General features: G+C 63.9%; 45 protein-coding genes and 3 pseudogenes (1 of these 48 running past the window's edge). 22 read left to right on the plus strand and 26 right to left on the minus strand.

The window, feature by feature from the left end; translation table 11 throughout:
* On the plus strand, positions 1–216 hold the 3' end of the coding sequence (locus C5L14_RS11395; RefSeq protein WP_181161129.1) for a DMT family transporter. The gene continues 651 nt to the left of window position 1, outside the view; the window shows 216 of its 867 coding nt (coding positions 652–867); its start codon lies beyond the left edge, outside the window; its stop codon occupies positions 214–216.
* Positions 217–350: 134 nt separating this feature from the next.
* Positions 351–1,946, plus strand: coding sequence for a peptide ABC transporter substrate-binding protein (locus tag C5L14_RS11400; protein WP_428832618.1), 1,596 nt, complete (start codon positions 351–353; stop codon positions 1,944–1,946).
* A gap of 519 nt (positions 1,947–2,465) precedes the next feature.
* Here the strand turns inward: C5L14_RS11400 and C5L14_RS11405 are convergent.
* The 7 genes from C5L14_RS11405 to C5L14_RS11435 form a co-directional block, all read right to left on the minus strand.
* Positions 2,466–3,065 (minus strand): sarcosine oxidase subunit gamma, encoded by a 600-nt coding sequence (locus C5L14_RS11405; protein ID WP_068291486.1) that lies wholly within the window; start codon positions 3,063–3,065, stop codon positions 2,466–2,468.
* Positions 3,058–6,039, minus strand: coding sequence for a sarcosine oxidase subunit alpha family protein (locus C5L14_RS11410; RefSeq protein WP_105862175.1), 2,982 nt, complete (start codon positions 6,037–6,039; stop codon positions 3,058–3,060). Before C5L14_RS11410 ends, C5L14_RS11405 begins: the two co-directional genes overlap by 8 nt.
* The gene (locus C5L14_RS11415) at positions 6,036–6,314 is read right to left on the minus strand and encodes a sarcosine oxidase subunit delta (RefSeq protein ID WP_105862176.1); all 279 of its coding nucleotides are present in this window, start codon (positions 6,312–6,314) and stop codon (positions 6,036–6,038) included. The genes C5L14_RS11410 and C5L14_RS11415 overlap by 4 nt, the downstream gene beginning before the upstream one ends.
* 11 nt (positions 6,315–6,325) lie before the next feature.
* Positions 6,326–7,576, minus strand: coding sequence for a sarcosine oxidase subunit beta family protein (locus C5L14_RS11420; RefSeq protein ID WP_105862177.1), 1,251 nt, complete (start codon positions 7,574–7,576; stop codon positions 6,326–6,328).
* A gap of 365 nt (positions 7,577–7,941) precedes the next feature.
* A complete protein-coding gene (locus C5L14_RS11425; protein WP_105862178.1) occupies positions 7,942–11,958 on the minus strand; it encodes a PAS domain-containing protein in 4,017 nt (1,338 codons plus the stop codon).
* 210 nt (positions 11,959–12,168) lie between these two features.
* The gene (locus C5L14_RS11430; RefSeq protein ID WP_105862179.1) at positions 12,169–13,077 is read right to left on the minus strand and encodes an aldo/keto reductase; all 909 of its coding nucleotides are present in this window, start codon (positions 13,075–13,077) and stop codon (positions 12,169–12,171) included.
* A 34-nt stretch (positions 13,078–13,111) separates the two neighbouring features.
* The gene (locus C5L14_RS11435; RefSeq protein ID WP_105862180.1) at positions 13,112–14,032 is read right to left on the minus strand and encodes a LysR family transcriptional regulator; all 921 of its coding nucleotides are present in this window, start codon (positions 14,030–14,032) and stop codon (positions 13,112–13,114) included.
* Positions 14,033–14,142: 110 nt separating this feature from the next.
* On the opposite strand from C5L14_RS11435, the gene C5L14_RS11440 reads away from it, so the two are divergent.
* Positions 14,143–14,892 (plus strand): SDR family oxidoreductase, encoded by a 750-nt coding sequence (locus C5L14_RS11440; protein ID WP_105862181.1) that lies wholly within the window; start codon positions 14,143–14,145, stop codon positions 14,890–14,892.
* 18 nt (positions 14,893–14,910) lie between these two features.
* On the opposite strand, the gene C5L14_RS11445 is transcribed toward C5L14_RS11440, so the two are convergent.
* Positions 14,911–16,050, minus strand: a complete 1,140-nt coding sequence (locus C5L14_RS11445; protein ID WP_105862182.1) for a Gfo/Idh/MocA family protein — start codon at positions 16,048–16,050, stop codon at positions 14,911–14,913.
* A gap of 283 nt (positions 16,051–16,333) precedes the next feature.
* On the opposite strand from C5L14_RS11445, the gene C5L14_RS11450 reads away from it, so the two are divergent.
* The 5 genes from C5L14_RS11450 to C5L14_RS11470 are packed head-to-tail and all read left to right on the plus strand — an operon-like array spanning position 16,334 to position 21,414.
* Entirely contained in the window at positions 16,334–17,671 is a 1,338-nt protein-coding gene (locus C5L14_RS11450; RefSeq protein ID WP_105862183.1) for an ABC transporter substrate-binding protein, read from the plus strand.
* A gap of 4 nt (positions 17,672–17,675) precedes the next feature.
* Entirely contained in the window at positions 17,676–18,599 is a 924-nt protein-coding gene (locus tag C5L14_RS11455) for a carbohydrate ABC transporter permease (RefSeq protein ID WP_105862184.1), read from the plus strand.
* Positions 18,596–19,429 carry a carbohydrate ABC transporter permease gene (locus C5L14_RS11460; protein ID WP_105862185.1) on the plus strand — a complete coding sequence of 278 codons (834 nt, stop codon included), beginning with the start codon at positions 18,596–18,598 and terminating at the stop codon, positions 19,427–19,429. The genes C5L14_RS11455 and C5L14_RS11460 overlap by 4 nt, the downstream gene beginning before the upstream one ends.
* 4 nt (positions 19,430–19,433) lie before the next feature.
* Positions 19,434–20,258, plus strand: coding sequence for a sugar phosphate isomerase/epimerase family protein (locus C5L14_RS11465; RefSeq protein ID WP_105862186.1), 825 nt, complete (start codon positions 19,434–19,436; stop codon positions 20,256–20,258).
* A gap of 43 nt (positions 20,259–20,301) precedes the next feature.
* Entirely contained in the window at positions 20,302–21,414 is a 1,113-nt protein-coding gene (locus C5L14_RS11470) for an ABC transporter ATP-binding protein (protein ID WP_105862187.1), read from the plus strand.
* Positions 21,415–21,503: 89 nt separating this feature from the next.
* Here the strand turns inward: C5L14_RS11470 and C5L14_RS11475 are convergent, their stop codons facing one another.
* Positions 21,504–21,854, minus strand: a complete 351-nt coding sequence (locus tag C5L14_RS11475; protein ID WP_105862188.1) for a hypothetical protein — start codon at positions 21,852–21,854, stop codon at positions 21,504–21,506.
* Positions 21,855–22,263: 409 nt separating this feature from the next.
* On the opposite strand from C5L14_RS11475, the gene C5L14_RS11480 reads away from it, so the two are divergent.
* Positions 22,264–22,782: a DUF1176 domain-containing protein gene (locus C5L14_RS11480; protein ID WP_105862189.1), complete on the plus strand. Its 519-nt coding sequence runs from the start codon at positions 22,264–22,266 to the stop codon at positions 22,780–22,782.
* An 84-nt stretch (positions 22,783–22,866) separates the two neighbouring features.
* A complete protein-coding gene (locus C5L14_RS11485; protein ID WP_105862190.1) occupies positions 22,867–23,523 on the plus strand; it encodes a TetR/AcrR family transcriptional regulator in 657 nt (218 codons plus the stop codon).
* A gap of 152 nt (positions 23,524–23,675) precedes the next feature.
* On the opposite strand, the gene C5L14_RS11490 is transcribed toward C5L14_RS11485, so the two are convergent.
* On the minus strand, positions 23,676–24,566 hold the full coding sequence (locus C5L14_RS11490; RefSeq protein ID WP_146126886.1) for a tetratricopeptide repeat protein: 891 nt from the start codon (positions 24,564–24,566) through the stop codon (positions 23,676–23,678).
* 140 nt (positions 24,567–24,706) lie between these two features.
* Between C5L14_RS11490 and C5L14_RS11495 the strand changes: the two genes are divergently transcribed.
* Positions 24,707–25,096 carry a YciI family protein gene (locus C5L14_RS11495; RefSeq protein WP_068291451.1) on the plus strand — a complete coding sequence of 130 codons (390 nt, stop codon included), beginning with the start codon at positions 24,707–24,709 and terminating at the stop codon, positions 25,094–25,096.
* On the plus strand, positions 25,093–26,349 hold the full coding sequence (locus C5L14_RS11500; RefSeq protein WP_105862192.1) for an RNA polymerase sigma factor: 1,257 nt from the start codon (positions 25,093–25,095) through the stop codon (positions 26,347–26,349). The genes C5L14_RS11495 and C5L14_RS11500 overlap by 4 nt, the downstream gene beginning before the upstream one ends.
* Before the next feature lie 63 nt (positions 26,350–26,412).
* On the opposite strand, the gene C5L14_RS11505 is transcribed toward C5L14_RS11500, so the two are convergent.
* On the minus strand, positions 26,413–27,153 hold the full coding sequence (locus C5L14_RS11505; protein WP_105862193.1) for an SDR family oxidoreductase: 741 nt from the start codon (positions 27,151–27,153) through the stop codon (positions 26,413–26,415).
* A gap of 105 nt (positions 27,154–27,258) precedes the next feature.
* Here C5L14_RS11505 and C5L14_RS11510 point away from each other — a divergent pair, with 105 nt between their 5' ends.
* The gene (locus C5L14_RS11510; protein ID WP_105862194.1) at positions 27,259–28,185 is read left to right on the plus strand and encodes a LysR family transcriptional regulator; all 927 of its coding nucleotides are present in this window, start codon (positions 27,259–27,261) and stop codon (positions 28,183–28,185) included.
* Between the two features lie 24 nt (positions 28,186–28,209).
* On the opposite strand, the gene alkB is transcribed toward C5L14_RS11510, so the two are convergent.
* The 3 genes from alkB to C5L14_RS11525 form a co-directional block, all read right to left on the minus strand.
* A complete protein-coding gene (gene alkB, locus C5L14_RS11515; RefSeq protein ID WP_105862575.1) occupies positions 28,210–28,848 on the minus strand; it encodes a DNA oxidative demethylase AlkB in 639 nt (212 codons plus the stop codon).
* A gap of 173 nt (positions 28,849–29,021) precedes the next feature.
* On the minus strand, positions 29,022–29,816 hold the full coding sequence (locus tag C5L14_RS11520; RefSeq protein WP_105862195.1) for a DUF72 domain-containing protein: 795 nt from the start codon (positions 29,814–29,816) through the stop codon (positions 29,022–29,024).
* Between the two features lie 111 nt (positions 29,817–29,927).
* Positions 29,928–30,626, minus strand: coding sequence for a helix-turn-helix transcriptional regulator (locus C5L14_RS11525; RefSeq protein WP_105862196.1), 699 nt, complete (start codon positions 30,624–30,626; stop codon positions 29,928–29,930).
* 118 nt (positions 30,627–30,744) lie between these two features.
* Here C5L14_RS11525 and C5L14_RS11530 point away from each other — a divergent pair.
* A pseudogene (locus tag C5L14_RS11530) lies at positions 30,745–31,381 on the plus strand (LysE family translocator).
* An 8-nt stretch (positions 31,382–31,389) separates the two neighbouring features.
* Here the strand turns inward: C5L14_RS11530 and C5L14_RS11535 are convergent.
* Positions 31,390–31,986: a TetR/AcrR family transcriptional regulator gene (locus C5L14_RS11535; protein WP_105862197.1), complete on the minus strand. Its 597-nt coding sequence runs from the start codon at positions 31,984–31,986 to the stop codon at positions 31,390–31,392.
* 145 nt (positions 31,987–32,131) lie between these two features.
* The gene (locus C5L14_RS11540; protein WP_181161130.1) at positions 32,132–33,721 is read right to left on the minus strand and encodes a rhomboid family intramembrane serine protease; all 1,590 of its coding nucleotides are present in this window, start codon (positions 33,719–33,721) and stop codon (positions 32,132–32,134) included.
* 327 nt (positions 33,722–34,048) lie between these two features.
* Here C5L14_RS11540 and C5L14_RS11545 point away from each other — a divergent pair, with 327 nt between their 5' ends.
* Entirely contained in the window at positions 34,049–35,908 is a 1,860-nt protein-coding gene (locus C5L14_RS11545) for a DEAD/DEAH box helicase (RefSeq protein WP_105862199.1), read from the plus strand.
* A gap of 230 nt (positions 35,909–36,138) precedes the next feature.
* On the opposite strand, the gene C5L14_RS11550 is transcribed toward C5L14_RS11545, so the two are convergent.
* The gene (locus tag C5L14_RS11550) at positions 36,139–36,540 is read right to left on the minus strand and encodes a hypothetical protein (RefSeq protein WP_105862200.1); all 402 of its coding nucleotides are present in this window, start codon (positions 36,538–36,540) and stop codon (positions 36,139–36,141) included.
* A gap of 293 nt (positions 36,541–36,833) precedes the next feature.
* A pseudogene (locus C5L14_RS11555) lies at positions 36,834–36,959 on the minus strand (plasmid stabilization protein); the annotation flags it as partial.
* Between the two features lie 389 nt (positions 36,960–37,348).
* Between C5L14_RS11555 and tuf the strand changes: the two are divergent.
* A complete protein-coding gene (gene tuf, locus C5L14_RS11560; RefSeq protein ID WP_105862201.1) occupies positions 37,349–38,554 on the plus strand; it encodes an elongation factor Tu in 1,206 nt (401 codons plus the stop codon).
* Positions 38,555–38,800: 246 nt separating this feature from the next.
* On the opposite strand, the gene C5L14_RS11565 is transcribed toward tuf, so the two are convergent.
* The gene (locus C5L14_RS11565; protein WP_105862202.1) at positions 38,801–39,712 is read right to left on the minus strand and encodes a GntR family transcriptional regulator; all 912 of its coding nucleotides are present in this window, start codon (positions 39,710–39,712) and stop codon (positions 38,801–38,803) included.
* Between the two features lie 211 nt (positions 39,713–39,923).
* Between C5L14_RS11565 and C5L14_RS11570 the strand changes: the two genes are divergently transcribed.
* The 3 genes from C5L14_RS11570 to C5L14_RS11580 are packed head-to-tail and all read left to right on the plus strand — an operon-like array spanning position 39,924 to position 43,842.
* On the plus strand, positions 39,924–41,585 hold the full coding sequence (locus tag C5L14_RS11570) for a sugar ABC transporter ATP-binding protein (RefSeq protein ID WP_105862203.1): 1,662 nt from the start codon (positions 39,924–39,926) through the stop codon (positions 41,583–41,585).
* Positions 41,582–42,874 carry an ABC transporter permease gene (locus C5L14_RS11575; protein ID WP_105862204.1) on the plus strand — a complete coding sequence of 431 codons (1,293 nt, stop codon included), beginning with the start codon at positions 41,582–41,584 and terminating at the stop codon, positions 42,872–42,874. The genes C5L14_RS11570 and C5L14_RS11575 overlap by 4 nt, the downstream gene beginning before the upstream one ends.
* 47 nt (positions 42,875–42,921) lie before the next feature.
* The gene (locus C5L14_RS11580) at positions 42,922–43,842 is read left to right on the plus strand and encodes a substrate-binding domain-containing protein (protein WP_245443381.1); all 921 of its coding nucleotides are present in this window, start codon (positions 42,922–42,924) and stop codon (positions 43,840–43,842) included.
* Between the two features lie 37 nt (positions 43,843–43,879).
* Here C5L14_RS11580 and C5L14_RS11585 read toward each other — a convergent pair whose 3' ends face one another.
* Both C5L14_RS11585 and C5L14_RS11590 read right to left on the minus strand, forming a co-directional pair.
* Positions 43,880–44,731, minus strand: a complete 852-nt coding sequence (locus tag C5L14_RS11585) for an EamA family transporter (RefSeq protein WP_105862206.1) — start codon at positions 44,729–44,731, stop codon at positions 43,880–43,882.
* Between the two features lie 177 nt (positions 44,732–44,908).
* Positions 44,909–45,811: a metallophosphoesterase gene (locus C5L14_RS11590; RefSeq protein WP_210203229.1), complete on the minus strand. Its 903-nt coding sequence runs from the start codon at positions 45,809–45,811 to the stop codon at positions 44,909–44,911.
* A 334-nt stretch (positions 45,812–46,145) separates the two neighbouring features.
* On the opposite strand from C5L14_RS11590, the gene dapA reads away from it, so the two are divergent.
* Entirely contained in the window at positions 46,146–47,066 is a 921-nt protein-coding gene (dapA, locus tag C5L14_RS11595; protein ID WP_105862207.1) for a 4-hydroxy-tetrahydrodipicolinate synthase, read from the plus strand.
* Positions 47,067–47,087: 21 nt separating this feature from the next.
* Here dapA and C5L14_RS11600 read toward each other — a convergent pair whose 3' ends face one another.
* Together C5L14_RS11600 and C5L14_RS11605 are read right to left on the minus strand one after the other, a co-directional pair.
* Positions 47,088–48,320 carry an MFS transporter gene (locus tag C5L14_RS11600; RefSeq protein WP_105862208.1) on the minus strand — a complete coding sequence of 411 codons (1,233 nt, stop codon included), beginning with the start codon at positions 48,318–48,320 and terminating at the stop codon, positions 47,088–47,090.
* A gap of 256 nt (positions 48,321–48,576) precedes the next feature.
* Positions 48,577–49,128 carry an AAA family ATPase gene (locus C5L14_RS11605; RefSeq protein WP_245443351.1) on the minus strand — a complete coding sequence of 184 codons (552 nt, stop codon included), beginning with the start codon at positions 49,126–49,128 and terminating at the stop codon, positions 48,577–48,579.
* A gap of 418 nt (positions 49,129–49,546) precedes the next feature.
* Here C5L14_RS11605 and C5L14_RS11610 point away from each other — a divergent pair, with 418 nt between their 5' ends.
* On the plus strand, positions 49,547–51,121 hold the full coding sequence (locus C5L14_RS11610; RefSeq protein WP_105862210.1) for an ABC transporter substrate-binding protein: 1,575 nt from the start codon (positions 49,547–49,549) through the stop codon (positions 51,119–51,121).
* A 235-nt stretch (positions 51,122–51,356) separates the two neighbouring features.
* On the opposite strand, the gene C5L14_RS11615 is transcribed toward C5L14_RS11610, so the two are convergent.
* A complete protein-coding gene (locus C5L14_RS11615; protein ID WP_181161160.1) occupies positions 51,357–51,725 on the minus strand; it encodes a response regulator in 369 nt (122 codons plus the stop codon).
* Positions 51,700–55,244 (minus strand): annotated as a pseudogene (locus C5L14_RS11620) (chemotaxis protein CheB). The gene C5L14_RS11615 and the pseudogene C5L14_RS11620 overlap by 26 nt, the downstream one beginning before the upstream one ends.
* A gap of 189 nt (positions 55,245–55,433) precedes the next feature.
* Here C5L14_RS11620 and C5L14_RS11625 point away from each other — a divergent pair.
* Positions 55,434–56,426 (plus strand): chemotaxis protein CheB, encoded by a 993-nt coding sequence (locus C5L14_RS11625; RefSeq protein ID WP_181161131.1) that lies wholly within the window; start codon positions 55,434–55,436, stop codon positions 56,424–56,426.
* A gap of 58 nt (positions 56,427–56,484) precedes the next feature.
* On the opposite strand, the gene C5L14_RS11630 is transcribed toward C5L14_RS11625, so the two are convergent.
* On the minus strand, positions 56,485–57,546 hold the full coding sequence (locus C5L14_RS11630) for a calcium:proton antiporter (RefSeq protein ID WP_105862213.1): 1,062 nt from the start codon (positions 57,544–57,546) through the stop codon (positions 56,485–56,487).
* Positions 57,547–57,671: the final 125 nt, after the last annotated feature.

A 57,671-nucleotide genomic window follows, 5' to 3' on the forward strand; every position in this document is an offset into this window, starting at 1 on the left:
GGGCTGATCTCCGCGGTCTGTCACCTGCTCTCCATCATCGCCTTCCGGCTCGCCGATGCCTCGACCCTGGCACCCCTCGTCTATGCCGAACTCGTCGGTGCCGCGATCGTCGGCTATCTTGCCTTCGGCGATATACCGGATGTGGTGACGCTGCTCGGCGCGGCCTTCGTCATTGCGGCCGGGCTCGTCTTGCTGTTGCGCCCGTCTGCTGTCTGACACGCGGCGAGGCAGCAGCAAGACCCGGGCTATTCCCCAGCGAATATCCAGGGTTGTCGCGGGCCAGACGAGCCAGTTTACTCGCATCATCACGAATCTCGGCACCAGCCGGGACGCCCATAGGGGAAGTCCACATGAAGCCCGCACTGAGACTGATCGCCCTCGTCCTCCCGCTCACGGCCGGCCTTCTGAGTGGTGCTGCCCGCCCTGCCCTGGCCGAGACCGTGCTTCACAAGGGCAATGGTGCCGAAGCCCAGACTCTCGATCCGACCCACAGCTCGATCATCGCCGAGCAGTTCATCCTGAAGGACCTGTTCGAGGGTCTCACCATTTTCGATGCTGCCGGCAAGATCGCGCCGGGGGCGGCCGAGAGTTGGACGATCTCTCCCGACGGCCTCGTCTATACCTTCAAGCTGCGCCCCAACGCCAAATGGTCCAATGGCGATCCGGTCACGGCCGCCGATTTCGTCTTCAGCTTCCGACGGCTCGAGGATCCCAAGGAAGCCGCCAGCCTCGCCAACCTGTTCTTTCCGATCAAGAATGCCGAAGCCGTGAATGGCGGCAAGGCCGGCGTCGACACGCTGGGCGTCAAGGCCCTCGACGACAGGACGCTGGAGATCACGCTGGAACGGCCAACGCCTTATCTCCTGCAGCTTCTCGCCAATCAGGCCGCCCTGCCGGTGCATCAGGCCTCGGTCGAGAAGCTCAAGGCGGATTTTACCAAGCCGGGCAATCTGATCTCCAACGGCGCTTACGTCCTGACCGAGAACCTCGCCAATGATCACGTCACGCTGGTGAAGAACCCGCATTACTGGGATGCCGCCAATGTCCGCATCGACAAGGTGATCTCCTATCCGATCGACGACCAGGCCTCCGCCCAGCGGCGCTTCCTGGCCGGGGAACTCGACATGACCTTCGAGTTCGCGGCGGACCAGCTGAAATTCCTCAAGGAGAAGGTGGGCGATCAGGTCCATGTCTCCCCGAACCTGACCAATGAATATTACGCCTTCGACACCCGCACCCCGCCTTTCGACGATGTGCGGGTTCGGCGCGCTCTGTCGATGGCGGTCGATCGCGATTTCCTGGCCGAGAAGATTTTCTCGGGAACCCGCGTCGGCAGCTACAGCTTCGTTCCCGCCGGCCTGCCCGGCTATACCCCCGCCAAGCCGGATTTTGCGGACAGGTCTCAGCTCGATCGCGAGGACGCCGCCAAGGACCTGCTCAAGCAGGCGGGATTCGGCGAGGGCGGCAAGCCGCTGAAACTCACCATCCGTTTCGGCACCAACGACAATAATCGCCGGATCGCTACCGCCGTAGCCGACATGTGGAAAGCGCTCGGCGTCGAGGTCTCCCTGCTCAATTCGGACAGCAAGTCCCACTACGCCTTCCTGCGCGACGGCGGAACCTTCGAAGTGGCGCGCGCGGCATGGGTGGCCGACTATGCCGACGCGGAAAACTTCCTTGCGCTACCGACGACGGCCAACAAGGCGTTCAACTATTCCCATTTCGCCAGCCCGGACTATGACGCGCTGGTCGCCAAATCCTATGCCGAAACCGATCCGGCCAAGCGCCTGAAGATCCTGGAGGATGCCGAAGCGCTGCTGGCGCGCGAGCAGCCCGTCGCCCCCCTGCTCTCCAACGCCGATCTCTGGCTGGTCTCGAACAAGGTGAAGGGATGGCAGGACAACGCCGCCAACGAGCACCTGACACGCTTCCTCAGCAAGGAATAATCGGAGGCCGGTCTTCAGACCGGCCACTTTCAGAGTGTTGGGTCTGAAGTCCGGATGGGGCAGAGCAACTCCTCATCCGCCCCCTCGGGGCACCTTCTCCCGCAAGGGCTATCCGATTCACACATCGCAGTATCGCCATTATATGGCGCCGAAAATCCTTCCCCGACGTCGGGGAAGGTGGTGATGCGAAGCGTCGACGGAAGGGGGAGAGTGGCGCCAGCAGGCCTGACGATGGCGAGATCGCGCCACTCTCCCCCACCCGCCCCGGCTTTGCCGGGCCACCCTCCCCGAAGCCGGGGAGGGATTCACGCGCTTTACTTGTCTCAGTTGAGATGTGTGGTTTCGATAGCAAGGGGAGAAGGCCGATCGGCGAGCGTAGCGCCATCCCTCATGATTGCCTTCTCCCCTTGCGGGAGAAGGTGCCGGCAGGCGGATGAGGGGTCGCAATGCCTCATCCCGGCCTTTTTCGCTGCTTGTTCGAAACTCCTTGTTGAGGGCTGGTCCAAAGACCAGCCTTCTTTATACAGCCAGGCCGAATTCGGCGGCGCTGTCGCTCAGCCAATGCCAAAAGCTGCCGGCCATGCTGCGGAACAGGGCGATCTCGTAGGTCGGCGTTTCATCGAGCTGCCAAAGTGTCACGCCGATGTGCGAGCAGGCAGTCACGGCGGCATCGCCTGGTGCGAACGCACGCGGATGCAGGTCGATGTCCAGGCCCTTGGCGAACATATCGCGGACATGCGGGCCTGAGACCTTCAGCACAGCATAGCCGGAGGTCTGGTCGGTTACCGACGCGAGCGTGCCCACGGCCTCGATCAAATCCGAGACGAGCAGATTGGGTTCGCCCGCCTCGCGCGTGACCAGCCAGGCCGACGGCCCGGTGCCCAGGGCGGCGAGCGTACCGGACACGACCCGCTTGGGGCTATCGGGCAATCGCAAGCCATAGGCGGCCTGCATGCGCGCGGCCAAGGCCCCCTCCTGGCCCTTGCGGGCCGCCAGGGTGACGATTTCCAGGCCCGAGCGATCCTGCACGGTGACGCCTGCTCCCGTTCCGACCGGTTTGAGCAGGCCGGCAAAGGCGCTACGGGACTCCAAACGCCCTGCACTGATGGCGTCAAACATGGAGACGGCTCCCTTCAGGATCAAAGAAGATGGGTGAGACGACCTCGACCTCGATATCGCCGTTGCGCACCGGATCATAGGCGCGGATCACCTCGCCGTGGCGGGACGGGCCGTTCGCTAGCAGGCCAAGGCCGATCCAGCTTTCGAGCATCGGCGAATAGATCACCGAGGTTGCAAAGCCCTCGTCATTGGCCGCAACGGAGGCGGCACCCTTCCTGAGGAAATGCGAGCCGGCCCGCAGCCGATCCGCCGGGTTGACCGGCTTGACGCCGACGAGGCCGGGCCGATCCGGGGCCACCAGGGCAGGACGCTGGGCCAGGACACGACCGATATAGTCCTTCTTGGTCGACATCATCTTGCCGAGGCCGAGATCGCGAGCCGTGGTCTGGCCGTTGAGCTCGTTGCCGGCGACATGGCCCTTCTCCACGCGCATGACGCCAAGGGCTTCGGTGCCATAGGCGCAGCCGCCCATCTCCTCGGCCAGCGTCATCAGCGCCTTGAGCAGAGCAAGGCCGTAATGGGCGGGCACCGCGATCTCGAAGGCGAGTTCGCCCGAGAAGGAGAGCCGGTAGAGGCGCGAGGCGACATTGCCGAGCTGCAGCGTGGCGCATCCCATATAGGGGAAGGCTTCGTTCGACAGATCGGCGCTCGAGCCATAGAGTTTCTGCAGCAATTCCCGGGCCTTCGGCCCGGCCACCGCATATTGCGACCATTGCTCGGTGATCGAGGACAGCGAGACGTCGAGTTCGGGCCAGAGCGTCTGGCGGCAGAATTCGAGGTGCTGCATCACCTTCACGGCATTGGCCGTGGTGGTCGAGATCACATAATGATCCGGCGCGAAGCGGGCCGCCGTGCCGTCGTCCATGACGAAACCGTCTTCGCGCAGCATCAGGCCGTAGCGGCATTTGCCGACCGCGACCGTCGAGAAGGTATTGATATAGACGCGATCGAGGAAGGCGCCGGCATCAGACCCCTTGATGTCGATCTTGCCGAGAGTCGAGACATCGCACACGCCGACGATCGAACGGGTGGTCTTGACCTCGCGGCAGACACTTTCCAGCCAGTCCTTCTCGCCGGGACGCGAGAACCATTGCGGGCGCAGCCACTGGCCGGCTTCCACCATGGTGGCGCCGTTCGCCATTGCCCATTCATGGCCCGCGGTGAGGCGCGTCGCCTTGAAATGCTTGTCGCGATGGGGGCCAGCCAGAGCACCGATTGCCACCGGGAAATGCGGCGGCCGCGAAACCGTGGTGCCGACCTCGGTCATCGAACGGCCGAGCAGGCCCGCCATCATGGCATGCCCGGCAATGTTCGACGTCTTGCCCTGATCGGTCGCCATGCCCAGCGTGGTGTAGCGCTTGAGGTGTTCGACCGAACGGAAGCCTTCGCGATGGGCGATCTCGATGTCCTTGGCCGTGACGTCGTTCTGCTGGTCGACGAAGGCCTTGCTCTTGGTCTCGGCGACATGCCAGAGCGGCTTGAGGCCGACAGGCTCGTCGTCGCAGGCCGGGATCGGGGCCTGGCCGGCGGAGAAACCGCAATCGCCGGCCGCCGCGCGGCCCGCTTGTGCACCGGCCCGCAGGCAGGCGCCCAGCGAGAAAACGCCGTTGGCGGCGCCGACCACCGTCATGCCGTCGGGCAGATCGCCCGGCACGAAGGCGGCCAGTTCGTCCGACCAGCGCGGCCGTGCGCCTTTATGGGTGGTGAGTGCGACCTGCGGGTTCCAGCCGCCGGAGACCGCCAGAAAATCGGCGGGAATGCTCTCGCGCTTGCGCCCGGCGATCACCTCGACGGACTTGATGCCCTGGGTTCCACCCTTGGCATCGGTCACGCTTGCTCCGAGCAAAGTGCGTGTTCCGGCCTTGCCGGCCCAGCCGGACACCGCCGCGTCGACCTGCGAGCGCGGATCGACGATAGCGGCTACGGTCACGCCGGCGGCCACGAGATCGGCCGCCGTGCGCCAGCCATCGTCACTGGTGGTGAACACCACGGCCTGGTGGCCCGGCGCAACGCCGTAGCGATTGAGATAGCTGCGCGTTGCCGAGGCGAGCATCACGCCCGGCCGGTCGTTGCCGCCGAAGACGATGGGACGCTCGATGGCCCCCATGGCATTGACGCAGCGCTTGGCCGTGATGTGCCAGAGGCGCTGGCGCGGCTGATGCGCGGGCGGGACCGGCAGATGATCCGACACCCGTTCCAGGGCGCCATAGGTGCCGGTGTCGTAGACGCCGAACACCTGGGTGCGCTTGAAGATGCGCACTTCCGGCATGGAAGCCAGTTCCGCTTCGATATCGGCGGCAAAGACCGCGGCGGACCTGCCGCCGACCTCGTGCCGTTCGCTCAAGAGGCGCCCGCCGAGGCGGAAATCGTCCTCGCACAGAATGACACGGGCACCGGCACGGCCGGCTTCCAGGGCCGCCATCAGGCCGGCGGGACCGGCGCCGATCACCAGCACGTCACAGAAGGCGGCGGCTTTCTCGTAATGATCCGGGTCGGGCAATTGGCTGGCGCTGCCAAGGCCGGCAGCCCGGCGGATCATCGGCTCGTAGAGCTTTTCCCAAAGGGCCGCCGGCCACATGAAGGTCTTGTAGTAGAAGCCGCCGACAAAGATCGGGCCGGCCAACTGGTTCACCGACAGCAGGTCGAATTTCAGCGAGGGCCAACGGTTCTGGCTCGCAGCCTCCAGGCCGTCGAACAACTCGACCGTCGTCGCCTTGGTGTTGGGCTCGCGGCGGGCGCCGGTGCGCAGCTCGACCAGGGCGTTGGGCTCCTCCGGCCCGGCGGTGAAGATGCCGCGCGGGCGGTGATACTTGAACGAGCGCCCGACCAGGCGAATGCCGTTGGCGAGCAGAGCCGAGGCCAGCGTGTCGCCGCTGAGCCCCTCATAGCTGTTGCCGTCGAAGCGGAACCGCACGCTATGGCTGCGGTCGACCAGGCCTGCGGACGGCAGGCGGAAGGAAACGGCCTCGCTCATGATGCGGCTCCCGACGTTTGAGGCATCACCAGTTCAGCCTTTTCGATTGCATGGGTCTTGGTGTTGCGGCGGACCTTGAGCCAGGAACGGCAGCCCGAGCCGTGATACCAGAACTCCTCATGCGCTCCCTCGGGATTGTCGCGCAGATAGGCATATTCGTAGAACTGCTTGCCGGCGTCCGGCGCCGAGGCATCCGGCCGGCTTGGCCCGGCATCGCCCAGATAGGTGAATTCGTGCACGCCGCGCGCACCACAATAGGGACAGGCAATCCGCATCGAACCGTGCCTCAGTGAAGATTGGGTTGGGCGCCCTGGCCCTTTTCGTCGATCACCGCTCCGGTCTCGAAGCGATTGAGCCGATAGGCGGCAGCCACTTCATGGGGCTGATCCTTGGCGATGAGGTGGGCGAAGCACCAGCCCGAGGCTGGGGTCGCCTTGAAGCCGCCATAGCACCAGCCGCAATTGAGATAGAGGCCGTCGATGCCGCTCTTGTCGATGATGGGCGAACCATCCATCGACATGTCCATGATGCCGCCCCAGCTGCGCAGCAGCCTGAGACGACCGATCATCGGCATCACCGCCATGCCGCCTTCGCAGACATCCTCCACCACCGGCATGTTGCCGCGTTGGGCATAGGAATTGTAGCCGTCGATGTCGCCGCCGAAGACCAGGCCGCCCTTGTCGGACTGGCTGACATAGAAATGACCGGCGCCGAAGGTGATCACGCCCGGAATCAGCGGCTTGAGCCCCTCTGTAACGAAAGCCTGCAGCACATGGCTCTCGATCGGCAGGCGCAATCCCGCCATGGTGCCGACCTTGGAGGTATTGCCGGCCACCGCCATGCCGATCTTCTTGGCCCGGATGGTGCCGCGGGTGGTTTCGACACCGACGATCGCGCCGCCTTCGCGGACGAACCCCTTCACTTCGCAATTCTGGATGATGTCGACGCCGCGATCGCTGGCGGCACGCGCATAGCCCCAGGCCACCGCGTCATGACGCGCCGTGCCGCCGCGCCGCTGCAGCAAGCCGCCCTGGATCGGGAAACGGGCATTGTCGAAATTGAGGAAGGGCGCCATCGCCTTGACGCCGTCGCGGTCGAGCAATTCGGCATCGACGCCATGCAGGCGCATGGCGTTGCCGCGCCGGGCGAAGGCATCGCGCTGGGCGTCGGAATGATAGAGGTTCAGCACCCCGCGCTGGCTCATCATCGCATTGTAGTTGAGGTCCTGCTCCAGGCCCTCCCACAGCTTCATGGCATGCTCATAGAAGGGAATATTGCCCGGCAGCATGTAGTTCGAACGCACGATCGTGGTGTTGCGGCCGACATTGCCGCCGCCGATCCAGCCCTTCTCGATCACTGCGACATTGGTGATGCCGTGATTCTTGGCGAGGTAGTACGCCGTGGCCAGGCCATGGCCGCCGCCGCCAATGATGATCACCTCGTAATTGAGGCGCGGTTCGGCGTCACGCCAGGTCGGCGTCCAGCCGCGGTGGCCGTTCAGGGCATTCTTGAAAAGGGAGAACAGAGAGTAATGCATCGGGCTTCTTGCCGGAGAAGAGTACGGGAATCTTCGGTCATCCGGTCGCGTCCTCGCCCGGCGGGAAACGGATCCAAGGGCTTGCCGCAAGAAATTGCCGCCCAGCTATCCGCGTCCAAGACCAGGCCACGCCGGCACGATCAGCGCTTGTCGTCGAGAATCATAGATACCTCTGCCCCCAGCGAATTCGGGCTGCCTCGTTCATAGGCATAGCAGCCTGTTACCCACAGTGAAAGATTATTCCTGCGCGTGCAACATCTTTTGCGACTTTAATGCGAGGAAAAAACTTTCACCAGCAAGGCCGCTACTGGCGCCGATGGCGGACGGAAGCGTTCCCGCTCGCCCCAGCCCGGGAATTTCCAGGGTCAAAAGAGGGCATCCAACGGATGCGGCCTGGCAAGGGCGAAACCCTGGGCCCGGTCGACCCCAAGGGCACGCAGCAGAGCCAAGGTCTCCTCATTCTCCACCTGCTCGGCCACTGTGAAGGCTCCCAGCCGGTGACCGACCGTGTTGATCGATTCGACGATGGCGCGGTCGACTTCGCTCTGGGCCATCTGCCGGACGAAGTCGCCGTCGATCTTCAGGCCATCGACCGAGAACTGCCTGAGATAGGTGAACGAGGACAGTCCCTTGCCGAAATCGTCGAGCATCACGCCGCAGCCGGCGGCACGCGCCTTGGAAAGGAATTGCTGGGCCGCGGCGAGATTGTTGATCACGGCGGTCTCGGTAATCTCGAAATGGATACGCCGGGGCGACAAGCCGGACTGGGTGAACTCCTCCTGTAGCAGCGGCCAGAGGAAGGGATCGTTCAGCGAATTGGCCGAGAGATTGATGGAGAGGGAGATGTCGTGGGCGCCGAGCAGGCGGGCGCCATAGCGGCGGAACGTGGCATGGATAACCCAGCGATCGATACTGCCCATCAAGTCGTAATGTTCGGAGGCCGGGATGAAGGCGGCCGGCTCGACGATATTGCCGGCGTCGTCGAGCATGCGCAGCAGGATCTCGAAATGCCGCTGCCCGCCCTCCTGCCCGGAAAGATCGAAGACCTGCTGGGCATAGAGGCGGAAACGATCGGTTTCGACCGCGTGGCGGATGCCCGCCGCCACCCGCATCTCTTTGTGGTTGCGATGAGCCGCGCTCTGGCCGTCGCCATAGACGGCAAGCTGATTGCGACCGGAGGTCTTGGCCGTATAGCAGGCGATGTCGGCCTGGCTCATCAACTCGTCTTGCCGCGGCGCCTCGGCATCGATCTTGGTCAGCCCCATGCTGGCCCCAATCTGGTAGGATCGCCCATCCCAGCCGAATCGCAATTGAGCCAAATCGCGCAGAAACCGTTGTGCAACCGCCTCTCCGTCGACGATCGAACAGTCGCGCAACAGGAGCGCGAATTCGTCGCCCCCCAGGCGCGCGGGCACATCCTCCGGACGGCAGATGCGGCGCATCAGATTGGCAACCTCCCGCAGCAGCGCATCGCCGGCGGCGTGCCCGGCACTGTCGTTGACGATCTTGAAGCGGTCGAGGTCGATGAAGCACAGCACGTGCCGATGGCCGTCCTTGCGCACCTGCTCGAGCGAAAGGCGGATCTCGCGCTCGAAGGCAGAACGATTAGGCAATCCGGTCAGGCTGTCGTGATTGGCCGAATATTCGAGGGCCTGCTGCAGGATGCGGGCTCTGGTCACGTCCTGAAACACCAGGACGGCCCCGATGATCTTCCCCGATGCCGTGCGCACAGGGGCTGCTGAGTCGCGCACGCTGCGCCGTTCGCCGTCGCGCCGCAACAACACCGCACCGTCGCTGAGATAATAGGGGCGCATTCGCGCCAGGCAGGTTTCCACCGGATCGGCCAGCGTCTCGCCGGTGGTTTCGTCGACGATGCGAAATACCTCGGGCAGGCGCTTGCCGGCGGCATCCCGGCCCGGCCATCCCGTCATCTCCTCTGCAACGGGGTTCATGAAGGTGATTCGCGCCTGGGCATCGGTCGAGATCACGGCATCGCCGATCGAATGCAGGGTGATGCGCAGTCGCTCCTTTTCCTCGAACAGCGCCTCCACCAGTTCCTTGTGCTCGGTGACGTCCCAATCCATGCCGACCGTGCGGATCGGAGCGCCCGTCTCGTCGCGGATCACCCGGGCAAGCGAATGAATATGGCGGATTTTGCCGGAACGCCGGTCACGCAAGCGGAATTCCATGTCGAACAGCGTGTCCTCGCGCAACGCCCGGTCATATTCGCGGGTTATCGCAGCCACGTCGTCCGGATGAATGCGATCGAGCCAGGCCTGCCTGCTGCCGTCGTAGCGGTCCCGCGGCATGTCGTAGAGCCGGTACAGGCGATCGTCCCAAGTGTAGCGCTGGGAGGCGAAATCATATTCGAAGACACCGACGCCGGCCGCCTCGATCGCCAGTTGCAGGCGCTGATTGAGGGCCAGGATGGCGCTTTCGGCCTCCTTGCGGGCCGTGATGTCGGTATGGGTGCCGATGACACGCAAGGCGCGCCCATCGGCCGCCCGCTCGATCACCTTGCCGCGATCATAGATCCAACGCCAAGTGCCGTCCTTGGCACGCAGGCGGTTCTCGAAGGCAAAATCCGCGGTCTCGCCACGCAGATGTGCCTCGATGATCGCCCGGCACCGCGGCAAATCCTCCGGATGCACCCGGTCCGACCATTCGCTGGCGCTGTTGCCGACATCGTCGTCGTCATAGCCCAGCATCGCCTTCCACTGATGCGAGTAGAACACTTCCCCGGTCGCGAGATTCTGGTCCCACACCCCGTCACCCGAACCGTAAAGCGCGAATTGCCACCGCATTTCGCTATGCCGAAGAGCCGCCTCGGCCGCCTTGGCATCGGTGATATCGCGGGAGATGCCGATCAGTCCGGTGATCTCGCCACGCTCGTCGCGCCGCGGCGCCTTGGTCGAGGAATAAGTGCGCAACACCCCGTCGAGCATCGCCGTTTCCTCCATGGTGGAGGGTTCCCCGCTCTGCATCACATGACGGTCGTTCTCGATCAGGCGGCGCGCCATCTCGGCCGGAAAGATCTCGGTGTCGGACCGACCCAGGATCTGGTCGCTCGACAGGCCCATCAGCCTCTCGACCGACGGGTTGACCAGGGCGTAGCGCCCGTCACGATCCTTGACGTAGATCAGATCGGGCGTGCCGTTCATCACGGCCTGCAGCAGGACCAGCGTATCGTGCAGCTTCTGATTGCGCTCGACGTCGTCCGTGACGTCCCAGCAGACACCGATACCATGCGTCACGCCGCCGTCTTCTCCACGGATCAGCCGGACCGTGGATCGGATGTAACGTGCTCCACCCGTCTTAGGGGCCTGGATGCGATAGTCGAGTTGATAATGCGAGCCCGACTGCAGCGCATTGCGGCGAATGCGGTCGACCCTGGCGGCGTCTTCGGCCGAGAGCAGGCCCAAGAACGCTTCCATCGTATTCTCAAACGTCTCTGGCGTGACGCCGTGAAGCTCGCAGGTTCGTGCGTCCCAATATCGGAGCCCCGAAGGATAATCGACGTGGAAGATGCCGATGCCGCCGGCCTGGACGGCGACTTCCAGCCGCTCCGACACGGCGGAAAGGCGCTGCTCCATCTCCTTTTGCCGCGTGATGTCGGTGATGGTCCCGATCATCCGCTTGACCGTGCCATCGGGCGCGTATTCGACCGCCCTTCCCCGGCTGATCACCCAGATCCAGTGACCGTCACTGTGCCTCAGCCGATAGGTCGCGTCGAAGTCCCGCTCGCCATCGAGCCCGACGCGCCCCGCCGCCTCCGCCATGCGGACACGATCATCCGGATGCATCTTGCTCAGCCAGTTGCCGATCGAATGCACGCGCTCGTCATCCGGCAAGTCGAGCATGGTACGCCAGCGCGGCGACACCCACACCATGCCATTGGGCACGTCGAAGTCCCACACGACCTGCTTGGAGCCTTCCAGGGCCTGGCGCCAGCGCCACTCCGTTTCGGCCAGACTGGTTTCGTCCCCCATTTCGGCGTTTACGGCCACGATCTGCGCAATGGCGGCAAAGGGCGAGGCTGCGTCCGCAGCGTCAAGCCGGGAGAGAGTGGTCAAGCCGGTGAAGACGGTGCCGTCATGGCGGCGATAGCGGCGCGCCACACCATCTTCGTTCCCACCATCCCAACTGAGACCGGCCCTATCCTCGGGATCAGCGAGATCGGCAAGAGTCATGCCGACATAATCGGCCGCTTGATAACCGGTGAGTCGACAAAAGGCCGGATTGGCATAGCAACACCGACCATCATGGCCGATCAGCGCCATGGCGATGCCGGCTTGCTCGACGATATGGCGAAGCAGTGCCACATCGCCCGGCAGAACCACCGCATCGAGGCGATCGGAGCCCGGCCCGGCGTCTATCTTCATCTGGCGGATCTCACCTGCGCGAGCGAAACCATAAGCACTCAACTGGTGATAATGGTACGGAGAAGCTGCGCCATTGCCAAATGCCGTCGCGAGAATTCATGCCTCTTTCGACAGTGATTTGCGCTCGCCCCGGCAGTGCCGCCGCGAACATGCCGGAGCAACCGGCTACCGGCCGTCCTTCTCCTGGCAGTCGAGCGAGGCTGAACGTCATCAGGGCAGGCGCTCTCCTCGCGAGGCCACCAGCACGGCATACCACTCCTCTCTGCTCCAGCGCGGCAGATAAGCCTGCGGGATCTCCCGGATACGGTCGAGATTCTGCGTGCCGACGATCGGGATGGTCCGCGCCGGATGGGCCATCAGCCAGCTCAGGGCGACGGCGGTATGGGAGACGCCGGCCTGCGCCGCCTTCGCATCGAACAGGGCTACGACGGCCCGGGCCCGCTCGTCCTGGGGCTGCGCCAGCCTCCCGCCGGCCAGGGGCGACCAGGCGAGCACCGCCATGTCGTTCATCATCGCCTGGTCCAGAATTCCGTCATGGAGCGGATCAAGCTTGAGGGCAGAGAATTCGGGCTGATGACTGACGATGGGCAGACTGAGGCAGGCCGCCAGGCCCTGCGTCTGGGCAGCCGTATAGTTCGACACGCCGATGGCGGCGATCTTGCCGGCCCGGTGTGCATCCTCCAGGGCCCTGGCGATCTCGCTGGGGTGGGTGAGGATATCGGGCCGGTGGATCTGCCAAAGATCGATGCGATCGACCTGCATCCGCTTCAGCGACGCGTCTATGGCCGAGGCGAGGTAGGCAGCCGAGGAATTATAGGGCGTACCAAAGACGATACCGCCCTTGGTCGCCAGCACCATGCGCTGGCGCAGGCCGGGACTGGCTTCGAGCACGCGGCCGAGCTGGCTCTCGGCAACACCGAAGCCGCCAAGATCGGACGGCCCGTAGATGTCGGCAGTATCGAACAGCGTGACGCCAACCTCGAGTGCCGTCTCCACCAACTTCTGGGCCGAGGCGAGATCCTCTCCCCCGAAGCGCCACATGCCCCAGGCGACCGAACTCACCGATATGCCGCTGCGGCCGAGGGGGCGGATCGGTTCGGGTGTAGGCAGGTCGCTCATCTCGGTATCTCACAGTGACGATACGTCACTTCTATCAAGTGGAAGCAGCGATGGACATCCCCTCTTCCCAATAAGGCGGATCGCCAAAGCTGCGTTTCAAATGTTCGGCCAGCGCCCGGAGCTTGGCCGAAGGGCGGCGCCCTTCCGGATGAGCGAGGAAGACGAATTCCGGTTCGGACCGAATGCCGATATCGATGAGCTTCAGCCTGCCGGCGCGGATCTCCGGCCCGGCGATGAAGGTCGGCAGCAGGCCGATGCCAAGACCTGCAATCGCAGCGTCGCGGATCATGTCGCCATTGTTGACGCGCAGGGCCACCTTCGCCCGCACGATCTCCACACCATCGGGCCCGAGGAAACGCCAATCGGCCGCGCCCCGGTTCGAATAGAACAGCCCTTTATGGCGATCGAGCTCGCCGATGGAACGGGGCGTCCCCTCACGGTCCAGATAATCCGCCGATGCCACCAGGAAGCGCCGGCTCGGAGCGAGACGCCATACCATCAGCCGCGTGTCCGCGATGACACCATGCCGGATAACACCATCATAGGCCCCGGAGGCGATATCGACCCGGCGATCATCGAGGTCGAGAATCAGTTCGACCTGAGGATGAGCCGCCAGAAACGGAAACAGGGCCGGGCCGAGATGCAGGCGCCCGAAGGTGATCGGGGCGGCAATCCGCATCGGCCCCGCCAGGGTGCCGCGCCGCTCGGCCAGATCCGCCGCCGCCTCTTCCACCTCGCGCACGATCCGCTTGGCACGCTCCAGAAAAGCGGCGCCGTCCTCGGTCACCGACAATCGCCGTGTGGTACGATGTAGCAATATCGTACCGACGCTGCGTTCCAGTTCCCCCAGGCGTTCACTGACCACCGATTTCGACAGGCGCAGGCTGCGGGCCGCCTCGCTGATCGATCCTGCTTCTGCCACGGCGACGAAACTCGCGATCCCGTCCAATTTCATCGTTCGGAAATCCCGGAAGATAGATCCAACATCGGAAGGATACTCCGGACAGGATGCTTGCGCCATATTCGCTTCACCAAAGCATCCCTCACGAACAAGGAACCGCAATCATGAACAGACTCTCGGGCAAGCGCGCACTCATTACCGGCGGCACCACGGGCATAGGCCTGGAAACCGCCCGCCAATTCCTGGCGGAAGGCGCCCTGATAGCCGTGACGGGCACCAATCCCCAGACGCTGGAGGCCGCCCGCAAGGAACTGGGTGAAAGTGCCCTGGTCATCCAGTCGGACGCCGCCGATGTCGCCGGGCAGAAACGCCTCGCCAAAGCGATCGCGGAGGCCTTCGGGGGGCTCGACATCCTCTTCGTCAATGCCGGCATTGCCCAGCTCAAGCCGCTGGCCGACTGGAACGAGCCCGATTTCGACAAGATCTACGACATCAATGTAAAGGGCCCCTATTTCCTGATCCAGGCGCTGCTGCCGATCCTGGCCAATCCGGCCTCGATCGTGCTGAACACCTCGGTCAACGCCCATATCGGCATGCCGAATTCCAGCGTCTACGCCGCCTCGAAGGCCGCGCTGCAGTCGCTGATCCGTACCCTGTCGGGCGAGTTGATCGGACGGGGCATTCGCCTGAACGCCGTCAGCCCCGGCCCGATCGCCACGCCACTCTATGGCAAGCTCGGCTTTTCGGAGCATGACCTGAAAAATGTCGCGGACAGCATCAAGGGGCTGGTGCCCGCCGGCCGCTTCGGCGAGGTGAGCGAAATCGCCAAGGCAGTCGTGTTCCTCGCCTCCGACGAAGCGGCCTACACGGTCGGCAGCGAACTCATGATCGATGGCGGCATGGGCACGCTCTGATCCCTTGCGACTCCGAGCTTATTCTGCCCCACTGAGGCTTGCCGCCTCTTCTTCCGACAGGGCCTGGGGCTGGACGCCCTCGGCTTCGATGGAGACCGGCCGCCCGGAACGCGCCGCTTCCAGGATGCCCTCCATGATCTCGAGCACATGCAGGGCGAGCTCGCCGGAAGCCCGCGGCCGGCGGCCTTCCTCGAGGCTGCGGGCGAGATCCGCCACGCCGAGCATGCGGTAATTCGCACGATCGGGCGCGGCGTAGGGCCAGTTCAGACCGCCATAAGTCATGGCGGCCGTCTCGATGGACTGCCAGGGGTCGCCCTTGCGGCTGAGGCGGAGGAGGCCGCCGAACGTATCTGGATCGGGCAGGCTGAGCGAACCTTCGCTGCCATGCAGTTCGATCGGCTGGTTGGAGTGGCGGAAGACATCCCAGCTCATGCCGACATTGACGATGACGCCGCCGGCGAACTCGACCAGGGCCATCAGGGTGGTGGGTGTGCCGACGGCAAAGCTTGTGCCCTGGTTCGGGCCGGGGGCGGTGATCAGCCGCTCCGCCTGCCCGGTCGTAGCCATCGCCGCAACCTGGCGCGCCGGTCCCAGCAGGTTGACCAGCATGGTCAGGTAATAGGGCCCCATGTCGAGAACGGGACCGCCGCCGGGCTGGTAATAGAATTGCGGATTGGGATGCCAATGCTCCATGCCGCGGGTCATCATGAAGGCAGTCCCGGTGGTCGGGCGGCCGATCGCCCCTTCTGCCATCAGGCGGCGAGCCGTTCGTCCCGCGGCGCCGAGGAAGGTATCGGGTGCGGAACCGATCGCCAGCTTGCGCCGGCGGGCCTCTTCGACCAACTTCCGGCCCTCCGCCGCCGTGACGGCGAGAGGCTTTTCGGTAAAGACGTGCTTGCCGGCGGCAAGAGCCGCCATCGATACCTCAAAATGAACAGCCGGAATGGTCAGGTTGAGGACGAGGTCGACCTCGTCGTCGCCAAGCAATTCTTCCACGCTGAGGGCACGAATGCCGTATTCCCCAGCCCTGAGCTTGGCGGATTCCGCTGAGATATCGGCACAGGCCTTCAATTCGACGCCTGGAAACAGCGCGGCATTGCGCAGATAGGTCATCGAGATATTGCCGCATCCGATCACGCCGACGCCGAGTTTACCCATGCGCTTCCTCCGCCTTTCCGGTCAATCTGATTGCTCATTTTTGCATTAATTTAGAAAGTAAACACGAGACTCTTCGAGTTTGAATGAAATTTTTTGAACGAAGATGACAATTTATCCTTGACAGTGGGCAACCTCGGGCCAAGCATGGCCTAAAAATCAGGGTGGCCATTCACCCCTGGAGCAAAGCGCAAACGCCCTTTTGCCCAGACGCATAGTTGCGACGCGTCTTTGCGATTCTTGGTGAGGCCACCAAGTCGCAGAACGCTCAGAGGGAGGACTTGTGATGTCGGACGTTCTGTCACGCTCGACCCCGGCTGTCGGGGCTTCGCAATCCGGATCGACAGCGCCGAGCCGGCGCACCTTCCTGCAGGGAGCGGGCCTGGCCGCAGGCGCACTGGCGCTCGGCCTGCCCAAGCGTGCCCGCGCCGCCGAGCGCACGGAGATCACCTTCGCCAGCGCCAAGTTCTTCGGCAAGCAGACCATGGCGCAGGTGGTGGACGCCTATAACCAGTCGCAGGGCAAGATCCACGTCACCTATGTCGAGCTGCCGCCGCCCAGTTCCTCCACCGAGGTGCACACGGCCCTCGTGCAACAGCTCGCCCGCCGCACCGGCACGCCCGACGTCTTCACCCAGGACGTCGTCTGGATCGCCGAATTCGCCGGCGCCGGCTGGGCCCTGCCGCTCGACGAATATTTCAACGCCTCGGTCCAGAGCCAGTTCTTCCCCGGCCTGGTGGCGGCCTGCACCTACAACAACAAGCTTACCGCTTTGCCCTGGTATGTCGATTCAGGCATGCTGTTTTATCGCAAGGACCTCCTCGAGGGCATCGGCGCCAAGCCGCCGCAGACCTGGGACGAACTCACCGCTGCCGCCCAGGAGATCCAGAAGTCCGGCAAAGCCGATTTCGGTTACCTCTGGCAGGGCAAGCAGGCCGAAGTGCTGGTCTGCGATCTCGTGGAAGCCATCGCCTCCAATGGGGGCTCGATCCTTACGCCCGACGGCAAATCGTCGGCGCTCAGCGACGACAAGGCGGTGGCGGCGGTTCAATTCCTCTACGACACCATCAACAAGACGAAGATCAGCCCCTCCGATGTGCTGAGCTGGGACGAAGAACCCTCGCGGCAACCCTTCACGGCCGGCCGTGCGCCCTTCCTGCGCAACTGGTCCTATGTCTATGCCATCGCGCAGGACAAGGCGGCGTCTTCGGTGGTCGACAAGGTCGGCGTGGTGCCCCTGCCCCATTTCGCCGGCGGCAAGAGCGCGGCCTGCCTGGGCGGCTACCAGTACGGCGTCAACGCCAACACCAAGAACCGGGAGGCGGCCATCGAATTCCTGACCTGGATGTCCTCGCCGGCCACCCAGCTCCAGTTCGCCCTGCAGCTCGGCATTGCGCCGACCCGTCCCGAAGTGTTCGAGGATGCCCAGCTCGGCAAGGAGCAGCCCTTCATGAAGCAGCTCAAATCGGTATTCACCGGCGCGACGCCGCGTCCGGTCACTCCGAAATATGCGCAGGTCACCCTCGCCATCCAGTCCGGCGTCTCGAAGGCGCTGGTCAGCGGCAACATCAAGGCCGAGCTCGAGGCTGCCAGCGCCAAGATCAATGCGATCGTCGCGGGATGACGCGATGAGCGTGCAAGTCTCCGCGGCCAACCCTCCCCTCGGGGCTGGCCTGCGGTCCCTGGATCTGGCGCCTTGGCTCTTGATCCTGCCGCTGCTGATCTCGCTCGGCTCGGTCTCGGTCTATCCCATCGTCAACGGCGTGTGGCTGTCGCTGACCAACACCTCCCTGGTCACCCAGGAAGATGCCTTCGTCGGCCTGGCCAATTATCGCACGCTGCTCGGCGATGACGCCTTCTGGAACGCCTGGGGCCACACGGTGCTGTTCACGGCGGTGTCGACGGCGCTCGAGACCGTGCTCGGGCTCGGCATGGCGCTATTGCTCTACGAGCCCTTCGCCGGCCGCTCACTGGTACGCGCCGCCATGCTGGTGCCCTGGGCCATGCCCACCGTGGTTACCTCCAAGATGTTCGGCTGGCTGTTCGACGGGCAGCACGGGCTGATCAACTACCTCCTGAAATCCGTCGGGCTGATCGACGGCAACATCAACTGGTATGGGTCGGTCGACCATGCCCTGGACACCATCATCATCGCCGATGTCTGGAAGACCACGCCCTTCATGGCCCTGCTGCTGCTGGCCGGGCTGCAGACGGTGCCGCGCTCGCTGACAGAGGCGGCCAAGATGGACGGCGCCTCGGCCTGGCGTATCTTCTGGCATGTGCGCCTGCCTTTGCTGCTGCCGACCCTGCTGATTGCCGGCATGTTCCGGGCCCTCGATGCCTTCCGCATCTTCGACCTCGTCTATGTGCTCACCGGCGGCGGCCCGGCCGACTCCACGGAAACCTTGTCCACCCTGAGCTACAAGGTGCTCTTCTCCACCCTGCAGTTCGGCTATGGCTCGGCGCTCTCCACCGCGATGTTCATCACCGAAACGCTGATCGCCATCGGCTTCGGCATCTTCATCGTGGCGCAGCTGAGGAGGCAGGGATGACAGCCCGCGAGATCCTGCGCCTCATCATGGTCTATACCGGCGCGGCCCTGCTGCTCGTCTGGTCGGCCGGACCGTTCCTGTGGCAGTTCTCCACCTCGCTGCAGCTCGACAAGGCGTTGACCGATCCGGTGCCGAGCTTCTGGCCCTCGCCCGTGACGCTCGAACACTACGCCAATGTCTTCTTCGTCAAGAAGTTCCAGCTCTATGTGCTGAACTCCGTCATCGTTGCCGGTCTCACTGCGTTGTTCTGCCTGGCCATCGGGGCGCTGGCCGCCTTCTCTCTGTCGCGGCTGGAGATCAAGGGGCGCTTCGGCATACTCGGCGTGGTGCTGTCGGTCTCGATGTTTCCGCAGATCGCCATCGTCGGCCCGCTCTATCTGACCGCTTCCAATTACGGCTTCCTCGACACCTATAGCGGCCTCGTCATCGTCTATCTGGCGCTCGGCCTGCCGCTGGTGACCTGGGTGCTGTTCGGCTATTTCGACACGCTGCCGCGCGAGATCGACGAGGCCGCGCGCATGGACGGCGTCGGTGTCATCGGCCTGTTCCTGCGCATCATCCTGCCGATGTCCCTGCCCGGTCTCGTCACCACCGGCCTGCTCGCCTTCATTGCGGCCTGGAACGAATTCATGTTCGCCCTCGCCTTCACCTCGACCATCGAGCACCAGACGATCCCGGTCGGCATCGCCAACTTCACCAATCTCTATTACGTGCCCTGGGGCGACGTGGCCGCCGCTTCCGTGGTGGTGACCGTGCCGCTGATCGCCCTGGTGCTGTTCTTCCAGCGCCACATCATCGAAGGCCTGACACAAGGCGCCGTCAAGGAATGACATCATGAACGAGACTGCCAAGCTGAAAGCCGGCTGCCAGACCTTCACCTGGGAAATGCTGGGCAAGGCCTGGACGGGCAACGCCGACGACCTGCTCGCCGCCATCGCGGCGGCAGGCTATGCCGGCATCGAGATCACCGACACCATGATCCCGCCCTATGCCGACCGCCCGCAGGACTTTGCAAGGGCCTTGGAGACCCATGGCCTGACACTGGTGGCCTTCGCCTGCGGCAGCAGTTCCGGCTTCACCGAAGCGGACGCCCTCGAGGCCGACCTTGCCATGGTCGACCGCGCCCTGCGCTTCACCGCGCATTTCCCCGGCGCCATCCTGTCGCTGGGCAGCGCCACCATCATGAGCCCCGGTCCCCTCGACGACAAATTCGCCGTGGCCGGGCGCTTCTACAATGGCGCCGGCGAACTCGGCCGCGTCGTCGGCGTCGATGTCGCGGTGCATCCGAGCTCGCATCACGACACGCTCTTGAGCTCACGGGCCGACTATGACCGCATCATGGCCCTTCTCGATCCGGCCCTGGTCGGCTGGGTTCCCGACACCGGCCATATCCTGCGCGGCGGCCAGGATATCCTCGATACGCTGCGCACCTATCAGGACCGCATCCGCTATCTGCATCTGAAGGATGTCGACGCCGGGGGCCATTGGCGCATGCTGGGCCAGGGCATCTGCAACCTCAAAGGCGTGATCGACATCGTGGCCGCCGGGCCGAACTTCAACGGCTGGCTGGTGCTGGAGGAGGAATCCGATATCGCCGCAGCCGACCCCGCCGCCGCCGTCAGGGCCAATCGCGAAACGCTGCGCCGCGCCGGCATCTGAGCTGCACGCCGGCAGCACGAAACCCGCAAAGGAGAACGCCACGATGGCCACCGTCAATCTCAAGGGATTGCGCAAGTCCTATGGCGCCGTCGAGGTCATCAAGGGCGTCGACCTCGAGGTCGAGGACCGCGAATTCGTGGTCTTCGTCGGCCCCTCCGGCTGCGGCAAGTCGACCTTGCTGCGCATGATCGCGGGACTGGAGAAGATCAGCGGCGGCGACCTCCTTATCGACGGGCGCCTTTCCAACGACGTGGCGCCGGCCAAGCGGGGCCTCGCCATGGTTTTTCAGAGCTATGCGCTCTATCCCCACATGACCATTGCCGACAATATGGGCTTCGCCCTGAGGATCGAGGGTGTGCCGAAGGCCGAGCGCGCCGCCAAGGTACAGGCAGCCGCCGAGATCCTCCAGCTCGGCCCGCTGCTGCAGCGCCGGCCCAAGGAGCTTTCCGGCGGTCAGCGCCAGCGCGTCGCCATCGGCCGCGCCATCGTGCGCAATCCCAAGGTCTTCCTGTTCGACGAACCGCTTTCCAATCTCGACGCCGCCTTGCGCGTACAGATGCGCATCGAGTTGATGCGCCTGCACGAACAGCTTCAGGCGACAATGATCTACGTCACCCACGACCAGGTCGAAGCCATGACCATGGCGGACAAGATCGTGGTGCTCAATGGTGGTCGGATCGAGCAGATCGGTGCGCCGCTCGAGCTTTATAATCACCCCCGCAACCTGTTCGTGGCCGGCTTCATCGGCTCGCCGCGCATGAATACGCTGCCGGCCCGCATCGTCGAAATCGACCCGAGGGGCCTGAGCCTCTCCTTGCCGGGGGACAGGCGCATCGCCCTGCGCTTCGCGGCCACTGGCCTGAAAATCGGTTCCGAGGTCACCTTCGGCATCCGGCCCGAACACATCACGCTGCTGAATGGAGCCGACAGCGCCGGCGAAGCCATTGCCGGGACGACCAGCATCGTCGAGCATCTGGGCGGGCTGACCGTATTTCATACGGCCATCGCTGACGGGCAGACATTGGTGGTGCAGACCGACGGCAAGAACCCCGTGCGAGCCCACAGCGAAGTCCGATTGCGGATCGATCGCGATTCAGCCCATGTGTTCGGGCCGGACGGCACGGCCTTGCCGCGCCTGGCCGCAAATGTCGCCTGAACGGCTGGGGCTGCAAGGCGAAAAAACACAAAAAGACGCTACGGACGGCGCAAAACGTCCGCAGCCTCTGCATAGTCCTACCCTATCGCTCAGCCATGAAGCGCGTGGCTGCCACGCAATTCGGTAAGCGGGGTCGCGGTGACGGCGGGGCGCGGGTGCTGCTCCATATGGAAGGCGATGCGGCCAGCGCCGATCAATTCATAATAGCGCAGTATCGCATCAGCGGCCCGAGGCGCATGTCCCTCAAGATTCGCGCGGTGTTGCCCGTCCTTGGGCACCACCTTGAAATCGCCATTGGCCGCCATCAATCGGCGGGCACAAAGGCTTTCGATCATCGGACGGGTCTCCTCCGTCCACACATACCAGCCATAGTCATCGGCCTGCGTGCGCAGGAATTCCAGCTCCTCGGCCGAGAAGACGGCGGCACGGCTTTCTTTCATGGCTCCACCCTATCGTTTCTGGCTCCCGCTCGATTGAACGCGGCGAGGCACATATGGTTCCGTCAAGGCAGTGGAAAAAACTATAGCGCGCATCCGCGTCACAACCTAGGTATAGAAATCGATTCATCTTTTAAATTTTATTCATTTACCTGGATTTCATCGCGTAAAAATTGAGCAAACCAGTCATAATTCGGGCAGAGTTGCATAAATCCGTCATCTGGGCATTTTCCGGCCCAGCAGCCGAGCTTGAAGTTCGGCCGTCTTGAGTCGTTGCTTCCAACGGACAAATCCGCACATCGCCGCCGGGCCCAGACCCAAAAAGGCCGGCAATGACCGGACATGGCCGTTCCCGGACGCAGGCCTCGGCCAGCATGATGCCGGGAGTGTCATCGCAACAGGAAACGCTCCCATGCGCCGTCTTTCGATCGCCTTCCTCACGACTGCCCTGCTGGCGGGTTCGGCCACGGCCGAGACCTTCAAGGACTGGCAGGTGAATTGCGACGCGAGCCGCCAATGCCGGGCCATCGGCTTGGCCGCAGGCGACCCGGATGCGAGGGGCTATCTCGGCATCCACCGCAGTTTCGAGACGTCGGCGCCGGTGGAACTCCGCTTTGCGGTGGCCGATCCGACCGGCGGCCTGGCCGGCCGGCCTCATGTCCTTCTGGCGGATGGCAAATCCATCGCCTCCCTTGCCCGCCCGATCACATTCTCGGAACCCGAGGAAGATGGCGGGCTGGTCGAGGCCACCCTCGCGGTCGACGAAACGTCGAACCTGCTCCAAGCCCTGCGGCAGCACCACTCCCTGCAATTGCAGGCAGCGGATGGCAGCCTGGCGGTGAATGTCTCGTTGGCCGGCGCCACTGCCGCCTGGCTCTACATGGAGGAGCGGCTGGGAAGGAATGCTCTGCCCGCCGGGCCTGCGACATGAACGGTGGATCGCGGGAGGGGAAACCTTGCGCCCGCCTCTACGCACGTATACTCCTGCGGCCCCGAATTCATCGCAGGCGCCGGCATGGCCAGGAAGAAAGCCCCCTCTCCCTCCCGATCGAGCCCGGCGCCCCAGGCCAAGCGCCCTCGCAATGCCGTGGCGACGCGCGAAGCCATTCTGCAGTCGGCCTTGGTCGCCTTCTCGCGCGCGGGCTATGACGGCGTCGGCCTGCGCGAAATCGCGGGAGAAGCCGGCGTCACCGCCATCCTGGTCAACCGCTATTTCGGTTCGAAGGAGGAGATGTTCGCCGAGGCGGCCAAGATCGCCTGCGCCGATGCCAGCCTGTTCGAAGGCGATGCCGCTACTCTTGCGGACCGCGTGGCGCAGGCGATGGTGGCCAACCCTCCCGGCGAGAGCTCCGGTGTCGATCCGTTCCGGCTGATGCTGCATTCGGCTTCCAACCCCAGGGCCGCCGAAATCCTGCGCGAGACCGTCACGGCGCAATTGGAACGCCCGCTGGCCGCCGGCTTGGCCGGCAAGGACCGGCCGGAACGCGCCGCCTTGTTCCTCGCCCTGATCGCAGGCGTCGCCCTGATGCGCGACGTGATCGCCAGTTCCGCCCTGGCCGAGGCCGATGCGTCGGCGCTGGCCAAGCGGCTGGCCCAGATGCTCAAGCCCCTGATCGACGACAAGCCGGCCAAGAAGACGGACAAGCCCCAGCAGCTCAGCCTGGGATTTTGAGACGGGCTCTCACACTGCAGTTGCGTTTATACAAATGAGCTCGAGATAACTGGCTCTAGCCTTCCTCTCGGTCCGCTCAATGCGTCCCGACAACCGAAAACGACGCATTCACGGGCAATGGCTCGAAGCTGAGAGCCACCGCGTGAAAACGGCTACAGCAACTTACGCAGGGCCCGGCGGGTCGCGGCATCGACCCGGCCGGTGATGGCACCATCATAGTCGCCATCCGCTTTCATCTGCCTCTGCACCTGACGGATGGTCTCGCGGTGCAGGCTCAAGGGCCTTGCCAGGATCGCAGGTATTTCGAAATACCGGTTGTGGCAGGAAACGGCCTTGAGCTGCAGTTCGCCGGCGCGCTTTGGGTCGGGCGGTCCGCCGAGTCCGGCGTCCAACAGCCGGGCGTAGCGGTCGGCGATGTCGCCATGGCACCACTTCAGCGTCTTTTCATAGATCGCACGCGCCTCGGCGGGGTCCTTGGGACCCCCGAGACCGAGTTCCACCATGCGCGCATACTCGTAGCTGGCATCGATTTGCCCCTTGTCGTCCGATTGCTTGAACAGCATCCGCGCCAAGGGCAGGTTGCGCGGACCGCCCTTGCCGTCGAGAAGCAGGAGGCCGAGGCGCCACAGTGCTGCTCTGTTGCCGGATCGGGCATAATGGATGCGCGCGGCGGCTCGGTCCCGCCGCCCGCCGGCCCCGACTTCGAGCATCTGCGCGAGCAGCCTGTCGGCGGTCTTGTCGCCTCCCGCCGAAGCCTGCGTGAGCAATTTGCGGGCCTGATAGGCCTTCTCGGATTTGGCACCTGCTGGAACATCATAGGCACCGTCCCTGTCGGCGCTGCTGATATCGTCGGCGGGATAGAGTTCAAGGGCCTGCGCACGCAGATCCGTGCCAGGCGCATCCCCGGCCTTTGCGGGCAGGGCCGGCGCAAACGCCAGGAATAAAACAGCGGCCAAGGTGGCCGCGCAATGCTTCCAATCCTGCCCTGATTCCGGCGACATCATCCTGGCTCCCTGCGGCATCGAGACTGCAATCTGAGCCATGGCTCCATCACGATCGGTGCGTTCGCGCACGGGTTGCCCGACTTCTCCTCCCGCAACCGCCGGAAGAGTATGAATTGTCCCATGCCCCTATGTCGGATACCTGTTGGTTCGTTCGTCCTTGGCACGAGAGGAAGCAGACAATGCGATATACGATCCTTTGCTACAATTACGAAGATGTCGTCGGCGCCTGGACCAAGGAAGAGGACGATGCCGTGATGGCGCGCCTGCAGAAGGTGCATGAAAAGGTCGCCGCGGCCGGCAAGCTCGGCCCGGTGGTGCGGCTGCTGCCGACAACCGCTGCCACCACCCTGCGCAAGACCGGCGGCGATCCCCTGGTGATCGACGGCCCCTTCGCCGAGACCAAAGAGCAATTGCTCGGCTTCTATGTGGTCGACTGCGAAAATCTCGAGGAAGCGCTCGATATCGCCCGTGATCTCGCCAAGGCCAATCCCAGCATCGGCTCCTATGAGATCCGCCCGCTTTCGATCTTCCAGCCCGGGGTACTCGGACAGAAGGCGCATGCAACATGACGGATGCGGCCTGGATCAACAGCGCGCTCGCCTCTGCCCGCCCACAGGCCATGGGAGCGCTGCTGCGTTATTTTCGCGACCTCGACACCGCCGAGGAAGCCTATCAGGAAGCCTGTTTGCGCGCCCTGAAGAGCTGGCCGAAAAACGGCCCGCCCCGCGATCCCGCCGCCTGGCTGATCTTCGCCGGCCGCAATTCCGGCATCGACGCCAAGCGCCGCGAGAAGAAGCAGGAGGCCCTGCCGGACGAGGACCAGATTTCCGATCTCGGCGATGCGGAAGCCGAACTCGCCGAACGCCTCGACAGCCAGCATTATCGCGACGACATCCTGCGCCTGCTCTTCATCTGCTGCCACCCCGACCTGCCCGGCACCCAGCAGATCGCCCTGGCTCTGCGCATCGTCTGCGGACTCAGCGTCAAGCAGATCGCCCGCGCCTTTCTGGTCGGCGAAGCGGCGATGGAACAGCGCATCACCAGGGCCAAGGCGCGCATCGCCAATGCCGACGTGCCCTTCGAAGCACCGGGCGCGGTGGAGCGTTCGGAGCGGCTCGGCGCCGTGGCCGCCATGGTCTATCTCATCTTCAACGAGGGCTATTCGGCCGGCGCCGAGGACGATGGCAGCCGGGCCCAGCTCTGCGACGAGGCCATCCGCCTCGCCCGCCTGCTGCTGCGCCTGTTCCAGACCGAACCGGAGATCATGGGGCTGGCCGCACTGATGCTGCTCCAGCATGCGCGCTCGCCGGCTCGCTTCGATGCCGAGGGGCAGCTGGTGCTGCTGGAGGACCAGGACCGGCGCTTGTGGAACAGCCAGATGATCGCCGAGGGCCTCGCCCTGATCGACAAGGCTGCCCGCCACGGCAGCCCCGGAAGCTATCAGTTGCAGGCTGCTCTCGCCGCCGTGCATGCCAGAGCAGCGACCCCCGAAGACACCAATTGGCGCCAGATCGATTTCCTCTATGCGCTGCTGGAGGAAATCCAGCCCTCGCCCGTGGTCACCCTCAACCGGGCGGTGGCCGTTTCCAAGACGCAGGGCCCCGAGGCCGCGCTGGCGATGATCGAACCCCTGGAAGCCCGCCTCTCCGGCTATTTTTACTTCCATGGCCTCAAAGGCGGGTTGCTGCTGAAGCTCGGCCGAGGCAAGGAGGCCCATCGAGCCTTCGACCAGGCTATCGCCCTCGCCAGCACGGCGGCCGAAGCCAATCATATCCGCCAGCATCTGGACAGGCTGATGAAGGACGCCACGGCGCAGGCATGACACCATGGGAGGCCATGCCTGCCCGTCATCCCCGTCAAGGCTCCCACATTCGCGGAATTAGCCTCAGATCAGCCCGCCATTGGCCCGCAAGGTCTGGCCGTTGATCCAGCCGCCGTCCGGGCCGGCCAGGAAGGCGACCGCCGCAGCGATATCCTCCGGGGTGCCGAGCCGCTCGAGCGGCGCCATGCGGGTATAGTGCTCGATCAGGTCCTCGGATTTGCCGGTGAGGAAGAGATCGGTTGCGGTCGGTCCGGGCGCGATGGCGTTGACGGTGATGGCACGCCCGCGCAATTCCTTCGCCAGCACGCTGGTCAAGGCCTCGATGCCGGCCTTGGTCGCGGCATAGATGCCATAGCTGGGTTGGCGCAGGCCGACGACGCTCGAGGAGAAGTTGATGATGCGTCCGCCCGGACGCAAGCGCCGTGCCGCCTCGCGCATGGTGTTGAAGCTGCCCTTGAGATTGACGGCCACCAACCGGTCGAAGCCCTCATCCTCGGTCTCGGCGAGGGGCGACAGGGCGATGATGCCGGCATTGTTGACCAGGACGTCCACCCCGCCGAAAGCCGCCTGCACCGCCTCGAACATATGGGCGACGGCTGCGGGATCGCTGACATCGGCCTGAACCGCCAGCGCCCGGCCTCCAGCGCTCTCGATCTCGCGCGCCAATGCCTCCGCCCGCTCGGTATTGCCGGCATAGTTGACGACGACCGAAAAGCCGTCATGGGCAAGGCGTCGGGCGATGGCGGCGCCGATACCGCGCGAGGCGCCAGTGACGAGGGCGACTTTGCTGCCATTCAAGGTCATTTTGTTCTCCGTGACGTGAAGTTGATCGCTGAAAGGCACTATCCCCCATCTGCCGTCTTGGATAATCGTGTAAGATTAGGCATGACTATTCAGAGATAACGAACAATGGATCGTTTCGACGCCATCCGGCTTTTCACCCGCATCGTCGAGCGCCGCAGTTTCACGCAGGCAGCCCAGGATCTCGGCCTGCCGCGCTCGACCGTGACCGAAGCGATCCGTCAGTTGGAGGCACGCCTTGGCGTCCGCCTGCTCCAGCGCACCACCCGCGTCGTCAGCCCGACGCTGGACGGCGAGGCCTATTATCATCGCTGCCTCGCCATTCTTGCCGATATCGAGGATGCAGAAGCGGCTTTCGGCGATGCCCAGCCCCGCGGATTGCTGCGTATCGACGTGCATGGCACGCTCGCCCGGCATTTCCTGCTGCCGGGGCTCGCCGATTTCCTGGGACGCTATCCGGGCCTGCAACTCCATATCGGCGAGGGTGACCGGCTGGTCGATCTCGTGCGCGAAGGCATCGATTGCGTAATCCGCGCCGGCGATCTCCAGGACAGCTCGATGGTGGCCCGCCGGGTCGCCATGCTTGCCGAGGCCACTTGTGCAAGCCCGGCCTATCTTGCCCGCCACGGCGTGCCGGCCACGCCGGACGACCTCGAAGGCCATCGCATGGTCGGCTTCGTTTCCTCGGCGACGGGAAGCGTCATGCCGCTCGAATTTCAGGTGGACGGCGCCATACGCCACGTCAGCCTGCCCACCGCGCTGACCGTCACCGGATCGGAAGCCCTGTTCGGAGGGGCGCTGGCGGGGTTGGGGCTCATCCAGGTGCCGCGCTACCATCTCCTGCCCTATTTCGCCGATGGCAGGCTGATCGAAGTGCTGCCGGCCCACCCGCCGACGCCGACGCCCGTCTCGCTGCTCTACCCACAGAACCGCCAGCTCTCGCCGCGGGTTCGCGTCTTCATCGACTGGGTGGCAAGAAGCTTCGCCGCATGGGCCGATGCCGGGATAATTTCCCGCTCGCCGGGGCCGGCGTGAGGTGATAGCGCCTGCCCTTCTCCATCAGGTCTTGCGGAACGTCAGATTGATGCGATTGCGCCCCAGGCGGGGATGCTGACCTTCCTTCAGCGGCAGGATGCCGTGATAGGCCAGTCGCGAGGGGCCACCCCATACCATCACGTCGCCATGCTGCAGCGGCACCTTGCTCGGTTTATCGCTGCGTGACAGGCCTCCGAATTGAAAAATGGCGGGCAGGCCGAGCGAGACCGAGACGATGGGCTTGCTGAAATCGCGCTCGTCCTTGTCCTGATGCAGCGACATCTTGGCGCCGGGCTCATAGCGATTGATCAGGCAGGCATCCGGCTCGAAGCCGGCAAAGCCGGCCTCCGCCGCAGCCTCATGCGCAAGGGCGGCGAAGGCCCCGGGCATCTCAGGCCAGGGCTGACCCGTCTCGGGATCTTCCGCCGTGTAGCGATAGCCGCGCCTGTCGGTCACCCAGCCGGCCCGTCCGCAATTGGTCATCGCGACCGACATGGTGAAGCCGCCGGGCGTGACCATATGGCGGAAAGGGGCTCCGGCCACCACGGTATCGAGAGCGGCAAGCAATGCTTCCTCGCCGGCGAGGGCACGGCCGCCAAGCAGCACGGCGCCCTCGGCGATATCGAGGCGGTTGGGTTGGTCGAAGCTGAAAAGATCCGTCATCCGCGTGTTCTGGCCCATAATCTGGGCGCCTATGTGACCCAACGGCAGCGCCAGTAATCCCTTCGCCGTCTTTCGATGACGGCGCTTATACGGGTGGGCGGGTCTGGGGACCGCCCACAAAGATGCCGCTCGCGGCATCGACGCTGCGTGAGCAGTGTTTTCGTGCTCTGGTATTACAGCCGCTCGATCAAGGCCTTGGCCGCGGTGGGCGCCTTGGGCTTGAAGCCGTTGATCATGAAGACGAAGACGTCGCGACCGGCAGCCTGAGGCGGTTTCTTGCCGGAGGTCTTGTCGAGGTCGGCAGGCTCGCCACCCTTGGCCCAGGCCTTGGCCCGCTCGGCCCATTTGTCCAGCGCGGCCGCGGAATAGCCGAACTCCTCGTCCTCTTTCGCCGCCTGTAAACGCGCGTAGACAAAGGGGGCCGTGACATCGTGGATATGCGGGAAACCCGCTTTGTCGGTCAGGACGATGCCGACATCGTAGGCGCGCACCAGCTCGATGAATTCGGGCACCTTGAAGCTGTCGTGCCGGACTTCGACGACATGGCGCAAGGCATGGCCTTCATGGCTCTTGGGCAGGAGCTTCAGGAAGCCTTCGAAATCGGCCGGATCGAACTTCTTGGTCGGCATGAACTGCCAGTTGATCGGCCCGAGCTTCTTCTTCAATTCGACGATGCCGCTGCCGATGAACATATCGATCGATTTTCCGGCGTCCGACAGCACCTTCTTGTTGGTGGCGAAGCGGTTCGCCTTCATCGCAAAGACGAAATCATCCGGCGTCTCCGCATGCCATTTGGCGAAGCTCTCCGGCTTCTGCGAACCATAATAGGTGCCGTTGATCTCGATCGCGGTCACCTGGCGGCTGGCATATTCCAGTTCCCGCTTCTGGGTCAGGTCGGCGGGATAGAAGCTGCCGCGCCACGGCTCGAAGGTCCAGCCGCCGATGCCGACGCGGATTTGGCCAGTCATGCGAATTCTCCCGATTTGTTCTCGGTCGCCAACCGACCATAGCACGCTGAGTCCGGCAACCCGAAACCTCTTGCCGGGGCGCGCGGACTTCCCGCCCGCGCTCCAGGCGCCCTATCCCGTCTGTCCCGGGTTGGTCTGCCAGCCAGAGATCCATAATTCGCGCAAGCGGTCTCCTTCATGACGAAAATAGTGCCCGGTCGGTTTCAAGGACAAGGCGCGGTCGGCGCGGAAGTTGCGGATCGCCTGCCGCAGTTCGCACCACGCCACCAGGGCGAAGGCCTGCGAATAATAGATCAGGGCGAGCGGGCGGATCGTTCGCTGCGTCTGCCGTCCCTGTTCGTCGCGATAGTCGAGATCGAGCTTTTCCTCGTCCCGGATCGCCCGGCGAACCAGGCCGAGGTCGATGCGCTCAGGCGTCGGCGCGATATCGCCCCAGGCATGCAGCGTGCGCGAGGAGAACAGCTGGCGCAGGGGCTGGGGCACCGCACCCGCCAGTTTCGCACCGGCTCGCCGCGAGGCCTGTGTCAGTTCGGGATCGCCGGCGCGTTCGATCAGGGCGAGACCCAGCATCACCGCCTCGGTCTCCTCGATCGAGAACATCAAAGGCGGCAGGTCGAAGCCCGAGCGCAGGACATAGCCGATGCCCCGTTCCCCCTCGATCGGCACCCGCATGGCCTGCAGCGCGGCGATGTCGCGATAGATCGAACGCATGGTGACTTCCAGGGTCTCCGCGATGGCGGCTGCGGTAACCGGTTTCCTCGCCAGCCTGAGGATCTGGATGATCTCGAACAGACGTGCCGCCTTACGCATGGTGCCCCTTCACAACTGACACATCCTTGTCAGTTGCTCCCCTCTATAGAGGCAGCCAACTCCTTGAAAAAGCGGCGAAGGTGTCCCCGAACACGTTCGCCTCCGCCTGGCAACTGACATGACCTATACCGAAAATCTCTGGACCTTCCTCATCCTGCTTGCCGGCATCATCATCGTGCCTGGCATGGATATGCTCTTCGTGCTTGCCAATGCCTTGACGGGCGGACGGCGCGCAGGCCTTGCCGCTACCACGGGCATCATGGCCGGCGGCATCTGCCACAACTGTGTTCGGCACGGTCGCGGTCGCTGCCCTCAGCCGGCTGGTTCCCGCCCTCGCCACCGCCATGATCCTGACCGGCTCGGCCTATATGATCTGGATCGGCATCCGGCTGCTGCGCAGCTCCATTGTCGTCGGCGAGGTCGAAACCGGCCGCGCGGCCGCGCTGGCGCGCATCTTCGGCCAAGGGCTGACCACGTGCCTGCTCAATCCCAAGGCCTGGCTGTTCGTGCTCGCGGTCTACCCGCAATTCCTCAGCCCAAGTTTCGGGCCGCTCTGGCCCCAGGCTGTGGCAATGGGCCTGATGACGGTGCTGGTGCAGTTTGCCGTCTATGGTGGGCTGACCCTGATGGCCGCGCGCGGTCGTGATGCCCTGACATCGAGCCCCGCCCTCACCATCTGGGCCGGGCGCGGGGCAGGACTGCTGCTGGTGGCCGTTGCGGCCTTCGGCCTTGCCTATAGGCTCGCCAGCCCGTGAGCGCTGCCTCAGCCCCGGCGCGCATCCTTCGTCAACGCGGCGAGAGCGAACTCCACGGTCTGGCGCAGGCTTTGCGTATCCGCGCCAGCCTTGCCGCTGACCTTGAGGCCGCGCAGCGTCGCCTGAATGAAGCGGGCCGCCCCCCTGATATCCGTGGCCGTACCGATCTCGCCCTCCGCCTTGGCCTTGCGCAGGCTACCTTCCAGCGCCGCATCGAGCGCGGCCTCGCTCTCGGCGAGCATGGCGGCGATTTCTTCGTCGTTCCGGCCGAACTCGACGATCGCGCCGACATTCATGCAGCCGAGTGCCCGGAAGGACGGGTCGGCCTCCGCCACGGCCAGCAGCATCCGGCGGATTCCGGCGAGCGGCGATGCTTCCGCGTCCAGTTGCGCGAGCTGATTGGCAAGATTGACCGCCTGATAACGCCCGAGCGCTTCCAGATAGAGGCGGCGCTTGTCGCCGAAGGTGTCGTAGAGGCTCTGGCGGCCAATCTTCATCGCCGCAAGCAGATTGTCGGTAGACGCCGCCTCGAAGCCCTTGGCCCAGAACACGGCGGTGGCGCGCTTGAGCGCCTCGTCACGATCGAATTCTCTCGGTCTTGCCATGTCACCAGAAACACCGTTTCGGACAGACTTGTCAATAATTTTGTTGCATTGCACAAGAACGGGGCGTTTCGGCCAAGAGCCGCGGTCGCCGGCTATCTTGCGACATCTGCAGCCGTTTTCTATCGCGGCAAATATTGGGGAGGGATTACCGGCACAGAGAGAATTTGGTGAGATAGTCGGCGATCGGCCCACTCTTCTCGACGGCACATGCCGGCCCCGCCATGGCGGCCGCTTCGCTCGGCTCCCCCTTGTTTTTCAGAAGAGCGGCAAGGACGGCCCGGACCCTGTTTTCGAAATCAGAGCCACCAACTTCCGCGATGAGCTGCCGGTCCGCCAATGCCGCGCGCAAATCCCTTTCGGCGCCTTGAATGTCATTTCTCCGCAGCAAGGCTTGCGCCCGCAGGAAGAACAGGCGCGGATCCCGCGGGTAGGCGCGGAGCAGGCTTTCGACGGCGGCATCCGATGAGGCCGTCGCGGCCGGCAGATCCGGAGCGAGCAGCATCTGGCGGGCATAGTGTTCCCGGATCGGCAGACACGCCCCCGCAGCAATGGAGAAGAATGCAATGGCGACAAGCGCGGCCAGATTGCCCATCCGAGGTCGCGGCAGGCGACCGGGCCACAAGCCCAGCAACAGGAAGCCAACGGTCACGCCGCCGATAGCACCGCCAAAATGAGCGCCGTAATCGATGTTTCCGCCGCTGACCGCCGTGTTCAGGAAGGGGAGCAATGCCGGAACCAGGCCATAGATGGCTTGGCTGACCAGCCGGGCACGGGCAGCGCCGGCTGGAATTCGAAAGGAGATCACCAGCGCCGTGGCAAGCATTCCGGTGATGCCTCCCGATGCGCCGACGCTCACCATGTTGACGGGATTGGCCGCCAGCGACATCAGGGAGCCGCCGACCGCCGAGACCGAGAAGGTCGCCGCGGTCCAGCGCCAGCCGATCAGGGTTTCGAGAGGATTGCCGATGAGAAGGAGCACCAGGCAGTTAAAGCCGATATGCGTGACATCGCCATGCAGCAGCGGCGCTGTGAACAGGCGCCACCATTGCCCCTCTCCGACCACGAGCGGATAGCTGAGGCCTCCCAGGACCTGCAGGGTCTCGATGGTCGGCACGGCCGGCTTTCCGGTCTTCCCGAAGGTGAAGACCTGCTCAGCGATAAAAACCGCCGCCAGCAGAGCCATAAGCACCCAGACGAAGACAGGTCTTCCCGACTTGACCGCCCGTTCCGGCCCCGACAATTCCGCGGCTGACAACCGCGGCGCGCGAAGGAGCTTCTCCATCTGCCCGGCCGGGCTGAACCTGCGCCCGAACAAGGGCAAGGGCCAGGCGCGGCGTTTCGAAACGTCGACGGCAATCGCCTTGGTGGCGTAGTTTTTGCCATGGCTCCTGTGGCGGGACAGACGGGACTTGTCGGCTCTTCCGATCGCGCAGGAGCCGATCTCGTAGATCGTGATTGCCAGCCTTGCTGCAGCCGGCAGCGAGCCGGCGACATGCCGTGCGAGCGCTGCAAGATCTTGCGCCGGCATGGTGAAGGTCTTGCCCTCGGCGCTGTCGCGATTGACAATGCCTACGATCGAGATGCGCTTGCCGGCCGAGCTGGTCAGCACATAGTCGCAGTGCTGCAGCAATTCCTCCGATCGCGGCAGAGCTCCCAGCCTGTAGCCTCGTTTGGCGACCAGATAGCGAGCATAATAGCGGGAAAAATGTTCACGCTGCGTCGCAGACTCGTCCATCGATTCGCCTTGCCTCTCCCGCCGCCCCTTTTCCGATGTTTGCATGAGCATTGGTCCACCTGGCAATCCGGATTTGGGGCCAACGAGCTGTCATTCCCGTTTGCGGTGGCCGATCAGCAATCCCGACGACACCCCGGCCATGTTGCAAACGCGCAGCAGCATCGCGTGATCGCCCTCGCAATTGCCGGCGCTTTGCTGTATTGGGCTCCCTCATCAGTGAAATCCTGCAGAAGTGGACGCTGGCGCGCGGACTTTATTCCCGTGGGCGCGCCGCCCCCGACCCGGCATTTCACATGACCGGTTTTCCTCATCTGACAGGTTTATCACGTGGCACTTCCTTCCCTGAACCCGGCCCTTCGCCAGGCTCTGACCGATCGTAATTATGAAGAACTGACCCCCGTCCAGTCCGCCGTGCTGGCGGACGACGCCGCCGACCGCGACCTGCTCGTTTCGGCCCAGACCGGCTCGGGCAAGACGGTGGCCTATGGCGTTGCCATCGCCCGCGACCTGCTCGGCGACGACGAGCGCTTCGAACAGGCCGATGCCCCGCTCGCGCTGATCATCGCGCCGACCCGCGAACTCGCCATCCAGGTGGAGCGTGAATTGCTCTGGCTCTACCAGAAGGCCGGTGGGCGCGTGGTTTCCTGCGTCGGCGGCATGGACCCCCGCCGGGAACGCCGCCAGCTCGCGGACGGCGCGCATATCGTGGTCGGCACGCCCGGCCGCCTGCGCGACCACATCGAGCGCAAGGGCATCGATCTCTCGGCCCTGCGCGCCGTGGTGCTCGACGAGGCCGACGAGATGCTCGACCTCGGCTTCCGCGAGGATCTCGAATTCATCCTCAAATCCACCCCAGACGACCGCCGCACCCTCCTCTTTTCGGCCACCATGCCCAAGGGCATCGTCGCCATCGCGCGCACCTATCAGAAGGATGCGCTGCGCATCGAGGTGAAGACCGCCGAGCGCGGCCATGCCGACATCGAATACCGCGCCATCCGCGTCTCCGCCAAGGAGACCGAGCACGCTGTCGTCAATCTGCTCCGCCTCGTTGCCTCCCCGACCACGATCGTGTTCTGCAATACGCGCGAATCCGTGCGCCATCTGCATGCCACCCTGCGCGAGCGCGGCTTTTCGGCCGTGCTGCTCTCGGGCGAGCTCGGCCAGCACGAGCGCAACCAGGCGCTGCAGGCCCTGCGCGACGGCCATGCCCAGATCTGCGTCGCCACCGACGTGGCGGCGCGCGGCATCGACCTGCCCAATCTCGGCCTGGTCATCCATGCCGACCTGCCCACCGACGCCGAGAAGCTGCAGCATCGCTCGGGCCGTACCGGACGCGCCGGCCGCAAGGGCATCAGCGCCCTGCTGGTGCCGATGTCGCGCCGCCGCAAGGCCGAGATCCTGCTCAGCCAGGCCGGCGTGAAGGCCCAGTGGATGGGACCGCCGACCGCCGACGAAATCCGCGCGCTCGACCAGCAGCGCATGCTGGAAGACCCGCTGCTGACGGAGGCCCCCGGCGAGGAGGACCTGGCCATCGCCAGGCTCCTGCTCGAAAACCGCAGCGCCGAGGACATCGCCGCCGCGCTTGCCCGCGTCTACCGGTCGCGCCTGCCCGAGCCGGAGGAGGTCAGCGATCCCGGCGACAGCTTCGGGCGTCGCGACGCTTTCGATCGCCGCGACGGCCGCAGATCTTCCCGCTTCGACCGGGACGACCGTCCCGCCAGGTTCGAGCGGGATGACAGGCCTCCCCGCTTCGAGAAGGGCGAGCGCACCTCGCGCTTCGACAAGTCGGATCGGGCACCGCGCTTCGAGCGGGCTGGGCGCTTCGAACGCGACGAGGTGCCGCCCGCCGCCGACGACATGGTTCTCTATCGGTTGAGCATCGGCCGCCGCAACAATGCCGACCCGAAATGGCTGTTGCCGATGCTGTGCCGCCGCGGCGGCGTCAAGCGCCGCGATATCGGCAACATCAAGATCCTCGACAACGAGACCGTGGTCGAGATCTCCAAGGAAGCTGCCGAGCATTTTGCCGTCAACGTGCGCAAGCCCGACGAAGAAAACATTCGCATCCAGCCCTATCGCGACCGGGGCGGCGAGGAAGCGGCACACGAACCCAAGCCGCACCGCAAGGGTCCCAAGAAGCCCTGGGCTGACGAAAAGCCGGGTAGAAGGCGCGGGCGAGAAGCTTGAGGCCGTACAGGCAAGGTACGACGTCTCGTAAGCGCGGCCTCCCTCGAAGCTGCAGCGGTTGCGCGCGTGACTTGTGCGCGCTGGAACCGACGACGTTGACGCCGAAAGAGTAAAGGCTCGAGAATCTCCTATCTCAAAACAATACTCGATGAAATAGTGACACCATCACTATCTCGAGCCTGGCACAACTTGTGGCCAGGCTCTCATCATATGCCAATCGCGTCGTGCGATTAAAACTTCTTGGCGTCATTGCCAAACGCGAACTCGCCTGTGCTGCCATCGCTCATGGTAAAGGAACCGGTACCGCTCATGAGGCTTGGATCGTTATGAACGCTCGCCGTACCCTTGCGGCCATCGCTGCAGAGGATCGGCACGTATATCCTCTCCCTCACCCCCGACAAGGCATATGAACCCGTGCACGAAAATTTGCCTTTGCTCACCAGATAAGAGCCTTGGGTCTGCTCCAGGCGGACAGACCCATGCAAAGTTCCCCCAAGTCCCTGGCTGACGACGACGACGGGCAGACTTTTTACCGTGCCCGGAAGTGTCCGGATCGGAGTGGAACAGCCTCCGAGATTCGCCGCGACGGTCCCTAGAGCAAGAAAATATCCCACGGCAGAAAGAACGCGCATGACGCCCCTCATCGGATAGCAATGAAGTTAGGTATGGCGGCTTTTTATAATCGGTCAAGGGCACAGAAGCCCCTCGCCTTCCGGGTGCGACAGCCGACCCAAGCGCTCAGAATGTCCCCGGTCTGGCGAGCAGAAGCCGCTTCCCGCCTCGTCGCGACTTCGGCGTCTGCCCGCCCAAAATCCCAGGGTGAGATCAACTCGAGTCCCGTCGTCTGGAAGTCAGCCCGATTTCGGGACATTGGTCGCCCTTGATGGACGGCATGGGCCATGATCTCGGGCTCCCTTCCAGCTTAGCGAATTTCATAGGGTTCGAGAGCTCTCTCGACGATGGCGGCAATGGAGCGCCTTTCCCGCCAAGCCAGGCGATGGGCGAGGTCCCGCGCCTTGGCGCTGCGAACTGAAAGCTGCGGTTCAGCCATGCCTACCCCCCTTTTCCTCAGCCGAATATAGGGCGCTCGACTCTGCCATTACGATGGCAGCTGCCGGCACTGGTTCACATCCATCGATGGCCCTCCTTGAATCCTCCTTGCATTTCTTCCGCCAAGCGCCTATCTGCGCCTTCCTATTCGTCTCCCCGCCCCAAGGCACCGGACCCATGCGGACATCATCGTCGATCTCGCTGATGATCCCGAGGAACGTCGATTCCTCGGCCGCATTCGCTTTGCCCTAGGCCGGACCGACATCACCTGAGATCGAGCCAGCCCGGACGCAAAAGCGGTTCCGGGCACTTTTTTGGCTCTCGTGGTGCCCTGAGCCGTTTTCTCCTCCAGTGAGAGCCAACGGTAAAAGGACCGACCACAGGTGTAGCATGACCAAGGAAAAGTTCACCCGGTTGAAGCCCCATTGCAATGTGGGCACCATCGGCCACGTCGACCATGGCAAGACGACGCTGACCGCGGCGCTCACCAAGGTCTCGGCGGACCGAGGCTGGGGAGCTTTCGTCTCGTATCAGGACGTGGCCCGCGCCTCTGCCGCGCAGGGCACGCGCGATGCCTCGAAGATCCTCACCATCGCCTCCGGGCATGTGGAGTTCTCGACCGAGAACCGCCACTACGCCCATGTCGACTGCCCCGGCCATGCCGATTATGTGAAGAACATGATCACCGGCGCGGCGCAGATGGATGGCGCCATCCTGGTGGTTTCGGCCCTGGATGGTTCCATGCCGCAGACGCGCGAGCATATCCTGCTGGCGCGGCAGATCGGCGTGCCACGCATCGTGGTGTTCCTCAACAAGTGCGATGCGGTGGAGGATCCGGAACTGATCGACCTGGTCGAACTCGAGATCCGCGAACTCTTGAGCCGGCAGAACTATGAGGGCGACAAGGTGCCCTTCATTCGCGGTTCCGCCCTGCAGGCCCTGAACGGGATCAAGGGCGAACTGGCGGATGAGGCGATCCTCCGGCTCTTCGAGGCGCTGGACAGCACGATCGAGCTGCCCGAGCGCGCAGAGGACAGGCCCTTCCTGATGCCGATCGAGAGCGTGCGCACCATCTCCGGAAGGGGCACGGTGATCACCGGCCTGATCGCGCGCGGTGCGGTCAGGCTCGGCGACGAGGTCGAACTCGTTGGCTTCGGCGCCCGTCGCAAGACGGTGGTCACCTCCATCGAGACCTTCCAGAAGATCCTGGACCAGGGTCTCGCCGGAGAGAATGTCGGCTGTCTGCTGCGCGGTGTCGAGCTCAAGGAGGTCCGGCGCGGCCAGGTCCTGGCCAAGCCCGGAACGGTGGAGCCGCATGCCCGCTTCGAAGCCGAGGTTCACGTCCTCAGCAAGGAAGAAGGCGGGCGCCATACGCCCTTCTTCGGCCATTACCGGCCGCAGTTCTTCTTCCGGACGGCCAATGTCACCGGCAGCATCGAACTGCCGCCGGACGTCGAGATGGTGATGCCCGGCGATACCGTCGTGCTCACCATCGCCCTCAACCAAGCCATCGCGCTCGAAGCCAATACGCGCTTCGCCATCCGCGAGGGCAACCGCACGGTGGGAGCTGGCGTGATCAACCGGCTGCTCGACTGAGGGCAGCAAAGCGGAGGGCGGGCGACCGCCCTCCGCATTCAAACTGGACTTGGACTTTTCCGAACAGAGCGTGACCAGCCTTCTTCCCTTGGGGGACTTGGCACTTCCTTTTGAAGTGCCTCGGGTGGCCGAGCGCAACGAGGTCAGATGAGGGGGTGTTGGCACAAAGGCCGCAAGGCAGTGTTTCTCCCCTCATCCGGTGCTTCGCACCACCTTCTCCCGCAAGGGGAGAAGGCTAGTCGCGCCTCATCCGGCCCGCTCCTGACCCGCCCCGATCGCCGATTCCAGCAGCGTGCGCACCGAGGTTTGCAGATGCTTTTCGAGCCGCATCTGGGCTTCTTCGATCACACCGGATTTCAAGGCGGAGAGGATTCTCAGATGCTCCGCCAGCGCGGTCCGATAGCGCTCGATCTCATCGTCCTTGCGCCATTGATAATGATAATGGAAGACGAAGGACACGACGTCGTAGAAGCTCGCCACGAAACGGTTGTTGAGCTGGTCCACCAGGAAGCGGTGAAAGCGGCGGTCGAGTTGCGGGAACTGGCGGATCACCTCGTCCCCTCCCCGGCTCATCGCCTCATGCGCCTCGATCAGCCGGCCGATCTCCCGCCATACCGGATCATCGGTGCTCCGCTGCGTGAAGAGCCGGATCGCCTCGATCTCGAACGTACGCCGCGTCGCCGCGAGCTCGCGCGCGAAGGAGGCGTCGAAGGCGCAGAGCCGCCAGCCCCCGCGCGGTGCCTTCTCCACCAGGCCATAACGCGAAAAGCCGATCAGGAATTCGCGCACGCTCACCGTGCTGGTGCCGAAAGCCCGCGCGAGTTCGGCCTCCGAAAAATTGCGTCCGGGCATCAGATCGCCGCCGACGGCCATTTCGAGGAAGCGCCGCTCCACCAGATCCGAACGGCTCTCGGTTTCAGCCTCGCCGAAATAGTCCGACACGGCCGGCAACCGGTGCAGCAAGGTGCGCCGGCCGTCGCGCCGGACCAGCCCGGCCTGCTCCAGACCTTCGAGGGCAGACCGCATTGCCGTACGGCTCACGCCGACTTCGCGCGCCAGTACGGCCTCCGGCGGCAGCAGCGCGCCGACCTGCAGCTTCGCCATGATATCGAGGGCCAGATTGGTGGCCTTCATCGAGACATTGCGCGGGCGCGGCATCGCCATTCCCCGGGATTGCGGTGGGCTGGTCCCCAGACAAGCCCTGAACCACGACAGTCCCGAGGGAACGGGTCTGGGGACCCGCCCACCAAACAGCAAGGACCACTCGCTGCTCCCAACGCTTTGTGCCCTTGCCGCCCCCGATAACGCATGTTAGTGTCCTCTATAAATAAAAGACACCGATACAACAAGGGTGTCGAGGAAACGCACAATGCTCGCCACTCGGCCCGAACCGAGTGATGTCGCGCTGGAAGCGCGTGGCATCTCCAAACGGTTCGCAGGCGTCCCCGTCCTCGACGATGTCGACTTCTCGGTCGAGGCCGGAGAAGTGCATGCGCTCGTGGGCGAGAACGGCGCCGGCAAATCGACCTTGATGAAGATCGTCAGCGGCATCCTGACCGAGTTCGACGGCAGCCTGTTCAGTCGTGGCCGCAGCCTGCGCTTCACCTCCGTGCGGGAGGCCCAGGCCGCCGGTATCGCCATCATCCATCAGGAACTCAATCTTATTCCCGAGATGACCGTCGCCGAGAACATCTTCCTCGGCCGTGAACCCCGCATCGCCGGGCTGTTCGTCGACCGGCGCGCCCTCGGCCGCGCCGCTCGCGACCTGCTCACGGGTTTCGGTGTCGCCCTCGACCCCGAAACCCGCGTGGGATCGCTGCGCGTCGGCGAGCAGCAACTGGTCGAGATCGCCAAGGCCCTGTCGCTGGAAGCGCGGGTCCTGATCATGGACGAGCCGACCTCGGCCCTGTCGCCGAGCGAATGCGAGCGCCTGTTCGGCATCATCCGCAAGCTCGCTGCCTCGGGCGTCGCCATCGTCTATATCAGCCACCGCATGGACGAAGTCTCCCTGCTCGCCGATCGGGTGACGGTGATGCGCGACGGGCGGCGTGTGCTGACGGCTGCCATGGCGGAACTGACGCCTGAGCGCATCATCGCCAGCATGGTCGGCCGCGATCTCAGTCTCGCCACGCCGCCTCACACGCCCGACCGTTCTGCCGAGGCCTTGACCGTGCATGGTCTCGGCCTCAGCCTGCCGCAGGCGCGCGGCGGCTGGAAACGCGTGCTGCGCGGCGTGTCGTTCAACCTGCATCGCGGCGAGATCCTCGGCATTGCCGGCCTGCTCGGTTCCGGCCGCACCGAGATCCTGGAAACCATTTTCGGGGCCAGCATGGGGCGCCGCGAGGGCCGGATCGTCGTCGACGGTGCCGAGGCCCGAATCGACAGCCCGCGCCAGGCCATCCGGCACGGCCTGGCTCTGGTGACGGAAGACCGCAAGGCGACGGGGCTCCTCCTGCAATCGGCCATCCGCGACAATGTTTCGCTGCCCTCCCAGCCGCTGCAGCGACGCTTCGGCCTGCGCGATGACGGGCTGGAAACCCGGCTTGCCCGAGAGGCGATCGCCGGCCTCTCCGTGCGCTGCCGCTCGGACGAGCAGGTCGTAGCCGAACTTTCCGGCGGCAATCAGCAGAAGGTGGTGATCGCCAAATGGCTCGCCATCGGCCCCCGCATCCTGCTGCTCGACGAGCCGACGCGCGGCATCGACATCGGTGCGAAGAAGGAGATCTACGACCTCGTCTTCCGCCTCGCCGGACAGGGCATGGCCATCCTCGTCGTCAGCTCCGAACTGCCCGAATTGCTGCTGCTCTCCGATCGCATCCTGGTCATGCAGGAAGGACGCCAGGCCGGCATCCTCGAGCGCCGGGAGGCCAGCGAGGAGGCGATCATGACCCTCGCCTCGCCGCGGCGTGCTGAGAGGGCCGGACTTCGGGCCGGCCCGGCAACAGCACACCAACCGGAGAGGCCAGGCGGGTCTGAAAACCCACCATCCGATGCGCCGCCCTCCTCGCCCTTCCCCATGAGCCGTCAATGACCTTTCTGAGACTTCTGTCGCGGACCAAGCTGTATTGGGGCCTCGCCGTCCTCTTTGCGATCGGCGTCGCCTTTTCGCCGGTCACCTCCAAGGGGCGGAACATCTTCCTTACTTCCGGCAATCTCTCGGACGTGCTGCGCCAGGTTTCGATCACCGGCCTGGTCGCCGTCGGCATGACCATGGTGATCCTGATCGGCGGCATCGACCTGTCCGTCGGCTCGATCCTGGCACTCGGCACCGTGCTGGCGGCGCTGCTCCTCACGCAGCCGGGCTTCACGGTGGCTGCGGGCATCGCCCTGCCCATCACCTTTCTGGTCGCGATGGCCGGCGTCGCCTTGATCGTCTCCTTCGTCTCCGGACAGCTCGGCACGGGCAAATCCACCGCCACGGCGACGGCGATTCACCAAGGCCGCCGGCGATCGACGCTCTCGGCCATCTGGTTGCCACTCGCCGCGGGAATCGTCGTCGCCGGCCTGTTGACGCTCTGGCTGGCCTCCCAGGCCGGCAGCCAGTTCGGCATGCCCGGCGTGCTGATTGCCGTTTCCTGCGTGGGGCTTGCGGTCGGCGCGCTCAACGGCGCCATCATCGTCAGCGGTCGGCTGCAGCCCTTCATCGTCACGCTGGCGATGATGGTGACCATGCTCGGCCTCGCCCGCCTGGTCGCCGGCCAGGACAGTGCCGTGGTCGCCGTCTATTCCGGCACCAACGCCACCGTGGACATCGATCTCCTGCGCGCCGTGCTCTGGGGCGTGCTGCCCGTACCGGGGCTGTTCTTCCTGGCCGCGCTCGCCCTCTTCATGGTGGTGCTGAAATTCACCGCCTTCGGCCGCTACGTCTATGCCATCGGCGGCAATGAGGAGGCGACGCGCCTGTCCGGCATCGCCGTCATGCCGGTGAAGATCGCAACCTACGCCTTTTCCGGCATGCTCGCCTGCATCGCCGGCGTGCTCTATGTGGCGCAGTACCGCCAGGGCAAGCCCGATGCCGGTGTCGGTCTCGAACTCGACGCAATCGCCGCCGTGGTGATCGGCGGCACCAGCCTGATGGGCGGGCGCGGCAGCCTCGCGGGCACGCTGGTTGGCGTCCTCATCTTCGGCCTGCTCACCAATATCCTGCAGCTCCACAACATTTCCACCAACGTCCAATTGGTGATGAAGGGGCTGATCATCATCCTCACCGTGCTGCTGCAGGAACGCAATCTTGGCCAGATCTTCGCGTCGCTCCGAGCGAGCCCGCAAGCCGAGGCACAGGATGAGAAGACCTATAACAAGCTGGAGGAAACCCCATGATCAATCGCCGGAACTTCATCCACGCCGCGCTCGCCAGCGGCGGCGCCATGCTGATCCCCCTGGGCTGGACGCCGCGCGCCCACGCCGACGACAAGAAATATACGATCGGCTTTTCGCAGGCGACGACGCTCGAACCCTGGCGCGTCCAGTTCAACAAGGATCTGAAGGCGGAGGCCGAAAAGCATCCGAACGTCAACCTGCTGATGGCCGACGCCGAGGACAAGACCGAAAAGCAGGTGGCCGACACCGAAAGCTTCATCACCCAGGAGGTCGATGCCATTCTGATCAGCCCGAAGGAATCGGCCGGGCTCACTGCCGTGGTCGAAAAGGCGATGGACGCCAAGATCCCGGTCTTCGTGCTCGACCGCAACGTCAATTCCGAGAAATACACCCAGTGGATCGGCGGCGATAATGTGGTGATCGGCCGTGCCGTCGGCGACTTCGTGGTCAAGACGCTGGGCGGGGCCGGCAAGGCCAAGGGCAATGTGGTCGAGATCTGGGGCGGACTCGGCACCCAGGCGAGCCACGACCGCTCCAACGGCTACCACGAGAAAGCGGACAAGGAGAGCGGCATCAAGCATCTCCTGAACCAGCAATCGGCCGACTGGAAGCAAGCCAAGGCCTATGAGGTGATGTCGACGGCCCTGCGCAATTTCGAGGACATCAATCTGGTCTATGGCCACAACGATCCCATGGCCTATGGCGCCTATCTCGCCGCCAAGGATGCCGGCCGCGAAAAGAACATCCTGTTCGTCGGCGTCGACGCCCTGCCCAATGAGGGGGTCAAATACGTCCATGACGGCGTGCTCGCCGCGACCTTCCTGTACCCCACGCCCGGCGCCGAGGGCCTGCGCCAGGCCCTGAAGGTCCTGGACGGCGGGACGGTCGAGAAAAAGCTGGTGCTGGATACACAGACCATCACCAAGGACAATGCCGACGCCATCCTGAAGGCGAACGGATTGCTGTGAGGCATCTTGGCCTTCTCCCCTTGCGGGAGAAGGCCTCCTACCCCAACCGCATCAGCACCAGTCCGCCCAGGATCAGCAGGGCCGAGAGCCCGCGCACGGGCGTGAGGGGCTCCTTCAGGAAGACCATGGCGATCAGGCCGCCGAACAGCACGCTGGTCTCGCGCGTTGCTGCAACGAGGGCGATGGGCGCCACCGTCATCGCCCAGATGACGATCCAATAGGCGGCAAGCGACATCACCCCGCCGGCAAAGCCCGGCACCAGGAATTTCAAGGCAGGGCTCACGCCGGCCCAGCCCTTGCGCCACAGGCAGATCGCCAGCATCGGGTAGGCGTCGAGCGCGAACAGGGCGGCCGCATAGGAATTCGGGCTCCCCGCAGCGCGGGCGCCGATGCCGTCGACGATGGTGTAGAGCGAAATGGTGACGGCGGTAAGCAGGGCGTAGATCACGGCCGTCCGGCTCGGAACCAGCGAGCCGCGTTGCCCCTTGAGCGAGATCAGCAGGACCCCGAGCCCCAGGAGGGCGACGCCCGCGACATTGCCGGCGCTCATCGGGTCATGGATGAAGGCGAGCGAAATCGCCGTGGTAACCAGGGGCGCCGCGCCGCGCGCGATCGGATAGACCTGGCTCATATCGGCGCGGCGATAGGCCTCGGCGAGGAACAGGTAATAGCCAAGGTGCAGAACCGTCGACAAGGCCACCCACACCCAGGCCTCCTCGTTGGGCAGGCCCGTGATCGCCAGCGCCGGCAAGGCGATGAGACCGCAGGACACCGCGATCAGCGTCATGGCCAGGAAGGGATCGAGCCTGATCTTGACCAGCGCGTTCCACCCGGCATGCAGGGCCGCCGCAGCAAGTACGGCCAGGAAGACGGGGAGTTGCAATTCCATGAGGCGGTGAACTTCGAGGCAACGGGCGCCTACCGGCGACAATGGTGCTGGCTGGTGACCCTGAAAGAGGGAGGGCTGAAGCTCGGTGAATTTCACCAGCGCTTTCAGCGCCTTCCTTCTCATTATGACAGTTTGATGTCAAAGCCGCTCGGCGGGGTGCGACGTTTCGCGTGTCCCTCAGGCCGGCGCCCAGACCAGATTGTCGTTGGAAAGAACCGTTTCGCCGGACCAGCGATAGGCGGTCAGCACGCCGCCCTTGGCGACGCTGAAATCCAGGCACGACGCGGTTGACGACAGCAATTGCGGCCGGCCGGACATCCAGTAATGGCCGAACATCACCGGGACGGAATCATCATAGCGATAATGGGTAGGCACGGGATCGTCAGGCAGCGCGCTTGCACCTTCGCCCAGGCCCAGCGTCGCGGACCGGAAGGTCGTCGCTTCCCGGTCCCACCAGCGCAGGCGGGCGTCATGCCTGATGTGACCGTCCTTGTCGCGGAACGAATGCCCGGCAGGCAATCGTATTTCGGGCCCCTTGAGCAGAATCTCGGCGGCTCGATTTTCAGGAGCACCGTCACAAAGGGCCTTGTGCAGGCCCGGCCCGTGCAAGCATCCGGTCGCGTCGAGGCAGGTTGCCGCGAGCCGATGCTGCGATGCGCCGTGCCAGCACGCATGCACGACCCGCAATCCCCCGAGGTCGAGCCATATGGGAAGGCAGGTAAACCAGGCCAATGCCTCACGATAGGCGGGCGAGCCCTCTCCTATCTGGTCCAGAAAGGCAGCGTGCTGCTTTCTGTTCTCCTCCGTGTGAGGCCGAAGGAAACCGCCGCTGCCATCCGGCGTACCCCAGCCTAAAGCATTGAACTCGTGATTGCCCATGATCGCCCGGGCCGTGCCCGCTCCCGCCATGGCGCGGACGACGCGCAGGACCTCGACCTGCTCCGGCCCACGATCGATGAAATCTCCCAGGAAGATCGCCCTCCGGTCGGAATGCCGATAGGCCCCGTCCCGCTCGCGATAATCCAGCTTCGTCAGCAGCCTGTGCAGTGCATCAGCGTGGCCATGAATGTCACCGATCACGTCATAATTTATCGTCAAATTATTGATTTTCCTTGTTCATATCGAGATCGAGATAATTTCGGCCTCTTAGGTCATCCCTTATCCGCACGGCATCCGTTTGTGCTGCGGTGCCCTCTCTCCGCTGTGCCATGGCTTTGGCTTGACACGGAACGGCTGCCCGGCCCACGATAAGCCATGGCCAATTTGCGCATCATTCTCGCCGTTTCCAAACAGCGCCTCCATATCGGGGGCAGGTGATCGCGCGCGCCATCAACAGCGAAGTCAGATCGAAAATGTACCCCGCCGGTTGACGGGGTTCTTTTTGCTGCCGTCTCCGGCCAATCGGAGATGATCCATGGAAATCCCCTCCTCTTCCGCCCGCGAGGCCTCTCCGCGGGGCCTGTGGCTGCCCTTGATCACGCCGTTCCGCGATGGCGAGCTCGACGAGACCTCGCTGCGGCGTCTCATCCGCCACTATGGCGCACTCGGGCTGGATGGTCTGGTTCTCGCCGGAACCACGGGTGAGAGCCTCACCCTGGACGAGAACGAAACGCAGCAGCTGGTCGAGGTCAGTGCCGACGAGCTTGCCCGGCAAGGCTACCGACTGCCGCTCTATCTCGGCCTTTCCGGCAGCAATACGCGCAAGCTCGCCAAGTGGCTTCACCGCCTGGTGGACTGGCCGATCGCCGGCCAGCTCATTGCCTGCCCCTATTACAGCAGGCCCTCCCAAGCGGGGCTGATCGCCCATTTCGACGCACTGGCGGACAGCACCCGGCACTCGATCCTGATCTACAACATTCCCTATCGCACCGGCGTCAATCTGGGCAATGACGCGATGCTCCGGCTCGCCGAACGGCCCAACATCGTCGGGGTCAAGGATTGCTGCGCCGATCCGGCCCAATCGGCCGAATTGATCCGGCGCCGGCCGCCCGGCTTTTCCGTGCTGACCGGCGAGGATGCCTTCTACCATGCCGCCCTGTCTGCCGGCGCCGACGGTGCCATCCTCGCCTCCGCCCATGTCGAGACCGCCGGCTTCATCGCCATCCGCGACGCCTTTGCCCGCGGCGACGGCCCGACAGCAGATTCTGCCTGGCGCCGTCTCGCCGATCTCGTGCCGCTGCGCTTTGCCGAACCCAATCCGGCCGCGATCAAGTACTGGCTCTGGCGCACGGGCCTGATCGACAGCGGCGAATTGCGGCTGCCGATGACGCCGGTGAGCGCCGCCCTCGCCGCCCGCCTCGACGGCGCGATCGAGCGCCTGAAGCCGGCGGCCTGAGATCCGGCCGTCGCAATGGAGTCAGCGCGCCAGTGCCGCCTTGCTGCGCTGGCGCCATTTCGGCCAGATCAGCAGCCAGCCCACCAGGACGAGATTGACCACGTTCCACAGGAAGCCGTGCAGGAAGGCGAGCCGGTAGGACTGGGTGGCGTCATAGATGAAACCGGAGGCAAGCCCGCCGCCAGCCATGCCGAGCACGGTTGCCATCAACACCAGGCTGATGCGCGCGCCCGCCTCGCGCGGCGGCAGGAACTGGCGGATGATCACGGCGTACATCGGCACGATGCCGCCCTGGAACAGGCCGAACAGGCCCGAGATCACCCACAGCGAGGAGAGACTGTTGAAGAAGAGATAGAGCAGCAGCGCCGCACCCTGCATGGCTGAGCCGATCAGCAGCATCGGCCCGGCGCCGATGCGGTCGGCGACAAAGCCGGAAGCAAGACGGCTGACCACGCCCAGGCCCAGCATCAGGGCGATGATCTGGGTGCCGATGGCCACGCCATAGCCGAGATCCCCGCAATAGGCGACGATGTGAACCTGCGGCATCGACATCGCCATGCAGCAGGCAAAACCGGCCACCACCAGGATCGCCTGCAGGGCATTCGCCGACAGCCCGAGCTCGCCGCGGGCGGCCTCGGTGGCGGCCTCGGCCGCGGCATAGGTGGTGGTGGCGGGCCGCCGGGTCAGGGCCAGGGCCAATGGGAGCATCGCGGCAGGCGCGAACAGGCCGATGCCGACATGAGTGGCGCGCCAGCCATAGGCGGACTGGAAATGCTCGATCACCAGCGGCCAGACGGCACCGGCAAGATAGCTGCCCGAGGCCGCGAAGGTCACCGCCAGCGCCCGGTGCTTGCGGAACCAGTGCGAGAGATCGGAGATCAACGGGGCGAAACCGGCGGCCGAGCCCAGGCCGATCACAATCGAAAGGGCCGCGAACTGCCAGATATTGGAGGTGGAGGCGGCAAGCACATAGCCGGCGCAGAGCAGAGCGGCACCGATCAGGATCGGCACGACGATGCCGAGCCTGTCGGCCAGTCGGCCCATCACCACCCCGCCGACGGCAAAGCCGAGCATGGTGCAGGTATAGGGCAAGGAGGCTCCGCCCCGCAGCGTATCGAACTCCAGCTGCAGGGTCGGCAATACGACCACGACCGACCAGTTGCCGACGCAGGCAACCGTTCCGAGAATCAGGGTGAGAACCAGACGCAGCCAGGAATAGGCGGAATCGACATCGCTGGAACGAAGCGCGTTCATGACGGAACGTCCGTCTTCTCCAGGCCTTCGTTTCGACGCGTCCTTGCGATTCTCGATGGCTCCCTCAAATCGCAAAACGCTCTTGGCCCATTGGCCTCACGGGACAAAGCTGACACGGGAAGTTTCCTCGTTCCGGAATATTATCCTGAATATGCATGTTTCGCCGACCGGACGGCGTGCAATGGTCAGGCTATAGCAGCTTCCGTCCCGGCTTCGCCACACCGTACGAGGCATGGCTGGTCTGCTGGACAGCGCCTCACCTGCCCCGCCCCAGGACCCGCAACACGAAGGCCGTGCGTTCGGCAACCGGCACCAGCGGCAACGGCACCAGCTCGTAGCCGAGGCTTGCATAGACCCGCATCATCGCCTCATGCGTTGCCTGTGCCTCTTCCGGGCTCTGCTTGCGTTCGGCATCGCCGGCATAGATCGCCGGCCAGGGCGGAGCGATGAAGACCTGCCGCCGGTAGCGGCAAAGCGTTGCAGCCTTGCGAGCCGGCTCCGGCACTGGCAAACCGCAGAGCTCGAGATAGCCGATCACGTCGGGGATGCCGCGATCGAAAACCACGAGCCCCCCGCCTGCCTGCGCCTCGCGATAGGAGCGCATGTCGGCCGCCAGCATCAGATTGGCGAAGGCAGCGCGGTCAGCCCATGGCAGGGCATCGCCGCCGATCGCGACCTGATCCTGAATAATCGCGCGGCCAGCCTCGGGCATGGTGCGGAGGCCCTCTCCGGCCAAGGCCGATATCAAGGTGGTCTTGCCGGAGCCGGGACCACCGGTAAGAACCACGAAACGATCGATCCGAGACAAGGCTCGATCTCCTCTTGCTGACAATGACGATGTCGGGGATGTGCGGTGGGCACGGCAGGCACCTCGCATGCGCGGAATGCAGCCGGCCGGTCGATCGGGAAAAGGTTTTGAAATGCGATGACATCGACCGGACACGGCCCGGGATGTCGATCTCCAGAGCATGCGGCAGGACACTCTGCCGGGCCTGCGACTCGCTGGAACAGCCTACACCGTCTTCCGCTCGACCGAAACCCATGCTGCCGTGCCGGCTTCCAGATCGTTGCGTCGAGCACTCAGGAAATCACCAAAGCGTCGCCTCCCTCGTAGAGAGTGTCGCTTGCAGGTCATTTGCCCCACGCCCAAGGCAACACGATGCGGATCGAGAAGGGTACGCCGCTTGTGGCCAACCCGTCCGCAACATCACAGGGGACAGTCAGGCATGACAGACAGGATCGGCAAGGCGGGAGCACAGGGTTTGATCGTGGATCGCCGCGAGCTGATGAAGGGAGCTGCCGCGCTCGGCCTCGGCTACGGCCTGACCGGGATTTTTGGAGGGCCGGCCCGGGCCGCCGAGACGCCCAAGAAAGGCGGCACGCTGCGCATCGGCATGGAGGGCGGCTCGGCTTCCGACACCCTCGATCCGCGCTCCTTCGCCGATTCCATCCCGCTCAATTACGGCTATCAGATCTGGAACGGCCTGGTTGAGATCGACAATAACGGCAATGCCGTCGGTGAACTCCTGGAGAGCTGGGAAGCCAAGCCCGGCGCCAAGGAATGGATCTTCAACATCCGCAAGGGCGTCACCTTCCATTCCGGCAAGACGCTCGATGCCGATGACATCATCTATTCGATCAACCTGCATCGCGGCGACACCAAATCGGCGGCCAAGGATCTTTTGTCGGGCATCACCGAGATCAAGAAACTCTCCCCGACCCAGATTCAGATCAGCCTGAACGGCGGCAATCTGAACCTGCCCTACAACCTGACCGACTATCACATCCTTGGCGTGCCCAACGGCTTCACCGATTTTTCCAAGCCGGACGGTACCGGTGCCTACAAGCTGGAAACCTTCGAGCCCGGCGTGCGCGTGGTCACCAAGAACACCGGCAATTACTGGAAGCCGGGCTGCGGCAATTTCGACTCGGTCGAGCTGCAATATATCGGCGACTCCTCCTCACGCCTGCAGGCGCTGATCGCCGGCCAGGTCGACGCCATCAACCGCCTCGACCCCAAGACCATGGACCTGGTGACCTCCTCGCCCGACGTGAACGTGGTGCAGACCAAGGGTACCGGCAACCGCTATGCTTTCGTGGCGCTGTGCGACACCGATCCCTATTCGAATGTCGATCTGCGCTGGGCGCTCAAATATGGCATCGACCGCAAGAAGATCGTCGACACCGTCTATCAGGGCTATGCCACCGTCGGCAACGACACCACCATCAGCCCGATGAACAAGTATTTCGCCAAGGACCTGGCGCAGACCCTCTACGACCCGGAAAAGGCGGCCTTTCACTACAAGAAGGCCGGCAGCCCCAAGCTGGAGGTCAAGGTCTCTGAGGGCGCCTATAGCGGCGCCACCGACGCCGCCCTGCTCTATCAGGAATCAATGAAGCAGGCCGGCATCGAGCTCACCGTCACCCGCGTCTCGGCCGACGGCTACTGGTCGAACATCTGGCTCAAGGATCCCTTCTGCGCCGTCTATTGGGGCGATCGCCCCGCCATCGACCTGCAGCTCTCGCAGACCTATCTCTCGGACGCGGCCTGGAACGACACCCATTGGAAGCGGCCGGACTTCGACAAGCTCGTCCTCGCCGCACGGGTGGAGGAAGACGAAGCCAAGCGCAGGGAGATGTATTTCGAGGCGCAGAAGATGATCCACGACGATGGCGGCATGATCTGCTTTGCCGTCAGCGACTATCTCGACGGCTATGCCAAGAAGGTGATGGGGACCGCACCCCATCCGCGCTACGACATGTGCGACCAGCGTGTCGCCGAAAAGGCCTGGTTCGCCTGAGCCCGAATGCTCCAGCTATAGCGTTTTGCGATTAGACGGAGTCACCAAGAATCGCAAAGACGCGTCAGAACAATGAGCTAGAGCAAATGAGCGTTCACGCTTGAACGCGCTTTGCTCTAGGGGGCTGGGCAGCGTTCTCTAGAAAGTGCGATTCTCCGAACCGCACTTTCTCTCCCCCCTTCGTCTTGCCGCGCTTTCTTGATCGAAAAGTCTATCAACTTGGCTGAAAAACGCTCTAATGATGCGATGAGGACGAGCCGGTGTCTATTGCTTCGGCGATAGCCGTGACCAATTCGGATTGCCTGGCCGGCTTGATGAGTATTTTCAGCGTCGGATACTTGTCTTTCATCGACATAGGCAAGGGTTGGCCGCTATAAAAAACCACCGGCACCGCACGCGCGGACAGCGCGTCGACGACCGACTCGGTGGTCTGGCGACCCAGGCGGATGTCCAATATGGCCGCTGATAAGACCTTCTCGTGCTCGGCTGCGCCGATAGCGGCATCCAGCGTCGCCGCCGTCACCACCTCCGCGCCTGCATTCTCGAGTGTTTCCTCAATGGTCGCGGTAATCAGGAACTCATCCTCCGCTATGAGAATGCGCATTCCCTTCAAGGGCCGATCGTGCGATCTCTGGTCGGTCACTTTCCTGCTCCTCGGGAATTTCGAGCTCGATCGTGCAAACCAAACCATCGGGCAGGAATTCGCGTTGAACTGTCGCCCCAAGCAAGCTTCGCTCGATCAGTGACCCGCCAAACCCTCTCCTGGTCGGTGGCGTGACTGGCGGTCCTCCGGCTTCCTGCCATCTGACCCTCAAATGCCGACCGCCCTTGGTTTCATCGAGAGTCCAACTCAGAAGTACGCTTCCTGTTTCAGTAGAGAATGCCCCATATTTGGCGGCATTCGTCGCGAGTTCGTGAAAGACCAGCCCGAACGGCGTGGCAAAATCGGGGGGCAACGGCAGGGGGTCCCCCTGCAGACGCAGCTTTGCTCCATCGTCCATATAGGCTGAAAGCTGGCTGCGGACGACATCGCCGAACTCGGTTGCCTCCCAGTGGGCGTCGACGAGCAGATTATGCGCCCGTGCGAGGGCCTCCAGGCGGCCTTCGAACAATTCGACAAATTCGTCGTTGCCACGGGTCGTGCGAAGTGTCTGGCGGGCCATTGACTGGACGACGGTCAGGGTATTGCTCACCCTGTGGCTCAGTTCGCTCACTAAAAGCTGGCGCCGACGTTCCCACTTTTTCTGATCGGTGATATCGCGCGTGCTTTCCAGGACAAGGCGACGCTCGCCCATCGAAACAAGCTCGATCTGGCTTTCCACATAGAGAACTCGTCCATCCTTGGCCCGGTGAAGAAGCTCCCCACGCCAGGTTCCATGTTCAGCAAGCTGAGCGAGCAGATTCTCGAAAGACGATCCAGGCACGGCGGTTTGCAGCAATTTGTCTTTCCTCTTTCCGATCGCCTCCTCGCGTGAGTAGCCGTAAAGCTCTTCGCTGCCGCGGTTCCACTGCACGATGCCGTCGTCGAAGTCCCAGGAGAAGATGGGCGCACGCGAAAGCTCGACAAGACGCATCTCCTGTCTCAGCCGCTCTTCGCTTTTGCGCAGAGCCCCCTCGGCCCGGCGCCGCTCCGAGATATCGACGAATGTTGCCACCACGCCGTCGATCTTGTCGTCCACCGTTCTATAGGGGCGAATGCGGACCATGTACCAGGCGCCGCTTCGGCTCTCGACCTCATGTTGAACCGGCACCAGATCTTTCAGAACGGCGCGCGCATGATCGGCCAGTGCATCGTAGTTGAGCTGGTGGGTGAAATCGGTGATGGGCCGGCCTTCGTCATTGGTGGTGACGTTGAAAAGCTCCATGAGCCGGGGGGTAAAACGCTTGATCCGCAGGCTCGGATCAAGGAACAGCGTGCCGAAGTCGGTCGCTGCCATCAAGTTCTGCAGATCGCTGTGCGCGCGTGAGACGCTCTCCAGCTTCAGCTTGAGCTCATTGTTGACGGTCTGAAGTTCCTCATTGATGGATTGGAGTTCTTCCTTGCTGGTTTCAAGCTCTTCGGAGGTAGAGCGATATTCTTCGTTGATCGATTGCAGTTCTTCATTGGCGGCACGCAGCTCTTCATTTGCTGCCTCGGACTCCTCCCGCGTCGCGCGCAGCCGGCTCTGCGAGAGTTGTAGTTCTTCCTGCAATTGCTTGATGGTCTGGTTGGCAGCGCCATCGTCGTCTCCGGAGGAAAAACCCTCGGGAGTCTCATGTTCGACCGCTTCGCCCTCGATGAACAAGACCAGGGCAAAACGCACCGGATCATTGTCCTGCAATATAGGCTTGACCTGCAGATAAACCCGGTGCCTAGAGCCGTTGAAGCGTACCAAAATCGGCATGCTCAAGGTCGCCTCTTCCCGTTCGAAGGCACGGTGAAGAGCTGTTCTCAGGTCGAAACGAAGTTCCTCGCGGACCATATCCGTCGCGTCGGTGCTGACCGGCCCCCCGGAGAGCTGCAGGAATCGGCCGGCATTCTCCGAAAGGTGGACGGCACGATAGTTTTCATCGACGAGCATGCTGGGCGGTGCGATCTTCTCCAGCATCTGGCGGTGCAGGGCTGAATCACCCTGGCTGGCATGAGCCGGCGCTCGGGGAACCGCCGAGCCGCCGGCTGGCAACTGGCGGGGACCCAGCAGCATGGGAAGCGCCGGGCGTCTTTCAGTATTGCTTACGACGGAGCGGTAGATTCGCGCCTCTCGATCGACGGGGCGGAAGAGGCCTGCGGGATGATCGGCGCTTTCAGAGGCGCCGAGAAACAAAAATCCACCCGGGTCGAGCGCATAGTGAAAGGTGTTGCAAACCTGATGCTGCAATTCACGGTCGAGATAGATAAGCAGATTTCGACATGAGATCATGTCCTGACGGGAAAAAGGCGGATCTCGCAGCAGGCTGTGGCTGGCGAACAGGACGATGTCGCGAAGCTCCCTGCGCACGCGGTAGTGCTCGCCCTCTCTTTGGAAGAACCGCCGAAGCCGGTCCTCCGAAATATCCGCCTCGATATGCGCCGGGAACCGTCCTTCGCGGGCAAACGCCAAGGCGGCTGAATCGAGGTCCGAACCAAAGACCTGGATTTCCGGTCGAATATCGCGCCGGGCAGCTTCTTCGAGAAGCAGGATACCGATCGTATAGGCTTCCTCGCCCGTGGCACATCCGGGCACCCATACCCGAATTCGCCCGCCTGCTTCCTTCCCTTCGAAGAGCAGCGGAATGATCTCACGGGCGAGAACATCGAACGCGCCGGGGTCTCGGAAAAAGGTCGTCACGGAAATAAGGAAATCCGTAAATAACGACTGCGCCTCTTCCACGTTGTCACGAAGGTAGGCGTAGTACGCCGACAGCGATTCCGACCGCGTGACCTGAACGCGCCTGGCAATCCGGCGCAAGATGGTTGCCCGTTTGTAGAGGGAGAAGTCATGACCAATGCGAACGCGAAGATGGGCTAATATCCTGCGAAGCATATCCTCGTCATTGTCGTGGGTCGACTGACCTAAACCCACGGGGCCGTAGCCCAGAAGTTCTACGAGCTGACGTGCCAATTCGTTGACCGGCAATACGAAATCGGCGACCTCCGCCGCGATCGCGCTTCGCGGCATGGAGGGAAACTCGGCTTCATTGGGGTCCTGAACGAGGACGATACCACCGGCTTCCTTGATTGATTTGACTCCCATAGCGCCATCGGCTCCTGCGCCGGTCAGAATGACGGCATAGGCAAATCCGTCCGTGTGGTGCTCGGCCAGGGACCGAAAGAAAAGGTCGATCGGCGCGCGATTGTAGCGAGGCTCATCGAACGGGACGGCCGATATCGTATGATCGGTGATCACGAGCCTGCTATTGGGTGCGATGACATAGACATGATTGCTTTGGAGCTTTTCCGTCTCGTCCACGCGCACCACCGGCATGGAGGTACGCCCCGAAAGAATGCTGGCAAGTTGACTGCGAACTTCTGGATCGAGATGAACGATCACAACAAACGCCGCATTCGGCTGGGGGGAAGTGCTTCGAAAAAGCTCTGCAGCGCCTTCACACCGCCTGCTGATGCTCCAATACCGACAATCGGTGGATCGGAATTTGCTCTCATAACGGCCCCATAATGTCCCCAGCCGCTGGCACGGACGCCATAAACAACTTAATTCGCGTGCTAAGTCCAGGTTCCCGCGCGGCTTGCAAAGCAGGCCTGTTGTTAAGTGTCACGGCAAACCTCGACGTGCGCCGGAAATCCCCTCAGAACAAAAATGTCGCTGCGGAGTTACGGAGCACGGAGGATGCCGTGGACCGACGCGACATCATTGCAATTGGAGGCTCGTTTGGTGCCGTATCGGCAGTCCAGCGGCTTTGCCACGATTTGCCGGCGGATTTGGGCGCTGCGGTTTTCATCGTGATTCACGTCGGCCCATCGGGGACCAATCAGCTCGCCAGCATTTTCAATGAACGATCCTCCCTTTCTGTCACCACGGCGGCCGAGGGAGAGCTGGTGAGGAAAGGCCACGTCTATGTCGCTCCCGCCGATCGCCATCTTCTCGTCATTGATGGCCGGATAAGGCTTGGGTACGGACCACGCGAGAACATGGCCCGCCCGGCGATCGATCCATTGTTTCGCTCCGCCGCGGTTGGTTTCGGATCACGCATGATCGCCGTTGTTCTGACCGGTCTGTTGAATGACGGCGCCGCCGGCCTCGCCGACGTCAAGCGTTGCGGCGGAACGACGGTGGTTCAAAATCCCGCGGACGCGGAAGCCCCCGACATGCCGATGAGCGCCCTCAGGGCGAGCGACGTGGACTACAGGTCCTCGCTCTCGGATCTTGCCGCTCTGCTCGTCAAACTTTCTCGTGAGCAAGCCGGACCGCGTATGGAGATCCCTTCCGAGATCAGGACAGAAGTCGAGATCGCACTGGGGAACAGCGCAAGCAGCGATGTCGTGGCGGGAATTGCCGATCCGGTGCCCTTGTCATGTCCCGCCTGTGGTGGTGTCCTTTCCCAGGTCAGACGCGGGCCGCTTCGCTTCCGGTGCCAGGTCGGTCACGCCTACACCGCCGATATTCTTGCCGACCAGCAAGAGGATGCGGTCGACGAGGCCCTTCGTGTCGCGCTTCGGATCATGGAAGAGCGGGCGATCGTCACTCAGAAATTGGCCGAAGAGGCGCGCATGGCCGGCCGCACGGCGGCGGCGGCCTCCTACGGCGACCGGCTCAGGGAAAGCCGCGGCTATGCGGATACATTGCGCCGCGCGATCGAACGGGCGACATCCGCCGATGTTTCCTGATGATGGCCGAGCGTTCCGCCCCGACGCCCCCCGCGCGGCAACCTTCCCGCACGACGCTCTAGCCCCACCAGAAAATGGCGGCGATGATGACATAGAGGCCGACAAGGGCGGCGCCGTCCGCCATGTCGGCCCGGCCATCCGCGGTGACGACCACGCCGATGATGGCCGACAGCATCAGGGCCACGGCCAGCATCGGCGGGATCACCAGGGTGAAGGGTGTTCCGCCCATTGCATAGCTGGCGAAGACCAGCACGGGAATAAGGGCGAGCGCGACCTGGAGCGAGGAGTTCAGGATCACGCTGATGGCGAGCTCGGCCCGGTTGCGCAGGGCGAACTGGATGCCCACGACATTCTCCACCGCATTGCCGACGATCGCCACGATGACGAGACCAGCGAAGGCCTGGGAAATGCCCAGCGTTTCGATGGCCGGGTTCAGTGCCTCGACGAACCAGTCGGACACGAACAGGGCGGCGGTGCCGGCGAGCGCCAGGATCGTCAATGCCAGCCAGAGCGGCCAGCCAGCCTCCTGCTGAACATGTGCTTCGGCCGGCACGGTACGTTCGCTGCCACCGAGCATGACCCTCACGGAAACCAGGAAGACCAACAGCAGGACGCCGGCGCAGACCAGGGCCAGCTTGTCCTCATGGGCGCCCGCCGGCAGGTGCATCACCGAAGCGAGCGTCGGCAGCATCAGGGCGGAAACCGCCAGCAGCAGCAGCGCCGCGATCATGCGCGGCCCGGCTGCATCGAAGACCAGCACCTTGTGGCGGGCACTTCCGGCGATGAAGGCGATGCCGAGCACCAAAAGGCTGTTGCCGAGGATCGAGCCGATCAGCGAAGCCTGCACCACCTCGATCAAGCCGGCGCGCAGCGCGAAGATACACACGCATAATTCAGGCAGGTTGCCGACCGCCGATTGCACGACGCCGGTTGCGGCCGGGCTGAGATAGCGCCCCAGATGGTCGGTGGCCTCGCCGATCAGCGAGGCTAGTCCGGCAAGCGCGACGGCGCCGATGACGAAGACGAGGATATGAGAGGCGCCGGTATAGTTCGCGACACCCGTGGCAGCCGATGCCCCTCCCGCGATGGCGAGCGTCACGAAATCGCGTTTCGACAGCATGAAACCTCCTGCGAAGCCGTGCAAATTTCATAGCCCGACGTGAAGACGCAAGGGAAGGTCAAATCTCATGCCGGAATATTTGGAGACCGAAGCCTCGTCACGCGCGTCAGCATGACGCGGCGGCC

The organism is Labrys okinawensis (assembly GCF_002982075.1).
In the GTDB taxonomy this organism is placed as follows: Bacteria; Pseudomonadota; Alphaproteobacteria; order Rhizobiales; family Labraceae; genus Labrys; species Labrys okinawensis_A.

Bases quoted from the DNA above. Each gene is read 5' to 3' on its own strand.
- C5L14_RS11400 (WP_428832618.1), top strand. From the start codon at position 351: ATGAAGCCCGCACTGAGACTGATCGCCCTCGTCCTCCCGCTCACGGCC.
- C5L14_RS11405 (WP_068291486.1), bottom strand. From the start codon at position 3,065: ATGTTTGACGCCATCAGTGCAGGGCGTTTGGAGTCCCGTAGCGCCTTT.
- C5L14_RS11410 (WP_105862175.1), bottom strand. From the start codon at position 6,039: ATGAGCGAGGCCGTTTCCTTCCGCCTGCCGTCCGCAGGCCTGGTCGAC.
- C5L14_RS11415 (WP_105862176.1), bottom strand. From the start codon at position 6,314: ATGCGGATTGCCTGTCCCTATTGTGGTGCGCGCGGCGTGCACGAATTC.
- C5L14_RS11420 (WP_105862177.1), bottom strand. From the start codon at position 7,576: ATGCATTACTCTCTGTTCTCCCTTTTCAAGAATGCCCTGAACGGCCAC.
- C5L14_RS11425 (WP_105862178.1), bottom strand. From the start codon at position 11,958: ATGAAGATAGACGCCGGGCCGGGCTCCGATCGCCTCGATGCGGTGGTT.
- C5L14_RS11430 (WP_105862179.1), bottom strand. From the start codon at position 13,077: ATGAGCGACCTGCCTACACCCGAACCGATCCGCCCCCTCGGCCGCAGC.
- C5L14_RS11435 (WP_105862180.1), bottom strand. From the start codon at position 14,032: ATGAAATTGGACGGGATCGCGAGTTTCGTCGCCGTGGCAGAAGCAGGA.
- C5L14_RS11440 (WP_105862181.1), top strand. From the start codon at position 14,143: ATGAACAGACTCTCGGGCAAGCGCGCACTCATTACCGGCGGCACCACG.
- C5L14_RS11445 (WP_105862182.1), bottom strand. From the start codon at position 16,050: ATGGGTAAACTCGGCGTCGGCGTGATCGGATGCGGCAATATCTCGATG.
- C5L14_RS11450 (WP_105862183.1), top strand. From the start codon at position 16,334: ATGTCGGACGTTCTGTCACGCTCGACCCCGGCTGTCGGGGCTTCGCAA.
- C5L14_RS11455 (WP_105862184.1), top strand. From the start codon at position 17,676: ATGAGCGTGCAAGTCTCCGCGGCCAACCCTCCCCTCGGGGCTGGCCTG.
- C5L14_RS11460 (WP_105862185.1), top strand. From the start codon at position 18,596: ATGACAGCCCGCGAGATCCTGCGCCTCATCATGGTCTATACCGGCGCG.
- C5L14_RS11465 (WP_105862186.1), top strand. From the start codon at position 19,434: ATGAACGAGACTGCCAAGCTGAAAGCCGGCTGCCAGACCTTCACCTGG.
- C5L14_RS11470 (WP_105862187.1), top strand. From the start codon at position 20,302: ATGGCCACCGTCAATCTCAAGGGATTGCGCAAGTCCTATGGCGCCGTC.
- C5L14_RS11475 (WP_105862188.1), bottom strand. From the start codon at position 21,854: ATGAAAGAAAGCCGTGCCGCCGTCTTCTCGGCCGAGGAGCTGGAATTC.
- C5L14_RS11480 (WP_105862189.1), top strand. From the start codon at position 22,264: ATGCGCCGTCTTTCGATCGCCTTCCTCACGACTGCCCTGCTGGCGGGT.
- C5L14_RS11485 (WP_105862190.1), top strand. From the start codon at position 22,867: ATGGCCAGGAAGAAAGCCCCCTCTCCCTCCCGATCGAGCCCGGCGCCC.
- C5L14_RS11490 (WP_146126886.1), bottom strand. From the start codon at position 24,566: ATGGCTCAGATTGCAGTCTCGATGCCGCAGGGAGCCAGGATGATGTCG.
- C5L14_RS11495 (WP_068291451.1), top strand. From the start codon at position 24,707: ATGCGATATACGATCCTTTGCTACAATTACGAAGATGTCGTCGGCGCC.
- C5L14_RS11500 (WP_105862192.1), top strand. From the start codon at position 25,093: ATGACGGATGCGGCCTGGATCAACAGCGCGCTCGCCTCTGCCCGCCCA.
- C5L14_RS11505 (WP_105862193.1), bottom strand. From the start codon at position 27,153: ATGACCTTGAATGGCAGCAAAGTCGCCCTCGTCACTGGCGCCTCGCGC.
- C5L14_RS11510 (WP_105862194.1), top strand. From the start codon at position 27,259: ATGGATCGTTTCGACGCCATCCGGCTTTTCACCCGCATCGTCGAGCGC.
- alkB (WP_105862575.1), bottom strand. From the start codon at position 28,848: ATGACGGATCTTTTCAGCTTCGACCAACCCAACCGCCTCGATATCGCC.
- C5L14_RS11520 (WP_105862195.1), bottom strand. From the start codon at position 29,816: ATGACTGGCCAAATCCGCGTCGGCATCGGCGGCTGGACCTTCGAGCCG.
- C5L14_RS11525 (WP_105862196.1), bottom strand. From the start codon at position 30,626: ATGCGTAAGGCGGCACGTCTGTTCGAGATCATCCAGATCCTCAGGCTG.
- C5L14_RS11535 (WP_105862197.1), bottom strand. From the start codon at position 31,986: ATGGCAAGACCGAGAGAATTCGATCGTGACGAGGCGCTCAAGCGCGCC.
- C5L14_RS11540 (WP_181161130.1), bottom strand. From the start codon at position 33,721: ATGGACGAGTCTGCGACGCAGCGTGAACATTTTTCCCGCTATTATGCT.
- C5L14_RS11550 (WP_105862200.1), bottom strand. From the start codon at position 36,540: ATGCGCGTTCTTTCTGCCGTGGGATATTTTCTTGCTCTAGGGACCGTC.
- tuf (WP_105862201.1), top strand. From the start codon at position 37,349: ATGACCAAGGAAAAGTTCACCCGGTTGAAGCCCCATTGCAATGTGGGC.
- C5L14_RS11565 (WP_105862202.1), bottom strand. From the start codon at position 39,712: ATGCCGCGCCCGCGCAATGTCTCGATGAAGGCCACCAATCTGGCCCTC.
- C5L14_RS11570 (WP_105862203.1), top strand. From the start codon at position 39,924: ATGCTCGCCACTCGGCCCGAACCGAGTGATGTCGCGCTGGAAGCGCGT.
- C5L14_RS11575 (WP_105862204.1), top strand. From the start codon at position 41,582: ATGACCTTTCTGAGACTTCTGTCGCGGACCAAGCTGTATTGGGGCCTC.
- C5L14_RS11580 (WP_245443381.1), top strand. From the start codon at position 42,922: ATGCTGATCCCCCTGGGCTGGACGCCGCGCGCCCACGCCGACGACAAG.
- C5L14_RS11585 (WP_105862206.1), bottom strand. From the start codon at position 44,731: ATGGAATTGCAACTCCCCGTCTTCCTGGCCGTACTTGCTGCGGCGGCC.
- dapA (WP_105862207.1), top strand. From the start codon at position 46,146: ATGGAAATCCCCTCCTCTTCCGCCCGCGAGGCCTCTCCGCGGGGCCTG.
- C5L14_RS11600 (WP_105862208.1), bottom strand. From the start codon at position 48,320: ATGAACGCGCTTCGTTCCAGCGATGTCGATTCCGCCTATTCCTGGCTG.
- C5L14_RS11610 (WP_105862210.1), top strand. From the start codon at position 49,547: ATGACAGACAGGATCGGCAAGGCGGGAGCACAGGGTTTGATCGTGGAT.
- C5L14_RS11615 (WP_181161160.1), bottom strand. From the start codon at position 51,725: ATGCGCATTCTCATAGCGGAGGATGAGTTCCTGATTACCGCGACCATT.
- C5L14_RS11630 (WP_105862213.1), bottom strand. From the start codon at position 57,546: ATGCTGTCGAAACGCGATTTCGTGACGCTCGCCATCGCGGGAGGGGCA.